This window comes from Microbacterium sp. CSI-V (assembly GCF_001984105.1).
Taxonomy (GTDB): domain Bacteria; phylum Actinomycetota; class Actinomycetes; order Actinomycetales; family Microbacteriaceae; genus Microbacterium.
Genome location: NZ_MTQM01000008.1, coordinates 461374 through 517993, shown reverse-complemented (window position 1 = coordinate 517993; position 56620 = coordinate 461374). Strand labels below are relative to the sequence as shown.

The following is a 56620-nucleotide window of genomic DNA, read 5'->3' as shown; positions in this document are numbered from 1 at the left end:
GCCGCGGCCGCCGAGGCGCTCGCCCTCGCCGACCGGCTCGGGCTCGACCTCGACCGGACCCTGGATGCCTTGCAGGCCGGCGCCGCCGCGTCGTTCATGCTCGGCAATCGCGGTCCGCGGATGCTGCAGGCCTGGGATGAGGACGGCGCGGAGGTGCTGAGCCGACTCGACATCTTCGTCAAGGACATGGGTATCGTCGGCGCCGCCGCCCGTCGCGTCGGACTCCCGGCGCCCCTCGCGGCGGCCGCGGAGCAGAGCTACCTCGTCGCCCAGACCCAGGGACTCGGCGCCGCCGACGACTCCGCCGTCATCCGTATCGCCGCCCCCACGCGTCGATCCTGAACCCCCTCGGGGCGGCCCGACGGTCGCCCCCTCCCGCGCACCCTGCGCACCCCGCCCGCATCGTCAAGGAAGACCCGCGAAATGACCACACCCGTCCTGCTGGCCATCGGAGTCGGAGGCATCCTCCTCCTGCTCTTCCTCATCATCAAGCTCAAACTCAACGCCTTCCTCGCGCTCCTGATCGTCAGCATCCTGGTCGGGCTGGCGGCGGGTCTGCCGCTCGCGACGATCCCGGCGACCGACACCGATCCGGAGCGGCTGGGCATCGTGCCCGCGATCGTCGCCGGACTCGGAAGCACCCTGGGTTCCATCGCCATCCTCATCACGCTCGGCGCGATGCTCGGCCGCATCATCGAGCTCTCGGGCGGAGCGGCGAGCCTCGCCGGCCGGTTCACCGAGATCCTCGGGCCCCGCCGTGTCGGTGCTGCCCTCACGGGTGCCGCCCTCGTCCTGGCCATCCCGGTGTTCTTCGACGTCGGATTCATCATCCTGGTGCCGATCGTCTACGGCTTCGCCCAGGCGGCCGGTCTCAAGCCGGTCCGCTTCGGCCTACCGGTCGCGGGGATCATGCTCGCCGTGCACGTGTCGGTGCCGCCCCACCCCGGCGTCGTGGGCGGCGCGGCACTCCTGGGCGCCGACATCGGCTGGCTCACCATCGTCGGCATCGTCATGGCGATCCCGCTGGCCTTCGTCAGTCACCTGCTGGCCGGCCGGCTCACCCGGCGCGACATCGACATGCTCCCGTCGACGCGCGAGATGTTCGAGCAGTCCGGCCGCGGGGGCGTGCAGAGCACCGTCACGGGAACGATCACCTCCACCGTCGCGCCGCCCTCCGCCGGAATGATCCTGACCCTCATCGTCACGCCGCTCGTTCTGATCGGCATCGGTACGACCGCCGCGACCCTCCTCCCCGCCGGCGACCCCGTCCGCAACGTCGCGCAGTTCATCGGCGCCCCGCTGTTCGCGCTGCTGATCACGGTGCTTCTGGCGATCTACTTCCTGGGCGTGCGTCGCAAGTGGGGACGCGACAAGATCAGCGACGTCCTCGAGTCGGCTCTGCCCCCCACGGCGGCGATCATCCTCGTCAGCGGGGCGGGCGGCGCCTTCGCGCGGGTCCTCACCGAGAGCGGGATCGGTTCGGCACTGTCGTCGACGCTCCTCGCCACCGGACTTCCGATCCTCGTGCTCGCGTTCGTGGTGTCCCTGGCGCTGCGAGCGGCTCAGGGATCGGCCACCGTCGCGATCCTCACCACGGCCGGGCTGCTGGCCAGCACGGTCGCCGACGGCGGCTACGCGCCGCTGCAGATCGTCGCGATCACGCTGGCGATCGCGTTCGGCGCCTTGGGTCTGTCGCACGTCAACGACTCGGGCTTCTGGGTCGTGACGCGCTACCTCGGGCTGAGCGTCAGCGACGGACTGAGGACGTGGACCGTGCTGACCACCGTCCTCGGTCTCTGCGGGTTCGCCCTGGTCGCCGCCTTCTGGGGCGTTCTGACAGCGATCGGCTGAGGAACACGGCTCGCCGGGCCCGTCCACCCTCGGGTGGGCGGGCCCTTCCGTCGGCGTCGGGAGCGTTGCGAGAGGCCGGGCGATGTCGGAGGCTTCGCTAGAGTCTGGTCATGGACATGCGGGTCGCCGCGTACGCCGTCATCACGGATGCCGACGACCGCGTCTTGCTCGCGCACTGGGTCGAAGGACGTCGCGCCGCGTGGACGCTCCCCGGCGGCGGCCTCGAGGACGGTGAGGATCCCGAACGCGCCGTGCGTCGCGAGGTGCGGGAAGAGACCGGGTTCCGGGTCGTGGTCGACAAGCTGCTCGGCATCCATTCCCGCGTGATCCCCGCCGAGCGGCGCCTGTCGGAAGGTGCCGACGGGCCGCTCCACGCCCTTCGGATCGTCTACCGGGCGCACATCGTCGGCGGCCGGCTCAGCTTCGAGGTCGATGGCTCGACCGATCGGGCGCAGTGGTTCTCGCTCCCGGCCGCGCGCAAGGTACGGCGGGTGCAGCTGGTCGACATCGCGTTCCGGATGGCGCGCCTGTGACCGCCGGTCAGTCGCGCGGTGCGGTGATGTCGGCGACCGTCGCGCCGTAGGCGCGGATGAGATCGTCCGCGTCGACGAAGAGGCTGTAGCCGTGCGCCCCGGCGCCCATGGCGATGCGTCGGCCGACGATGCTCTCGTCGGCATAGACCGGCCAGTCCGTCGTACTGCCGATCGGGACGATGGTGCCCCGCTCGTACCCCGTGGCCGCGAGGGCGAGTTCGGGTTCGGGCAGCCGCAGCTTGTTCACGCCGACGACCGCCCGCAGCTTCGGCCAGGAGATGACCCGGTCACCGGGAACGAGGGCGAACAGGAACGTGTCGTCCGACCGCTTGACCACGAGGGTCTTCACGATGTCGTCCGGATGGATGCCGAGGAGTTCCGCCGCCTCGTCGAGGGAACGGGCCGCCGGTCGCTCCCGCACATCGACAGAGAGGCCGCGCTGGTGCGCGGCCTCTCGGACCCTGATGGTGGGATCGCTCACGCGTCGGGAGCGCGCAGGGGGTCGTCGGCCACCCACAGCTCGTCGTCGGCGCGGAGGGTCTGCCAGGCGGCGTACGCGACGCCGGCAGCGGCCACGACGCCGAGGATGATGGCGATCACGCCACCGGCACCGATGCCGTCGTGCTGCTTCGGGAGCTTGGCGGCCAGCTGCTTGCTGGCCTTCTTGCCGTACTTCTCGGCGCGCTTGGCGTACTTGTGGGCGTCGAGCTCGAAACCGCGGCCCTTCGCCAGACGGTCACGGGTGTCGCCCGCGGCATCCCACACCGACATCGCTCCACCCACGACGGCGCCGGCCGTCGGGATGACCTTGTCGCTGAGGAAGCGGTTGGTGTACTTCACGCTCTTGTCGACGTACGGCGCGGCGTACTTGTCGTACCCGTCCTGCACGGTGGGAACGAGGTCTTCACGGCTGAAGCGACCGAGCTGGCGACCGGCTTCGCGGGCCACCTTTCCGCTCTCGCCCAGCAGAACCTGCTGGGACTCCCACACCTTCGCGGCGTGCTTCTGGAGCTTGCGCAGTTCCTTCTTGCTCTTGCGGCTGAGGCCCACGGCTTCATCCTCCCTGTCGATGGGATGTACGCGATTCATCTTGCCAGAACGGGGGTCCCGGTCCGCGAACCCTTGCAGATAACTCTGAGAGAATGTACCCATGGCTTCCCACACCGCCGTTGCGACCCTTCACACCAACCACGGCGACATCGTCGTCAACCTGTTCGGAGACCACGCTCCCCGGACCGTCCGGAACTTCGTCGGTCTCGCCGACGGCACCCAGGAATGGACCAACCCGGCCACGGGCGCCAAGGGCGAGGGTCCCCTGTACTCGAACGTCGTGTTCCACCGCATCATCCCCGGCTTCATGATCCAGGGCGGCGACCCGCTCGGTCAGGGCGTCGGCGGCCCCGGCTACACGTTCAACGACGAGATCCACCCCGAGCTCGACTTCGCCGCGCCCTACAAGCTGGCCATGGCCAACGCGGGTCTCCGCCGCAACGCCATCACCGGTCAGCCCGAGGGCACGAACGGCTCGCAGTTCTTCATCACCACCGACCCGACCCCGTGGCTCCAGGGCAAGCACACCATCTTCGGCGAGGTCGCCGACGACGCGTCGAAGAAGGTCGTCGACGCGATCAGCAAGGTGGCCACGGCCGCCGGCGACCGCCCCGTCGAGCCGGTCGTGCTCGAGTCGGTCGACGTCGTCGCCGTCTGACCTTCGGCGGCGGCGGGTGTCTACGACCGAGGAGTTCCGTCGCAACAGCGACAACTTCTGCTACCGGCATCCCGACCGGCAGAGCTTCGTGCTCTGTCAGCGGTGTCTGCGCACGGTATGCCCCGAGTGTCGGACCCCCGCCGCCGTCGGCGTCATCTGCCCGGAGTGCATGGCCCAGCAGCGGGCCACCGAGACTCCGGCGCAGAAGAAGGCGCAGCGCCGCTGGTCGCGTTCGGCACCGATGGCCGCGGTCGCGAGCGGCAGGCCCGTGGCGACGCTGACGATCATCGCGATCACCGGGCTGGCCTACGTGATCGGCCTCGTCCCCGGAGTCGGCGGCATCATCAGCAACGCGTTGGCGTTCTACCCCCCGTTCCTCGTCCCGCAGTTCGGACCGATCGAGCCCTGGCGCCTGTTCACCGCCGCTCTCGTTCACTCCGGGCCCCTCCACATCGGCCTCAACATGCTGGCGCTGTGGTTCATCGGCCGCAACCTCGAACCGTTGCTCGGCCGCTGGCGGTTCGTCGTGCTGTACCTGCTCGGTGCACTCGGCGGCTCGGTCGCCGTGGCGCTCCTCGCCCCCACCACGATCGTCGTCGGTGCCTCCGGGGCGATCTTCGCCCTCTTCGGTGCGCTCCTGGTCATCGGTCGGCACATCGGCGCCGACATCCGCGTCATCGCGGTGCTCATCGGCATCAACTTCGCGTGGCCGTTCGTGGTGGCCTTCATCTCGTCGCTGACCACCGGCGACTTCGGTGCGGCACTGGCCAACGTCGGTGTCTCGTGGCAGGCGCACCTCGGAGGGCTCGTCGTCGGTGCCCTCGTCGGATGGATCTACGCGCGCACGCGGCTGCTCCGCCAGCGCCCCGTTCAGATCGGGCTGCTGATCGCCCTCACGATCGTGCTGTTCGGGCTGCTCGTGATCCCCGTCGTGGTCTACTACTGAGAGTTATCCACAGGCTCATCCACAGGTGGGGATGAATTACACGCGTGTAAGTCGCGCGGGAGTCAGCGCCAGCGCGTCGTCATCAGGAAGCCGACGAAGGCGATCCCGAAACCGATCACGAGGTTCCACGCGCCGATGCCCGGCACGGGGAACTGCGAGTTGCTCAAGTAGAAGACGAGCACCCATACCAAGCCGACGAGCATGAGACCGATCATGATCGGGAGGAACCACACCGGGTTGGGCGTGGAACCGTTCTCGTTGCGCTCAGCGATCGGGTCTTCGCCGTTGCCAGTACGTGCCATGCGGGCCAGTCTAACGGCCAGGTCACTCTCCACCCACGGAACTAGACTCGCCTGGTGTCCACGGTCGAGCAGCCCCTCACGCGCCGCGCGTCCCGACGTCGTCCGCAACGACGGCGCCGGGTCACCGTGCTGGGCGTGATCGGGGATCTGCTGCTGACGGCCGGCGTGGTCGTGCTCCTCTTCGTCGGCTGGCAACTGTGGATCGGCGATGCGATCATCGGCGCCCAGTTCAAGAGCGAAGCCGGCGCCTTGACCGAGGAGTGGGCGGCCGCTCCGGCGACCCCGAGCCCTTCGGCCTCGCCCGATGGCTCCGGTCCCGTGGAGGCTCCCGCCCTGGCGCAGCCAGGGAACGGCGAGGTCTTCGGCGTGCTCCAGGTCCCCCGTCTCGGACCCGACTACCAGTTCAAGCTCGCCGGGGGCGTGAGTGCCTCGGTGACCCTGGACCCCATCGGGATCGGCCACTACCCCGACACCGCGATGCCCGGTCAGCAGGGCAACTTCGCCATCGCCGGCCACCGCGGCAGCCACGGTGCCCCTTTCGCCGACCTGCCGTCGCTGCGCATCGGTGACGCGGTCGTCGTCGAGACGCCCGACGGCTGGTACACCTATCGCTTCCGCAACCTCGAGTACGTCCGCCCCGACGGCGTCGAGGTGCTGCTCCCGACCCCGCAGCAGCCCGAGGTCCAGGCCACCGACAAGCTGATCACGATGACCACGTGCAGCCCGCGGTACGGCTCCACGGAACGCGCCATCGCGTACGGCGTCTTCGAGTCCTTCACCCCCCGCGCCGACGGACCGCCCGCGTCGCTGACCACCGGAGCCGCCTGATGTACGGAGCCCTCTGGCGCGTGCTGCCCGGACCCTGGTGGGTCCGCCTGCTCGTCGTCCTCGTGCTGGTCGCCGCCGTCCTCTACGGGCTGTTCTTCTATGCCTTCCCGTGGGTGAGCGACATCCTCTATCCACAGGAGGTCACGGTCGAGTGAGCTTCCACGTCGTCGTCGTGGACAACCGCGACAGCTTCGTGCACACACTCGCCGGCTACGTCGCGGATCTCGGTGCTCGCGTGACGATGCACCCGGCCACCGCCCCCGGCGTCGTCGCCGCGGTCGCGGCCTCGGACGCCGTGCTCGTCTCCCCCGGGCCGGGGCATCCCGTCGACGCCGGCGCGTCGATCGACGTCGTGCGCGCGGCCCACGCCGACGGCATCCCCCTCCTCGGGGTGTGTCTGGGACATCAGGCCCTCGCGGTGGCCTTCGGAGCGGAAGTGACCAGAGCGCCCGAACTGCTCCACGGGATCACCAGTTCCGTGCACCATGACGGCCTCGGCGTGTTCGCGGACCTGCCCGACGGGTTCCGGGCCACGCGCTACCATTCGCTCGCCGTGGACCCCGCCACCGTGCCGGATGATCTCGTCGTCACCGCCCGCAGCGAGACCGGCGTCATCATGGGTCTCGCCCACCGGGACGCGCCACTGACCGGCGTGCAGTTCCACCCCGAGAGCATCCTCACCGAGGGCGGCCACGCTCTGCTCGGCCGCTGGCTCGAGGATGCCGGACTCCGAGGCGCGGCTGAGCGCGGGCGGAGCCTGCACCCTCGACGGGGTCAGGGGCCGGTGCAGTAGGTCAGAGTGATCTCGCTGTGTACCGGCACCTCGCCGGGCGCGAGCGACTGCGTCTTGACCAGCGACGGGGTCGTGGCCGGGCAGCCGGCATCCTCTTGCGTGCTCACGGTCAGCTGCTTGTCGTCCGACTCCAGCTCGCGCTTGGCGACGTCGACGGGGTAGCCCTCGTAGTTGACGATGACGACCGTACCGCTGGCGACGACGAGGTTGACGGTGGTGCCCTTGGCGACCTCGGTTCCGGATGCCACGCTCGCCGTCATCACGACGCCCGCGGCGAGGGCCGGATCGGGTTTGCGCTGCACCAGGCCGAGGGACAGGCCGGCGGACTCGAGCGCAGCGCGGGCCTCGGTCTCGGTGATCCCCTCGAGCGTCGGGACCTTCGCGGTGTCGGCACCCGAGGAGACGTAGACGGACACCTCCTGGCCCGCGGCGACCGACGTGTCGGCGCCCGGGGTCGTGCGCACCACGCTGCCGGCCGCGATGCTGGCATCGGCGACGTCGATGCGCTTGGCGGAGAGGTCTTCCTTCTCGAGCGCCTGGACCGCGTCGTCGTAGGTCATGTCGACGACGTTCGGGACCGTGCGACCGGCCGAGGGCACGTCCGTCGACGGCTGGATCTGGATGACCCAGAGCAGAACCGAGATCAGGAGGACGGCGAGGATGGCGACTCCGGCCCAGATCCACGCGACCGGCGGACCGGGCTGCGTGCGGCGCATCGTGGTGTCGGTGCTGAGCTGACGGAGCGACCGCGCGGTCTCCGCCGCCTGACGCGGGTTCGGGCCGTACAGCTCGTTCGACAGCGCCGACATCTGACGCTTCGTGGGTTCCTTGCCCTCGACCGTGGCATCCAGGTCTTCGCGGAAGCCGGCGGCGTCCTGCGGGCGCTGGAACGGGTCTTTCGCGAGGGCGCGGAGGACGACCGCGTCGAGCGCGCGGGGGACCGTGTCGTTGATCTCGCTGGGAGGGAGGGGCGCCTCGCTCACGTGCTGGTACGCCACGGCGACCGGGGTGTCGCCCCGGAACGGGGGACGGCCGGTGAGGAGCTCGTAGAGCACGACACCGGTGGAGTACAGGTCGGCGCGTGCGTCGACCGACTCGCCCTTCGCCTGCTCCGGGGAGAAGTACGCCGCGGTGCCCACGATCGCCGTGGTCTCGGCGACCGTGGAGGAGGAGTCGGACACCGCGCGGGCGATTCCGAAGTCCATGACCTTGATGCGACCGGAATCGGTGATCATCACGTTGCCGGGCTTGATGTCGCGGTGCACGACACCGGCACGGTGGGAGTACTCGAGGGCCTCCAGGATGCCGTCGACATAGCGCAACGCGTCGTCGATGGGCACCGGGCCCGCCGCGACGACGTCTTTCAGGAGGCGCCCGTGGACCAGCTCCATGACGATGTACGGAACGGGACGTTCGTGCCCGTCGGCTCCCACCTCGACGTCCTCGCCCGCATCGAACACCCGCACGATCGTCGGGTGCGCCATGCGCGACGCAGCCTGGGCCTCGAGACGGAACCGCGTGCGGAACGCGGCGTCGCCGGCGAGGTCGGCCTTGAGGATCTTGATCGCCACCGTGCGCCCGAGCGTCTGGTCGTAGCCGCGGTAGACGCTGGCCATACCGCCACGACCGATGAGGTCGTCGACGCGGTAGCGTCCGGAGAGGACGCGCGTCTCAGTGGTCACGGGGGAACTCCTGGCGTGGTGGGGGATCGGTTTCGCGGGTCAGCGGCTGGCGCTGGGGTTCGGCGTGGGCGTGCTGGCGCCCGTGATCGCCGCGGTCGCCTCGCCGGACGAGACGGTCCGGTCGGTGCCGGAGCAGCTCACCGTGTACGTCACCTTCAGCGTCTGCCCGGGCGAGTTGCTGACCTGGAGCTGCGCGCTGCGTGCATCGGGCGCGAACGACGACGTCGACTGACCGTTCTGGAACGTGCCCTGGGTCGCGGTGAAGTTGTACGACGCGACGTTTCCGGTGCCGGACGGGCAGGTGTACGCCTGCCAGGTGACCTCGACGGTGCCGCCGGCCGTGGCCTGGCTCGGCTCGATGGTCGGCGTGGCCGGCGTGGGAAGTTGCGTCTGCTCGCCGAACACGCGCAGAGTGATGACCGTTCCCGCGGGGACGCGACCGGTGGGGGTCACGGTGTCGACGGTGCCGACCTGCTCGGGCGAGGTCGCGGCATTGCCGGTCTCGCAGTTGGCGCCGAGGTCGGCGTCGCCGAGGATCGCGCTGGCCTCGTCGCACGTCTTGCCCGGCAGGCCGAGCGCGTTGACGTCGATGAGCTGCGAGGACTGCGTCGGGGTCGACGACGGGGTCGAGGCACTGCGCGAGGGCGTCGCCGAGCCGGACGTCGACGGGGACGGGTCGGGATCGGCCGAGTTCTGGTTGCTGAGCACCGCGAACAGCGTGCCGCCCAGAACGAGCAGCAGCAGCGCGATGAGCGCGACCAACGGCCACGTCCACGGGCTGCGCTTCTTCTTCTGCGGGCGGGCGTCCTCTTCCGTGTGCTCCTCGGAGAGGAGCGACGTCGCGGCGGGTGCGGGCAGCAGGCGCGTCGCGGCGGAGGTCTGCCCCGCGGTGAGCAGCTGCGTGGCCTCGTCGGCGACCGCGACACCCGCGGCGATCGCGGGGACGGCACCGGCGGCCGCGGCCAGGTCTCCGCGACGAAGCGCCGTCGCCGCGCGCGACACGGCAGCGGCCGAGGCCGGGCGGTCGTCGGGCTTCTTCGCGATCATCGCCATCACGAGGTTCTGCACCGGGACGGCGACGGTGGGGGGCAGCGGCGCGGGCTGCTCGTTGATCTGCGCCATGGCGATCGCGACCTGCGACTCGCCCGTGAACGGACGCTTGCCCGCGAGGGACTCGTACGCGACGATTCCGAGCGAGTAGATGTCGGTCGCGGGGGATGCCGGGTGGCCGGACGCCTGCTCGGGCGACAGGTACTGCACCGTTCCCATGACCTGACCGGTCGCGGTGAGCGGCACCTGGTCGGCGATGCGGGCAATGCCGAAGTCGGTGATCTTCACCCGACCGTCGGGCGTGATCAGCAGGTTGCCGGGCTTGATGTCGCGGTGGACGAGGCCGGCGGCGTGCGCGGCCTGCAGGGCCGCCGCCGTCTGCGCCACGATGTCGAGGGTCTTGTCGGTGGACAGCGACCCCTCGCGTTCGAGGATCGTGGAGAGCGCCTCGCCGGGCACGAGCTCCATCACGAGGAAGGCGCTGCCGTCCTCCTCGCCGTAGTCGAACACGCTCGCGATGCCCTCGTGGTTGACGAGTGCGGCGTGGCGCGCCTCGGCGCGGAAGCGCTCGAGGAAGCCGGGGTCGCCCATGTACTCGTCTTTGAGGATCTTGATCGCGACGGTACGTCCGATGACGTGGTCCGTCGCTTCCCAGACCTCGCCCATCCCGCCGATCGCGATCCGCGAATCCAGCTCGTAGCGTCCTCCGAAGGTCACTCCTTGCGTCGGTCTCATTTGCCCAGCACCGCCTCCATGACCTTCTTCGCTATCGGGGCGGCGATCTCGTTGCCGCTCCCGCTCTGACCCTGGCCCCCGCCGTTCTCCACCACGACAGCGACAGCGACCTTCGGGTCGTCCGCCGGGGCGAATCCGGTGAACCAGAGAGTGTAGGGACGAGTGTCGTTCTCTGCGGTGCCGGTCTTACCCGCCACCTCGACCCCGTCTATTCTTGCATTCGACGCCGCGCCGTCCTGGACGTTCGCCTTCATCATCGTGACCATCTGGGCCGCGAGGTTGGAGTCCAGTGCGCGGCCGTACTCGCTGCTGGAGCCCTCGGTGCTCGAAAGGTCCGTTCGGATCACGCGGTCGATCATGCGCGGGTTCATGACGACGCCGTCGTTCGCGATGCCGGCCGACACCATCGCCATCTGCAGCGGAGTGGCGCGCACCTGCCCCTGGCCGAAGCCGCTGAGCGCCGTCTGAGGCGCGTCGAGGTTCGAGGGGTAGGTCGAGGGTGTGGATGCGAAGGTCGAGTCCGGGACCATCGCGAACGAGGAGTTGAAGCCGTACTTCTCGGCCTCGGCGCGGATCGCGTCGTCGCCGAGCTCGACGGCGAGCTCCGCCATCGGGATGTTGCAGCTCAGGCGCAGAGCCGTCGCGATCGTGACCGTGTCGCCGTCGCCGCACGCTCCGCCACCGGCGTTGCTCACGACGCTCGAGGACTGGGGCAGCGTGTACGAGGAGACGTTAGGGAACGTCGAGTCGGGGGTGTAGCGGCCGGATGCGAGCGCCGCCGAGGCCACGACGAGCTTGAAGGTCGAGCCGGGCGGGTTGAGGTCGCCCTCGATCGCCCGATTGTCGAGCGGCTTCGACGGATCGGCGGTGAGCTGGTCGTACGCGGCGTTCACCGCGTCCGCATCGTGCACAGCGAGCAGGTTGGTGTCGTAACTCGGCTTGGACACCATGGCCAGGATCCGGCCCGTGGACGGCTCGATCGCGACGACGGCGCCCTGCTGGTCGCCGAGGGCGTCCCAGGCGGCGCGCTGGACGTCGGCATCCAGGGAGAGTTCGACGTTGGATCCGCGCTGCACCTCGCCCGTCACGGTGCGTTCGATCCGGCTGAAGAAGTCGTTCTCGTCGGAACCGCTGAGCACGGCGTTCTCGGCGGACTCGATCCGGGTCCGCGCGTCGAGGACGGGGTTCATGTAGCCGGTGACGGGCGCCCACATGTCGGCATCCACGTACTGACGTTGCCAGCTGTAGACGTCCTCGGAGGGGACGGACGAGGCGATCGCCGTTCCGCTGACGATGATCGAGCCGCGCTGGATCTCGTAGGAGTCGTACAGCGCACGCCGGTTGCCGGCGGTGTTCGCGAGGTTGGCCGCCTGGCCGACCTGGATGACGCTGATCGACACGAACAGCGCGAGGAACATCGCCAGCATGACGATGCTGAGGCGTCGGAGTTCTTTGGTCACGGTGCCTCCTCCAGGGTGCGGGTGCGGACGGACGGGACGGTGCTCATCAGCCGATCACCACCCGGGGACGGCTGCGGACGGCATCCGAGATGCGGAGGAGGAACGCGACGATGATCCAGTTCGCGACGAGGGACGAACCACCCGCCGCGAGGAATGGCGTCGTGAGGCCGGTGAGCGGGATGACCCGGGTCACACCGCCGACCATGATGAACACCTGCAGCGCGATCGTGAACGAGAAGCCCGTGGCGAGGAGCTTCCCGAAGTCGTCCTGTCCGGCGAGACCGACCCGGATGCCGCGGCTCGCGAACACCATGTAGAGCGCGAGGATCGCGAACAGGCCCACGAGACCCAGCTCCTCGCCGAGGCTCGGCACGATGTAGTCGCTCTGCGACAGCGGCGTGATGTACGGGCGGCCCTGACCGAGTCCCGTGCCGAAGAGACCGCCGTGGGCGAGGCCGAAGATGCCCTGGGTCAGCTGGTAGCTGCCGCCGTCGGCATCGATGACCTCGGGGTTGAAGGCGTCGAGCCAGTTCGTGAAGCGGCCGTTGACGTACGGCAGGACGCGGGATGCCAGGAACGCCCCGGTCGCGGCCAGGACGACACCGATCAGGACCCAGCTGGTCTTGCCGGTGGCGACGTAGAGCATCGCGACGAACATCCCGAAGATCAGCAGGCCCGTGCCGAGGTCGCGCTGGAGCACGATGATGCCGAGCGAGACGAGCCAGATGATCAGCAGCGGACCCAGCTCGCGCGCGCGCGGCCACGTCATGAACAGGAAGCGCGTCCCCGTGGAGGTGAGGCTCTCGCGGGTGCGGACGAGGTAGCCGGCGAAGAAGATCGCCAACGCGATCTTGGCGAGCTCGCCCGGCTGGAAGGACACGAACCCGAGCGAGACCCACACGTCCGCGTTCTGCTCGGTGCCCAGGCCCGGGACGAAGGGGAGCAGGAGCAGCAGGATGCCGATGAGGCCCGAGAGGTACGTGTACCGGAACAGGACGCGGTAGTTGCGCACGAAGACGACCACGAGCAGGGCCGCGACCAGGGCGATCGCCGCCCAGGCGATCTGGCGGATGGCCGTGGCATCCCACCCCTTCAGACCGACCGCGAGGTCGATCCGGTAGATCATCGCGATCCCGAGGCCCGTGAGGACCGTCGCGATGGGGAGCACGAACGGGTCGGCGTCCCGGGCGCGCAGGCGCAGCACGACGTGGAGGACGAGCGCGAGCAGGGCGGGGATGCCGGCGAGCATCAGGTAGCCCGACTCGATCGCGCCGTTCACCCCGAGCTGCACCAGCACGATCGCCGCGCCGTAGACGGCGATCGCGAACAGCAGCAGGCCGAGCTCGCGGTTGCGCTGCTTGGCGGGCGTCCGGATCTTCTTCAGCGCGCGCATGACGGCGGTGTCGGTGGACACCTCTGGCGATCGCGTCAGCTTCTGGTCGGTCATCCCGTGGCCTCCGGTTCCGGACGCAGACGATCCACGATGAGCTCGGCGTCCGAGAGGGAGCGCGCCGAGATGGTCGCCTCCACCGTCTGCCGATCGAACTCGGACAGGTCGGCGAGCACGATGTTCGTGTCCTCGTAGACGGTGGACAGCGACAGCGGCCCGATGGACTGCTGGATGCCGCGATAGATCACGACCGAGTTGTCGTCGGCGCCGACGTAGTAGCGCGTCTGCGTCCACTGGTAGCCGGCGAACAGGCCCGCACCGATCCCGGCGAGCACGAGGATGAGGGCGGCGAGCCAGCCCAGGCGCCGGCGACGGGCGCGGCGACGATCCTCCTCGATGAGTTCTTCCAGGAACTCGGCCGCGGGCTCGAAGTGCGTCGGTTCGTTCGCCGCCTGGCGCGCCGAGTGCAGCCACGTCGACCGCGCGGGCCGCACGGGCGGGACCATGACGCCGCTGGGGTTCGAGGCCGAGCCGACGATCGTGGGCGTCCCGATGAACACGGGGTGCTGACCGCCCACATCGACGATGACGACGGTGACGTTGTCGGGGGCGCCGCCGTCGAGCGCCTGCTTCAGCAGTGCGTCCGCGGTGCGGGCGGGCGGCATCCCGAGCGCGAGCGCCTTGGTCGTGTGCGCGTCGTCGACGACGCCGGAGAGACCGTCGGAGCAGAGGAGCCAGCGGTCGCCGTCCTGCGTCGGCATGATGAACGTGTCGACCTCGGGGTCGGGATCCATGTCGCCGAGCACGCGCATGAGCACCGACCGGCGCGGGTGATACCGCGCCTCTTCGGGGGTGATGCGACCCGAATCGACGAGGCGCTGCACGAAGGTGTGGTCCGTGGTGATCTGGGTGAGCGTGTCGTCGCGGTACAGGTAGACGCGCGAGTCGCCGATGTGGCCGATGACGGCGTAGTCGTCGACCATGATGACCGCGCTGACGGTCGTGCCCATGCCGGCCAGCTCCGGACGACGCGCAACCGTGTCGATCAGGGTCGTCGCGGTGTCGGCGAGGGCGTCGCGGAGGGCGTGCTCGGCCGCGGTCGTGCTGGGGAACGGCTGGTCCAGCTCGGTCAGTGCCGCGATCGCCAGGCTCGAGGCGACATCACCTCCGGCGTGACCGCCCATGCCGTCGGCGACCACGAAGAGGTTGGACCCGGCGTAGCCGGAGTCCTGATTGTTGGAGCGCACCTTGCCCGTGTGGGAGATGGCCGCGCTCGAGCCCTGGAAGACCATGGAGGCGGGTTACTTCCGCAACTCGAAGGTCGTCGCGCCCACCTTGATCGGGGCGCCCACCTTCACCTGGACCGGGGATGCCACGCGTGCCCCGTCGTGGGTGGTTCCGTTCGTGGAGTCGAGGTCCTGCAGCATCCACTGGTCGCCCCACAGCACGAGTCGTGCGTGGTGGCTGGAGGTGTAGTCGTCGCGGATGACCAGGCCCGACTCGCTCGAACGGCCGATGGTGAGGGGCTCGGTGCCGAGGGGGAGCTCGAGTCCGGCCTTGGGGCCGCTCGTGATGACGATGCGCGAGACCGACGCGGTGGTCGCGAGACCGCCGGCGGGCGCGGCGGCCGGCGGGGCGGGGCGCTTCACTTGCGTCGTCTCGGCATTCGGCGACGACGTGGGGGCGGGTGCGGCCGAAGCCGGGGCGGATGCCGCGGGCTCGGGGAGCTTCCGCACCTTCACGCCGAACAGATCGGCGCGCAGCGAATAGACGACGCCGAACACGAAGAACCACAGCAGGACGAGGAAGCCGCCCTGCAGAAGAAGAAGAGTCAGTGGACTCATGACAGGGGCCCCCGGTCCCGGACGTCGAACAGCTGCGTCGCATCGGACGGCGCCGCGCGCCGTGCGGTCTGTGCCTGCGCGACCACACGGAAGACGATAGCGGTGCGGCCGATCGAGATGGTCGAGTCCGGAGGAAGCGCGGCCTCCGAGACCTTGCGCCCGTTCAGGGTCGTTCCGTTGGTCGAGCCGAGGTCGCGGACCATCGCGCGCTCGCCGTCCCACAGGATCTCGACGTGCTTGCGGCTCGTGCCGGCGTCGGGGATCGTGATGTCGGCGTCGCTGCCGCGGCCGATGACCGTGCGGGCCTTCACGAGCGGGTGGCGGGTGCCGTTGATGTCGACGACTCCGCGCCACGACACCTGACCCTCGCTCGTGCGCGAATCCACACGAAGGGTGCCGGTCGACAGTGAGGTGTCGCGCTCGACCGAGATCGTCACCGGTCCGGCGAACGAATACCCCTGCGTGCGGGCGTGCTGCTTGACGAGGGTGTCGAGTTCGGTCACGAGGGTCGAGCCGAGGGCGCTCATCTTCTCGTCGTCCGCGGGCGACAGGCGCACCGTGAAGGCGTTCGGCGCGAGGATGCGCTCACGGCTCACGACGACGGCGTTCTTGTCGAGCTCGCTCCGCAGCGCGGAGGCGATCTCCACGGGCTGGATGCCACTGCGGAAGGTCTTCGCGAACGCACCGTTGACGGCGCGTTCGAGACCCTTCTCGAAACTGTCGAGTAGCCCCACGAGACTCCTTCAGGCAGGCAGACCAGTAGCCACATCGTAGTCAGCACGCCTGGACAGGTCATGGATGCCGGTCCCGGACACGTTTCATCGGGGGTCCGTGGCCGTGATATTCTCGGGAAGTTGAGTCTGCGGCATCCGTGGACGCAGCGACTCGCGCGAGTGGCGGAATAGGTAGACGCGCTGGCTTCAGGTGCCAGTGCCCGCAAGGGCGTGGGGGTTCAAGTCCCCCCTCGCGCACAGAACGAAGAAGGCCCCGGATTCATCCGGGGCCTTCTTCGTTGTCTGTGGGAGCGGGAGGGCTGGCGAGGGTCAGGGTGCGTCGGGCAGAGGATGCCGCAGACCGAGCGTGGCGGCGACCCCGCCCAGGCGGTCGTCCAACGTCGCCAGGGGCGCGCCGATGTGTGTCGCGGTGGCCAGGACGCAGGTGTCCGGCATCTTGAGTCCGTGTTCCGCACGCAGGCGCGCCAGAAGGAGGGGCTCGGTGGGGCCGATCGTCGTCACCTGGACTCCGAGGTTCTGCAGGTGCGACCACAACGCGGCGTCCTGGCCACGCTTCGCTGGGCCGGCGAGGGTCTCGGCGGCCGTGAGTGCGTGCATCGAGAACGGCCCGCGTTCCACGGCGAAGAAGTTCTTCGCGTTTTCGTGGTGGACGTCGCCGGGCGAGAGGAGGGCGATGATCACGCCGGCATCCAGCACGATCATTCGGGCCACTCCGTGCGAAGGTCATCGAGATAGCCCTCGGGGTAGATGCCCGCGAAGTCTGCGATCAGCGCGTCGAGGTGTCTGCGCCGACTCGCCGTCAGCGTCGGCTCCAGCGCCTCGATGGTCCGCGCGCCTTCCAAAACCAGGTGCGTCAGCAGCACGGACGGATTCTCGCCGGGCCAACGCCGACGGGCGATGCGCAACGCCTCTTCGATCTCGGGCGTATGCGTCACCTGCGTACGCGTGCGGGTTGTGGGCATGGGGGGGGGAGTGTACCACCGATACTCCGGTGCAACACCGGTGCCCTCGGCGGTCCGGGAAGCACGGAGCTCCGCGGATCCGCGCCTTCGCGGCTCGCCCCGGCGCGGACTCACCCGGGGGCCGGGAGAATGCCGCCTATGACGTACCGGCTTCACCTCACCCTCATCGCGGCTCGACGGGACCCCTCATGACGACCCGTCTGTCGGAGCCCGGGACGCTGCTCGACGAGACCGCCACCGAGGCGGTCGTCACGCCTCCGATCAGCGCCGTGGCGCGTACGCTGCGGTCCCCCGTCTTCGTCGCGGTCGTCTTCGTGGCGACGGTGGTGCAGGTCTGCAGCGATCCCGTGCTCGCGATCTTCAGTGGCACGGGCCAGTGGGACCACACTCTGCCGCCCCAGGCGGTCATCGCGTTGACGGCGTTCATCTGCCTCGCACAAGCGGTGTGCGTGTCCCGGTCGGGGACGCGACCCGAGCTCGGGATGCTGGGCGCGGTGGCGTGTTATCTCGTGGTGGCGGTCGCGCTCGGTGTGCCCACCTGGGCGACACCGATGCAGTTGGTCATCGCGATCTCGATGGCAGCGCTGGGCAGCGCGCGTCGGATCCCCGTCGCGGCGACGTGGGCGGCCGGAACCGTCGCCGTGTCCGCCGTGGCGCTCGGCGGGTGGGCGGCGAGCGTGGGGGCGCCCCCGGAGGCGGTCACCGCGTTCCTGCTCACGGAGGGGGTGTCGTTGGCATCCCTGTCCTTCGCCGGGGTGGCGCTCGGCGCTCTTTACGCCGTGCTCGAGCGGCGGGCCGAGCGCGAGCGTCGACGGGCCGCGGACATCCAAGTGCAGCAGGCCGAGGCGATCGAGGCGTCGAGGGCGGCGGAGCGGGGACGCATCGCCCAGGAACTCCATGACGTCGCCGGTCAGCACCTCGCCGGGCTGGTGTCGCTGTGCGATGCCTCGGCGGACCTGGCGCCCGCGCATCCACAGCAGGCGCTCCAACTCATCGACGAGGTGCGCGCGGAGGGCCGCTACGCCGCGGCGAGCCTCTACGGTGCGCTCGGGGATCTGCGTGCCGTCGAGGCCACGGCGCACACACCCACACCCGATCTGCGCCACGTCGAGGGGCTCGTGGAATTCTGGCGAGAGCGCGGCAAAGAGGTCTCGGCCGAGATCGAAGGCGACCCGGAGGTCCTGCCGGCGGTGGTGTCGACGACCGCCTACCGCGCCATCCAGGAGGCTCTGTCGAACGCCGCCAAGCACGCGGCCGGCGCGCCGATCGGCATCCAGGTGCGGATTCGGCCGGACCGTCTCGTCGCGGTCGTGCACAACGGTCCTCCGCGCCGGCCGCGGACGGACGAACCTGGTCTCGGGCTGGGCTGGGGGTTGGATAACCTGCGCCAGAAGCTCACTCTCGTCGACGGGACGCTCGCGGCGGGGGCCGACGGCACGGGGGGCTGGCGCGTGGAGGTGGAGATTCCGCTTCCCCGGACGATGGAGGCATGACGTGACGGAAAGCGCATCGATCAGGGTGCTCATCGCCGACGACAACCGTCCGTTCCGTCGCGGCGTGCGACTCCGACTGGAGAACGCGGACGGGATCACCGTCGTGGGCGAGGCGGCCACCGGTCGCGACGCCGTGAAAGGTGCGCTCGCCGAGCACGCGGACGTCGTGCTGATGGACCTGGAGATGCCCGAGATGAACGGCATCGACGCCACACGCACGGTCGTCGAGGAGTCGGGGGGCAGCACCCGCGTCATCGCGCTGACCAGCCACGGCGAGGACCATCTGGTGATGAGCGCTCTGAGCAGTGGGGCGTCGGGATACCTGCTCAAGACCCACGACAGCTCGCAGCTCGTCGATGCCATCCGCGCCGCGCACCGAGGTGAGGCGCTGATGTCCTCGCGGGTGACGCGCTCGGTCCTCACCGACATCGCCCGGCGCCGCATCACCGACCAGGACCGGGCCACAGCGGCATCCCTCAGCCCATCGGAGGCGCGCGTCGTCAGCCTCCTCAGCGACGGGATCACCTCGAACGAACAGCTCGCGGCGGAACTCGTCGTGTCGATCAACACCGTCCGGAGCCATGTGCAGTCGTCGATGCGGAAGACCGGCGCCGCCGACCGCACCCAACTTGCGCTGTGGGGCGTCCGGGTGCGTTCCGTGCTCGCGGCTCATCCGAATGGATGAATCCCATCACGCTTCGCCGCGGTCGCCGCGGTGAGGTGATCTCGGCGGGAAGAGGGAGGGGCGGGGGCTGCCCCCAATACAGCCCCCGCCCGCCTCGGCATCCGACCCGAGCGGATGCCGCTTGCATCGAGACCGTCGACGCGTGAGCGGATGTCCCTGCGTGCGACGGTAACCCCGGCTCTTGCCCGCCTCTCCGCGGCCTTCTCACCCCCGCCGAGTCGAGTTCCGCGGAATATCGCGGGGTTCGGCCACGAATCCGACGCACGGCCGGGTGGAGAGCGCAAAGAAAGTCATCCGAATGGACGACCGACCGCGCGTCAAACCCGACTCGGGTGGCTCTGGTGCGCTCGCGGCATCCGCGATATGCTCGCCAAACGAACAGGCGTTCGCTCAACGAACAGAGGAACCATGATCGACAAGACCGTTCCCGACGTCGCGGCGGCCGTGGCGGGCATCGCCGACGGCTCGACCGTGATGATCGGCGGATTCGGCCGTGCCGGACAGCCCGTCGAACTCATCGACGCGCTCATCGCGCACGGCGCCCGCGACCTCACCGTCGTCAACAACAACGCCGGCAACGGCGACACCGGACTCGCGGCGCTGCTCGCGGCCGGCCAGGTGCGCAAGATGATCTGCTCCTTCCCGCGGCAGAGCGACTCGCGGGTCTTCGACGGCCTGTACCGCGACGGCAGGATCGAGCTCGAACTCGTGCCGCAGGGGAACCTCGCCGAGCGCATTCGCGCGGCCGGCGCCGGAATCGGCGGCTTCTTCACGCCGACCGGGTTCGGCACCCAGCTCGCCGAGGGTAAGGAGACGCGGCGCATCGACGGCCGCGACTACGTCCTCGAGTACCCGATCCACGCCGACGTCGCGCTCGTCAGCGCCTACCGCGCCGATCGGTGGGGCAACCTCGTCTACCGCGAGACCGCGCGCAACTTCGGGCCGATCATGGCCGCCGCGGCGAGGACCACCGTGGTGCAGGTCGACGAGATCGTGCCGCTCGGCGACCTCGACCCCGAGGCCGTCGTCACGCCCGGGCTGTACGTCGACCGGGTCGTGGCCGTGGGTGAGCGCCGGTGGCTGCAGGACGGCGTCTTCGTCGGCGGCGTCGACATCGAGGGGCGCCCGCTCGCCCGGAACGGAGCGGACTCATGACCACCCGCGTCTCCCGCACCGCGCTCGCCGCGCGCGTGGCATCCGACATCCCCGAGGGAGCCGTGGTGAACCTCGGCATCGGAGCCCCGACGCTCGTGGCGGACTACCTGCCCGAGGGGCTCGAGATCGTGCTGCATACCGAGAACGGAATGTTGGGCATGGGCCCCGCGCCGGTCGAGGGATCGGTCGATCCCGACCTCATCAACGCCGGAAAGCAGCCGGTCACGGCGCTCGCCGGAGCCGCGTACTTCCACCACGCCGACTCCTTCGCCATGATGCGCGGCGGGCACCTCGACGTGTGCGTTCTGGGGGCCTTCCAGGTCTCGGCATCCGGTGATCTGGCGAACTGGTCGACCGGCGAGCCCGGGGCGATTCCGGCCGTCGGCGGGGCAATGGACCTCGCGATCGGCGCGAAGGACGTCTACGTCATGACCGACCTGCTCACCAAGCAGGGCGCCCCCAAGCTGGTCGAGGCGTGCACCTACCCGCTCACCGGCGTCGGCTGCGTCTCCCGCGTCTACACCGACCACGGCGTCTTCGACGTCACCCCCGACGGCTTCCGCGTGCGGGAACTGTTCGGCGACAACACGCACGCCGAGATCGGGGAACTGCTCGGTCTCACGCTGATCGAGCAAGGAGCCTGACATGACCGCCAGCTACGTCTACGACGCCGTCCGCACGCCCTTCGGTCGCGCCGGGGGAGCCCTGGCATCCGTTCGCCCCGACGATCTGGCCGCGCTGGTGATGAAGGCGGCGGTCGAGCGCACCGGACTCGACCCCGCCCGCATCGACGACGTCGTCTTCGGGGATGCCAACCAGGCCGGGGAGGACAACCGCAACGTCGCCCGTTTCGGCGCGCTGCTGGCCGGCTTCCCGACGTCGGTCACGGGCGCCACCGTGAACCGGCTCTGCGCGTCCTCGCTCGAGGCCGTGATCCAGGGGTCGCGCGCGATCGAGTCCGGCGACGCCGACATCGTGCTGGCCGGCGGTGTCGAATCGATGAGCCGTGCGCCGTACGTCGTGGAGAAGGCCGCGAAGCCCTTCCCGGCGGTCGGCAACGCGACCATGTGGAACACCGCGATCGGGTGGCGCATGACCAACCCCGCCCTGCCGAAGCAGTGGACGATCTCGAACGGCGAATCCGCCGAGAAGATCGCGCGCGAGTGGGGCATCACGCGGGAGGCGCAGGATGCCTTCGCCGTGCGGTCGCACCAGCGTGCGGCATCCGCGTGGGCCGCGGGCGTCTTCGACGGCGAGATCGTGGCCGTGCCCGGCGTCGCGCTCACCCGCGACGAGGGCATCCGCGACGACACCTCCGTCGAGAAGCTCTCGGGCCTGAAGGCGCTGTTCGCCGCCGACGGGCAGGGGAGCGTCACGGCCGGCAACTCGTCGCCGATCAACGACGGAGCCTCCGCCGTGCTCATCGGCGGCGAGGGAGCTCTGGATGCCGAGCCGCTCGCGCGCATCGCGGGTCGCGCGGCCCACGGTGTCGACCCCCACGTGTTCCCGATCGCCCCGATCGAGGCCGCGAACAAGGCTCTCGCACGCGCCGGGAAGACGTGGGCCGACGTCGATTTCGTCGAGCTCAACGAGGCCTTCGCGTCGCAGTCGCTCGCGTGCCTGGCCGGGTGGCCCGACCTCGACCCCGAGAAGCTCAACGTGCACGGCGGGGCGCTCGCGATCGGGCACCCGCTCGGCGCGTCCGGCGGCCGCATCATCGGCCGCGCGGCGCACGAGCTCGCGCGCCGCGGCTCGGGAGTCGCGGTCGTCGCGATCTGCATCGGCGTGGGCCAGGGCCTCGCCGTCGTGCTGGAGCGGTGAGGTCGCCCACCGACGGATCGATAGGGTGAGCCGGTGACCGACGCCGAACCTTTCGCCCCCGCGCCTGAGGACGACAGTGACGGCCCCGGCGAGGTCGTGCAGGCCTTCGTGCGCGGGCTCGCGGTCATCCGCGCGTTCGACGCCGACAACCCCGAGCTGACGCTGAGCGAGGTCGCGCGTCGAGCTGGCGTGACGCGCGCCGCCGCGGGCCGCTTCCTCCGCACGCTGCAGAGCCTCGGGTACGTGCGCAACGACGGGCGCTCGTTCGCCCTCACCCCGCGCGTGCTGGAGCTGGGCTACAGCTACCTCTCGGCCCTGTCGCTCCCCGAGGTCGCGCAGCCGCACCTCGAGGCGCTGTCGCGCGCGGTCGGCGAGAGCGCGTCGGCTGCGGTGCTGGACGGCGCCGAGATCGTCTACGTCGCGCGCGTACCCGTGCGCCGGATCATGTCGGTCGGCATCACCGTCGGCACGCGGTTCCCGGCCGCGATCACGAGCATGGGTCGCGTCCTGTTGGCCGCGGCATCCGCCGACGAACGAGACCGGATCCTGGATGCCGAGCCCCTGGCGCCCCGGACCCCCCGGACGCTGACCGACCCCGCCGCCGTGCAGCAGGAACTCGAGCGGGTGCGCGGGCAGGGCTGGGCCCGCGTCGACGGCGAGCTCGAACCGGGGCTGCAGTCGCTCGCGGCTCCCGTCCACGGCCGGGACGGCGCGGTGGTCGCGGCCATCAACCTGTCGATGTCGAGCGGCCGCTACCCCGAGGCCGAGGTCGCCGACCGGCTGATCCCCGCGCTGCTCGCCGCGGCCCGCGACATCGAGGCCGACCTGCTGGTGGCGTGACCGGTGGACGTCGTGGTCTCCATCTCGGCGCCGGCGACCTAGGAAGAAAGAGCCTCACATGGCGAGAAAGATCATCCTCGACTGCGACCCCGGCCACGACGACGCCATCGCTCTACTGCTCGCTCACGGACACCCCGACATCGAGCTGCTCGCGGTCACGACCGTGGCGGGCAACCAGACGCTCGAGAAGGTCACCCGCAACGCGCTGGCCGTCGCGGAGGTCGCCGGCATCACGGGCGTCCGATTCGCGGCCGGTTCCCCTCGCCCTCTCGTCCGCGAGCTCGAGATCGCCGACGTCCTGCACGGCGACACCGGGATGGACGGGCCGACGCTGCCCGATCCCACGATGAGAGTGGAAGACCAGCATGCGGTGAACCTCATCATCGAACTGGTCATGACACATCCCGCCGACACGATCACTCTCGTCCCGACCGGCGCGCTCACCAACATCGCCCTGGCCGCGCGTCTGGAACCACGCATCATCGACCGTGTCCACGAGGTCGTGCTCATGGGCGGCGGACACAGCGAAGGCAACTGGGGGCCGAAGAGCGAGTTCAACATCGTGGTCGACCCCGAAGCCGCGCACATCGTGTTCGATGCGCCCTGGCAGGTGACGATGTGCGGTCTCGACGTCACCCACCAGGCATTGGCCACCGATGACGTGATCGACCGCATCGCCGCCGTAGGCACCCGCCCGGCGGCCTTCGTCACCGAACTCCTGCACTTCTTCACGACGACGTACGCCCACACGCAGGGCTTCGCCGCCCCACCCGTCCACGACCCCGTGGCCGTCGCACGAGTCATCGATCCATCCGTCGTCCAGACCGTTCCGGTCCCCATCGGGGTCGAGCTCACCGGGACGCTGACACGAGGCATGACCGTCGCCGACTTCCGTCACCCTGGCGACCCGGAGAGCCACACGCACGCTGCCATGCAGCTGGACCACGCGAAGTTCTGGGACCTCGTCGTCGCGGCGCTCGAACTGATCGGCGACCCCGCCCGCAGGCCGACGGAATGACGCGACGTCAGTGCGCCGCCGTCGGCTCGGCGCGGAATCCCCGCAGCCGCAGGCTGTTGGTCACGACGAACACGGACGACAGCGCCATCGCCGCGGCCGCGACCACCGGGTTCAGCAGTCCCGCCATCGCCACCGGGATCGCGGCGACGTTGTAGGCGAAGGCCCAGAACAGGTTGCCCTTGATGGTGCCGAGCGTGCGGCGTGCGAGGCGGACGGCGTCGGCGACGACGAGCAGATCGCCCGACACCACCGTGACGTCGCTCGCCGCGATCGCGGCATCCGTCCCTCCGCCCATCGCGATGCCGAGGTCGGCGGCGGTGAGGGCGGCGGCGTCGTTGACGCCGTCGCCCACCATCGCCACGACCCGTCCCTCGGCCTGCAGAGCGCGGACGACGTCGAGCTTCTCGGCCGGCGTCACCTCGGCGCGGACGTCGTCGATCCCGACCTCGGCGCCGACGCGGGCGGCGGTCGCGGCGTTGTCTCCCGTGAGCAGCACGGGGCGCAGGCCCAGGCGGCGGAACCGCGCGATCGCCTCGGCGCTCGTCGGCTTGATCGTGTCGGCGACGGCGATCGCGCCGAGGTACCGCCCGTCGCGCGCGACGGCGACGATCGTGGCCCGCTCGGCCAGTGCGTCGAGCGAGGACGCGTCTACGTCGACCGCCCACTGATCCCGCAGCCACGACAGCCGCCCGGCGACCACGGCGGAACCGTCCACGACACCCTGGACGCCGTACCCCGCGTGCGCGGCGAACGACTCGACGGATGCCGCCGTGCCCGCGGTCGCGGCGATCGCGCGACCGACGGGGTGCTCGGATCCGCCCTCGACGGCTGCGGCGGTCGCGAGCAGCTCGGCGCGGTCCACGCCCTCGGCGGGCAGCACGTCGGTCACGGCCATCCGGCCGGTGGTGACGGTGCCCGTCTTGTCGAGCACGATCGTGTCGACGCGGCGCGTCTGCTCGAGCACCTGCGGACCGCGGATCAGGATGCCGAGCTGCGACCCGCGCCCGGTGCCGACCAGCAGCGCGGTGGGCGTCGCGAGGCCCAGGGCGCACGGGCAGGCGATGATGAGCGTCGCCACGGCGGCGGTGAACGCGAGTTCGAGCGGGGCGCCCGCGCCGAGCCAGCCGGCGAACGCCGCGATCGCGAGAAGGATGACGACCGGCACGAAGACCGCCGAGACTCGGTCGGCGAGCCTCTGCACCTCGGCCTTGCCGGTCTGGGCCTCCTCGACCAGGCGTCCCATGCGGGCGAGCTCGGTGTCGGCGCCCACGCGCGTGATCTCGACGACCAGACGTCCACCGACGTTGATCGTGGCCCCGACGACGCGGGCGCCGGGGGCCACCTCGACCGGCACGGATTCGCCGGTGAGCATGCCGGCATCCACGGCCGAGGTTCCGTCGACGACGAGACCGTCCGACGGGATCTTCTCGCCCGGACGCACCACGACGACGTCGCCGACGACGAGGCTCGCGACCGGGACGGTGCGCTCGCGGCCGTCCTCGAGCTTGGTGGCGGAGGTCGCGCCGAGGTTCAGCAGGGCCTTCAGCGCGCTCGCCGAGGCCGTGCGCGCCCGTGCTTCGGCGTAGCGGCCGGCGAGGAGGAACACCGTCACGAGGGCGGCGACCTCGAGGTAGATCTCGTGCGCGCCGGCGGTGGGCGCGCCGAAGAGGGTGAAGCTCATCGTCATCCCGGGCATGCCCGCACCGCCGAAGAACAGGGCGTAGAGCGACCAGCCGAAGGAGGCGATGACGCCGAGGCTGATGAGCGTGTCCATGGTGACGGCGCCATGGCGGGCGTTGACCGCCGCCGCGCGGTGGAACGGCCACGCGCCCCACACCGCGACGGGGGCCGTCAGGGTGAGCGCGAGCCACTGCCAGTTCGAGAACTGCAGCGCCGGGATCATGGACAGCACCGCGACCGGCACGGCCAGTGCGAGGCTGATGAGCAGCCGGCGGCGGAGGGCGTCGGTCTCGGGATCGGTCGCGACCTCCTCCGGGACGGGCGGCGCGGGCAGCGCGGCCGCGTAGCCCGCAGCCTCGACGACCGCGATGAGGTCCGCCGGGTCGAGGTCGTGGCCGCGCACGCGCGCCTTCTCGGTGGCGTAGTTGACGGATGCCTCGACGCCGGGCAGCTTGTTCAGCTTGCGCTCGATCCGGGTGGCGCACGAGGCGCACGTCATCCCGGCGATGTCGAGCTCGACGTCGGTGGTGCTCATGACGGGTCGGCCGCCAGGGCGTAGCCGGCCTCCTCGACGGCATCGCGCACGAGGGCGGCGTCGAGCGGGGTGTCGCTGGCGATCGTGACGCGCGAGACGTCGCCGACGCGCAGGTCGACGGACACGCCCTGCACCCCCGCGATCTCGGAGATCTCCTCGGTGACGCTCCGGACGCAGTGCGCGCACGTCATCCCGGTCACGCCGATCTCCTGGATGACCGCGCCCTCGGGAAGAGGAGTGGATGCCGCCGCCTCGCGGAGACCGAGATCGATGCGTTCGTTCATGGTGTTCTCCTCGGTGATCAGGACCGGACGAGCCGGGCGATGGCGTCGTTGGCTTCGCGGATCTTCTCGGCGGCGACCTGGCCACCCTCCGCGCTGGCCTCGGCGACGCAGTGGCTGAGGTGATCCGACAGGAGCGACAGCGCGACGGTCTCGAGCGCCTTCGTCGCGGCGGACACCTGCGTGAGGATGTCGATGCAGTATTTGTCTTCGTCGACCATCCGCGCGATGCCGCGCACCTGCCCCTCGACGCGGCGCAGCCGTTTCTGCAGGTCGTCCTTGTGGCCGTCGTACCCGTTCATGCTGGATACCATACCCCCCTAGGGTATGCGGAGGGCCGGTTCGGCGAACATTCACCGAGGTCCGCTTCACTGTGGGGATGCCGACCGCTGCGCGCCGCCGACTTCCCCTCCTCGTGACGCTCGCGATCGGCGTGGTCTTCGCGGTGCTGGCCGTCTGGCCGCAGGTGATCGGGGCGCAGCGGTGGCAGTTCGTCGCGCTCGCCATCTCGTTCCGAGCGCCTCTCGCTCTCGGACTCGGGCTGCTCGCCGTCGTGGCGGGGATTGTCGCGCTCGTCCGCCGGCGGGCCGCCGTCGCCCTCGGGCTCGCCGTCGCCCTCGGTGCGGCCGCGCTCGGCAACGGTGCAGTCCTCCTCGCCCGCGGTGTCGGCGGGTCCACGGGCGAGGGCGACCTCACCGTCGCGGTATGGAACACCTACGGCGGCGGCGCGCCCCCGGAGGCCATCGCGAGGCTCGTCCGGGAGAGCGGGGCGGACGTCGTCAGCCTGCCCGAGACCGACGCGGACGCGGCGGCCGAGGTCGTCGGCATCCTGCGTCGCGACGGTATCGAGATGACCGCCGCGACCGTACAGGCGGCTCCGGGCGATCGCCCGGTTCCGACGTCGCTCCTGGTCGCGGACTCGCTGGGCCCGTACGCCCTCGACACCGAGGCCGGCTCGACCCCCGGCGCGCCGAGCGGGGTCTGGCGACCGGTCGACGGCACCGGACCCACGATCATCGCCGCGCACCCGCTTCCCCCGCTGCCGCTCATCGTCGACGAGTGGTCGACCGGCATCGACTGGGTCGCCGCACAGTGCACCGGGCCCGATGTGATCCTCGCCGGCGACCTCAACTCGACGCTCGACCACCTGTCGGGTCTCGGACGCGACGGTGGAGTGGTCGGCGACTGCCAGGATGCCGCCCAGCAGGCGGGTGCAGCGGCTCGCGGCACCTGGCCCACGTCGCTGCCGGCGGCGCTCGCCGCCCCGATCGACCACGTGCTCGTCGGATCGGCATGGGCCGTGCGCGGCTTCGAAGTGCGTACCGACTTCGACGACGCCGGCAGCGATCACCGCCCGGTCGTCGCCGTCCTCGCGCGGCGCTGAGCCCGCCGCATCACTCCAGGGTCGGCGGCAGCACGTAGACGATGTCGGCGCCGTCGCGCCCGTGCTCCACGAAGCCCAACCGGGCGAGCGTGTCGTGAGAGGGGTCGTCGTCGGCCGCGACGCACGCGTACAGCGGGCGCTCCGGCTCGGCGAGCGTGAGGAGCCGCAGCGCCTCCGTCGCCGACTCCCGCGACGTGTCGGGTGACACCGCGAGCAGGGCCTCGCGGTCCCCGTCGACGTCGAGCGTGGCGGCGAGCCCCACCACCTCGTCGCCGTCCACGATCGCGCGGGCCGTGACCCGGTCGGCATCCACCCACGCGTCGAACGCCGCGCGATCGTCGACCTGTCCGTGCGGCCACGTCGACGCGCTCGCGCGCACCGCCGCGTAGGCGGCATCCCGGTCGTCGTCACGGAGGGCGCGGAGCTCGATGCGGGTCATGACGTCACGGTAGCGGGCGTGCCCCGGATGAACGGATGCCTTGCGCTCGTCGCCGCGGGCTCAATAGAGGCCGTGCAGCCGCAGCCACAGGTGCGCCGCCTGTGCCGTGTCGCGCTCCCTGATCCGGTCGGCGAGTCGGAGGAAGAGTTCTTCGCATCCCTCCACGTGCGCGCACATCCAGCCGCGCAGGTTCCGCCGCAGGAGGAAGGCGGTCTGCTTCAACGTCTCCATCAGCACGATGTTCTGCGAGGCGCGGGTGAAGTGGGCGAGGAACGCGTATCCCGCGTCGACGTACGCGGGGGAGGAGTCGGCGCGGGCGGCATCCATGAGACCGCCGAGCAGGCGGGCGCCCTCCGCGATCTCGTCGTCCGAGCAGCGGGGGAGGGCGAGGTGCAGGGTCATCGCGATCATGTGGACCGCGTAGTCCTGCATGTCCGCGATCTCCTTGTCGCTCGGCGACGTCACGCGCGTGAACCGATGGGGCGCGATCTCGACCAGACGGATCGCCGCGAGTCGCTGCAACGCCTCCCGCACGGGGGTCCGGGAGATGCCCATGTGGGCGGCGAGTTCGACATCGCGGAGCCGGTCGCCGGGCCGCAGGCGCCCGTCGACGATCGCCTCGCCGAGGGCGGCGTACGCCTCGTCGACGAGGGCGGAAGGCTGGCGCCGCTCGTCCACACGCGGATTCTATGACGCCCGACTATCACAGATCATCGTCATACGTGAAGAATTCCCAGCTTTCGTGTCGCGCGAAGGGCTTGCGCGGCGGTACAGTTATCGCCGTCACGCCTCGCGTGACATATCCGGGGGGATCCGTCGACGCCCGGGCTTCGAGCTTCTGCTCAGCCCGGGCGTCGTATGGGCTTACGGGGCGATCGCCGCCATGACGTCGTGCAACGTTTGTGTCACGGGTCGATGCGCCCGCCCGGTCCGTGCCGTTACCGTGGGCACAGATCGGCGCGCTCGGCGCCGGCAGGAGTGGGAAACGGCACGTCGATGAGCACGCAGGGCACGGTCAAGTGGTTCAACTCGGAGAAGGGCTTCGGCTTCATCGCGCCCGATGAGGGCGGCCAGGACGTCTTCGCCCACTACAGCGCCATCCAGTCGGGCGGATACCGCTCGCTCGAGGAGAACCAGCGCGTCGAGTTCGACGTCGCGCAGGGCCCGAAGGGTCTGCAGGCGGAGAACATCCGCCTCCTCTGATCCGGGCGCTACCGCTCGGTCCGCACGAGGTCCACGCCCGCGGCCGCGAACTGCCGCAGCGTGGCGTGCGGCAGGAAGGCGCGGGTGAGGGCGGCGCCGATGCGGGTGAGGTCGGCCTCGTCCCGGTAGAGCAGATGCATCGTCTCGTACCGGGGATGGAACTTCTGCTTGAACCTGTGCAGCGAGGCGAAGCCGTAGACGGGCTCGAGCATCGTGGCCATGCGCTCCTGCAGGTCGGCGATCGCTCCGGCATCCGGGGGATATTCGTGCGCGAGGGGCGCTCCCGACAGCGACAGCACCTCCGCGCCCTCGGCCGAGAACTGCTGGGCCGACGATCCGATCAGGTACTCCATGACCGGGCCGAAGCCGCCGTCGCGGCGGCGCATCAGATCGAGCGTCCACCCGCGCACCCGACCCTCACCGTAGACGGGCAGCCACGACAGGAAACCGTCGACGTCGCCCGCCGGTGAGACCGCCAGCGCGACGCGGACCTCCGGATCGGCGGCCTCGTGGAGCGTGCCGAGAGTGAATCCCATCTCCGGCAGCCCCTTGTCGCCGACCCAGCTCTCGGAGATGGCCCGCAGCTGCTGCCGCACACCCCATGTCTCATCGGCCAGACGTGACAGGCGGAACGTCATGCCCTCGCGTTCGGCGCGATTCAACGACGTCCGCACCGCTCCCCACGCCTTGCCCGTGAACTTCAGGCCCGGCAGGTCGACGATGGTGTCGTCGGCGACGACGATGCTCCGCCATCCGTCGGGGACGGCGGCCCGGGTGGCCTCTCCGGCGCTGAAGAAGCACGGCGCCAGACCCGCGTTCTCGGCGCGCTCGACGAACGCGCGGACGGTCGCCGCGCGCGTCTCCTCCGGGCCGAGCGGATCGCCGAGCACGAGGGCGACCCCCGACCGGCGCTGGAAGGCGACGATCCCGCGTCCGAATCGGGCGTAGGCCATGCCGTCCCACGTCGTCATCCACGACAGGGTGCCGCCGCCCGTGGCGCGCAGCTCGGCCTTCACGTCGTCGAGCGACGGAGCCGGCGCGTCGCCGAGGGTCGCCTTCGGCCGCGCGCGGAACGCGGCACGCACGAGGATGAGGTACACCAGGGCGATGGTCCAGGTGGCCGAGGAGGCCAGGGTCACGGTGAGGTCGAAATCCACCGTCTGCTGGATGATGCCCGTACCGATCGCGACGACGATCAGCGCGACCAGTGCAAGGAGGACGGCGTTCAGGATGCCGTACAGCACCAGCAGGACCCACGCCCACCGGCGCCCCCTCCGGATGCCGTTCGCGACGAGGAGCACCACCACGGTGTTCACGGCCACATCGACCCACGACCCCGACACGGGGGCGGAATCTCCGAACGGGCCCGTGGTCGGACTGAGGTAGGTGAGGATGTCGATCGCGCCGAGGCCGCACACCACGACGAACGCGATGAGACGCTGCTCGCGGACCGAGACCCGCTGCGGCCGCAGAGACCGGTCGACGACCAGCACGAGACCCACGGCGATGAGGTGCTCGAGGTCGTTCAGCGACCCCCAGTACAGGAACGTCACCGAGAGGACGGCGATCAGCACTGTCCATGCGCGCAGGCGCCACGGCGACGGGAAGAGCGTCACGGCTGCCGCCAGACACGCGACAATCCCGGGAGAGGGACCGACGTCGAGCGCCCCGGCCTGCTCCTGCGCCCACGGCCAGGGGAGCAGCGCCGCGAGCCACAGCACCAGCGACGCACCGAGGACGGCACCGAGCTGTCCGCCGACGAAGTAGAACGCGGCGACACGCGACCCGCGGCGGAACTCCAGGAACCCCATCCCGATGAGCCCGACGATCACCGGTGCGTACAGCCACGGCACCGACAGGAAGAACGTGCCCGTGACCGGAGTCCACCAGCGGCCGGCTTCGAGCGCCGGGAGCCCGTAGGCCACCGTCTCGTGCAGGGACGACGCCGCGAACGGTGTCCACAGAGCCGCGGATACCGCACCCGCGATGAGCAGGACCAGCGCCAGCGCCGCCGTGACCGGAACGCGACGGACGGTGGCGGTGAGGCGATGGACGGTGACAGGCTCCCCCATGCCGCCCACGATATCGGGCGACAGGACGTCAGCGGCCGTCGACCGCGCGCCAGGCCGCCCGGGCGGAGGAGAGCGCCTGGACCGCCTCGTGCGCCGCACGGGCGGCGGCCAGCTCGCGCCGGGCGGCGTCGAGGCGCAGCCGCTCCTCGATCGGAGGCGCGTCGGCGAAGGCCTCGGCCGCGGCGACGGCGGCCCGGGCGCACGCGAGCGTGCCCGGCAGTGCTGCACGCGCCGCCTCGAGACGTCGACGTGCGGTCAGGGCATCGCCGATCGCGTCGTCGCGGACTTCGCGCACACGCGCCACCGTCTCGATCGCCGCGCGCGGGCGGAGCGGGAGTCCCTCGGCCGCCGCGTGCAGTTCCTCCTCCGCGGCGCGCAGGCGATCGGTGGCGTCGGGGGCGACACCGATGGGACGGGCGCCGGCGAGCTCGAGGGCGGCGACGATCTCGGACCGGGCGGCGGAGACCTCGGCCTCGGCGTTCTCGGACGCCTGCAGCACGGCACGGTGGGCATCCTCGACCGCTCGCAGCAGCCGCGCAGCCCGGCGGAGCTCGAGGGACGCCTCGAGCACCCGCGCGTCGGCGGCTTCCGGATCGTCGATCGCGGCATCCGCGGCATCCAGCGCCGCGTCCGCGCGCGCGAGCGCCGCCCGTGCCTCGTGGTCGGCGCGGTCGGCATCCGCCCACTCGGTGTCGTCGAACCGCGCGCGGGACTCGGCGACGAGCCGTGCGGGATCTCCCGACGTGCGGGCGATCTCCGCGCGACGGGCGCGGGCCGCGGCGACGCGCTCGGTAACGTTGCCGTGCGCGCGAGTCCACGCGGTCAGGCGGTCGCGGGTGTCGTCGGCCGCGGCGACCCGCCGTTCCAGGTCGTCGCGCAGACGCAGCCCGTCGGTGCGGCGCTGGGCCGGGAGGCGGGAGGACACCGCGAGCGCCGCCACTTCGGTGAACCCCCGATCGCGTCCGCGCAGCACCGCGGCCCGCGAGCGGCGCAGGTCGGTCGGCCCGTCATCGCCGAGGGCGTCGGCCGCTTCGAAGGCCGCGTCGAGTTCGGTGGCCGCGTCGTCGAGGCGCAGGAGCGCCGCCTCCGCGGCCGATCGCGCGTCCACCGCTGCCGCGGCCGCACGCGGTGACCTCCGCCGGGCGCGCACCACGATCACGACCACGCCCGCGACGAGCAGCGCCGCGAGCAGGGCGATCGCCACGGGCAGCGCCCAGGGGATGTCAGACACCGTCGGAGGCGGCGAGGTCGTCGTCCGGCACGAGCAGGAGCGCGCGCAGTTCGTCGGCGGTGTCGACGGCCGCCTGCGCACCGTCGGCCTCGTGCGGCCAGCTGAAGCCCCACCGGACGAAGATCACCGGCACACCGGCATCCGCCCCGCCTTCGACGTCGTGATGCCGATCGCCGATCAGCACGGGGCGGGAGGTGTCGTACCCGCGCACCTCGAGGCGCCGCAGTGCCTCGCGCACGATGTCGGACTTCGCGCTGAGCGTCCGCTCGTCGGGGCTCGCGCCCACCATGGCTTCGAGGTCGGGGGCGAGGCCGAAGTGGTCCATGAGCGCCACGACCTGCACCTCGGGCTTCGAGCTGGCGGTCGACTGGGGGATGCCGGCCGCGTGGAGATCGTGCACGATGTCGGCGACGCCGGGGTAGAGCTGCGCGCTGCCGGTGTAGCCCTCGCTCTTGTTCAGGGTGCGGTAGAAGGTGACGGCCTCGGTCGCCTCGTCGGGGGTCATTCCGACGTTGGCCTGGAACGACTCGAACATCGGCGGACCGATCCAGTGCGACAGCTCGCCGCGGACGGGAGGCCTGCGCCCGAAGTGCTCGAGGGTGATGGTGAGGCGGCGGAGGATCCCCTCGGACGCGTCGACGAGGGTTCCGTCGACGTCCCAGAGGACGCACGACCAGGGGGAGCGCACGGGCATGGGCTCCACGCTACCGGCGCGTCGGCATACGAGCCGCCCGTCCGCGCCTCAGAACAGTCGCGGAGCCCCCGACTCGATGCCCTTCATCTCGTCGTAGTCGAGGGTCAGGCACCGGATGCCGCGGTCGGTGGCGAGCACGCGGGCCTGCGGCTTGATCTCCTGCGCGGCGAACACGCCGCTCACCGGGGCGAGCAGCGGGTCGCGGTTGAGCAGGTCGAGGTAGCGGGTCAGCTGCTCGACGCCGTCGATGTCGCCGCGGCGCTTGACCTCGATCGCCACGGTCCCGCCGTTGTCGTCGCGCAGCAGCAGGTCCACGGGACCGATCGCCGTCGGATACTCGCGCCGCACGAGCGTGAGACCTTCGCCGACAACCGAGACCTGCTCGGCGAGCAGCCGCTGGAGGTCAGCCTCGACGCCGTCCTTGATGAGACCCGGGTCGATGCCGAGGTCGTGCGAGGTGTCGTGCAGCACCTCGTAGATCTTCACCACGAGCGCGTCGCCGGTCTTCTTGTGCGTGACGCGCCACTGCTCGGTGACCCCGACGCTCGCCGCCTCTTCCTCGGGTGCTTCCACCGTGAGGGTGCAGGGCGGGCTCATCCAGTTCAGCGGCTTGTACGACCCGCCGTCGGAGTGCACGAGCAGCGACCCATCGCCCTTGTGCACGAGCAGGCGCGTGGCGAGGGGGAGGTGGGCATTGAGTCGACCGGTGTAGTCGACCGAGCAACGGGCGATGACGAGACGCACCCGACGAGCCTAATCGCGGCGGGCGGCCTTCTCGGCCTCGGGTTCGGTGACGACGAGGGGCTTGGCCGCCCCGGAGAAGAGTCCGGATGCCACGATCAGGCCGACGACGATGAAGAGCGTGTTGAGCAGCCCGATGTGGTCGCCGATCCAGCCGAGGATCGGCGGACCGCAGAGGAACGCGACGTAGCCGATGGTGGCGGCCGCGGCGACGCGCGAGGCGGCCTTGGCCGGGTCGTCGGCGGCGGCGGACATGCCGATCGGGAACCCGAGCGAGGCCCCGAGGCCCCAGAGCGCGGCACCGATGTACACGAGCGGTCCGAACGGCGCGACGATGAACAGCAGTAGGCCGGCGGCGGCGGTGACGGCGAGGATCCGCAGCACCCAGACGCGTCCGAACCGGTCGACGACCGGGCCGCCGAGCAGGCGCCCCGCGGTCATCGCGATCGAGAAGACCGCCAGCACCGCGGGACCGGCCTCCTCGGGAGCGCCGTGTCCGAAGACGACGGCGGACGGCAGCCAGTCGTTCGCGCTGCCCTCGGCGAACGCCATGCCGAGCATGATCACGCCGAGCGTGTAGGTGCGGGGCTCGCGCCACGCCGACAGCGAGGCGGCGAGGCGTTCCCGCCAGTGCGCGCGCTCCTCCGCGGAGGGCGCGTCCATCGCGATCTCGCGAGACGGGACGTTCGCGATCGCGGCGAAGGCGACCACCGCGATGACGATGCCCATCGCCACGCAGTGCGCGACCACCGGGATGCCGCCGCGGACGGCCAGGAACCCGATGCCCGCACCGATGACGGTGCCGAAGCTGAAGAACGCATGGAGGAGCGGCATGACGGTGCGCCCGGTGGCCTTCTCGAGCGCCGCGCCCTCCACGTTCATCATCACGTCGACCGAGCCGTTGCCGAAGCCGAACAGGGCGAGGCCGACGAGGGCGACGCCGAACAGTTGCAGGGTGTCGGACCCGAACCCGATGATGACGACGCCCACCGCGACGAGGAGCAGCGCGATGAGCATGCCCCGTCGGGCTCCGACCCGCGCCATGATCGCGGGCGCGACGGTGAGTCCGATGATGGATGCCACGCCCATCCCCAGCAGCAGCAGGCCGACGCCGGAGTTCTCGATGCCGAGCGCCTCGCGGATGGCCGGCACGCGCGAGGCCCAGGTCGAGATGCTCAGTCCGCTCGCCAGGAAGATCGCGCAGATGGCGATGTACCAGCGCACGAGGCGCGAACGGGTGAGCGTGGAGTCCATGCGGCAACAGTAGCCAGGATCGCGGTCGGTATCGAATCGATTCGAGGGATCGATTCCACGCGGGGTACGATCGGGCGGTGAGCACGCGCCGCGCGACCATCAGCGACGTCGCCCGAGAGGCGGGCGTCTCCGCCTCGACGGCATCCGTCGTCTTCAGCGGAAAGACGCCGACGTCCGAGGCGACCCGGGCGCGCGTGATCGCCGCCGCGGAGAAGCTCGGTTACACCGGTCCCGACCCCCGAGCCGCGTCGCTCCGCCGCGGGCGTTCGGGCATCGTCGGGGTGGTCTTCGATCAGCACCTCGGCACCGCGTTCCTCGATCCCGTGACGACGCACATGATGGACGGTCTCGCCGACGGCGTCTCGCGGCTCGGCGCGGCCCTGCTCCTCCTGCGCGACGACGGCCAGACGGTCAGCGAACCGTCGCTGCACACCGCGCCGATCGACGCCGCCGTGCTGATCGGCTGCAGCCCCCGCATGCGCGATTCGCTCGAGATCGTCCGGGCCCGCGGCATCCCGGTCGTCGTCATCGAGGGGGATGCGGGCGAAGGGATCCCGCGCGTCCTGCTGGACAACGCCGAAGCCCAGCGTCAGGCCGCGCAGCATCTCGCCGACCTCGGACACACGGACGTCGTCATCGTCACCCTGCCGATCGACATCGACCGGCGCCGCGGTTGGATCCCCGACGATGCGGAAGCGCGGGTCGACGTGACCGCCGATCGCCTGGCCGGTGCGCGCCAGGTGTTCCCCGACGCCCCCGCGCTCGCCGCGGCCACCAGTTCGATCGACGAGGGCGCCATCGCCGGACGCACGATCTTCGCCGACCCCGCGCGCCGACCCACCGCCGTGATCGCGCAGAGCGACCTGTTGGCGGCCGGTGTCGTCCGTGCCGCCGAGGAGGCGGGACTCCAGGTGCCGCACGACGTGAGCGTGACGGGCTTCGACGGCGTCGTCGTCGACGGGCTCGCGCCCCATATCCTGACGACCCTCGTGCAGCCGGCCAAGGCGAAAGGGCGCGCGGCGGGCGAGGCTGTGGCGGCGATGCTCGAGGACGCGACGCCCGCGGGTCTCGACCTCACCTGCGCGTTCCGCGCGGGGACGACGACGGCCCCGCCCCGTAGCACGTGAGGTCCGCCGCGCGGGACGACGAATGCTCCGGGTAGAATAGATCCGACACCCCGAGAGCCCGGGCATCCGCCCGTCGACCCCGAGGAGGCCTTCCCGTGCTGGCATTCCTCGGCGCCTTCGCCCTCGTCCCGATCTTGCTGCCGTTCCTGGTTGCGCGAATCGGCGCCCGCGCCTTCTACGTCGCGGCGGTCCTCCCGGCCCTGGCCTTCGCTCACGCGATCGTGCTCGCGCCCACGGTGCTGTCCGGCGGCATTCCCTTCGAGGAATACGACTGGATCCCCGGTCTCGGCGTCTCGCTCTCGATGCGGATGGACGTGCTGGGCTGGCTCCTGACCCTCGTGGTCACCGGGGTCGGCGCGCTCGTCATGCTCTACTGCCGCTGGTACTTCCGCGGCAAGACGCAGGGCGTGGGTCAGTTCTCCGCGGTGCTGCTCGCCTTCGCGGGAGCGATGTACGGACTCGTGCTCACCGACGACATCGTCGTGCTGATCATGCTGTGGGAGATCACGAGCGTGCTGTCGTACCTGCTCATCGGCTATTACCACGGCCGTGCCGCGAGCCGCCGTGCGGCCCTCCAGGCACTCCTGGTCACCACGCTCGGCGGCCTCGTGATGCTGATCGGCGTCGTCCTCATCGTCGTGCAGTCCGGCACGACGAGCCTGTCGACGATCCTCGCCGCACCCCCGGTCGGCCCGGTCGTCGACGTCGCGGTGCTCCTCCTGCTCGTCGGCGCCCTCAGCAAATCCGCGATCTTCCCGTTCCACTTCTGGCTGCCCGGCGCCATGGCGGCGCCGACGCCCGTCAGCGCCTACCTGCACGCCGCCGCGATGGTGAAGGCGGGCATCTACTTGATCGCGCGCCTGGCGCCCGGGTTCGCCGACACCCCGCTCTGGCGTCCGACGCTCATCGCGCTCGGTGTCTTCACGATGCTGCTCGGCGGCTTCCAAGCGCTGCGCGAACGCGACCTCAAGCGCATCCTGGCCTTCGGCACGGTGAGCCAGCTCGGCTTCCTGACGATCATGCTCGGGTACGGAACCCGGGATGCCGCGCTCGCCGGTGTCGCTCTGCTGCTCAGTCACGCGCTGTTCAAGTCGTGCCTCTTCCTCATCGTCGGCGTCATCGACCGTCAGCTCTCCACCCGTGACATCGGGGAGCTCTCCGGTCTCGGGCGCCAGGCGCCCGTCATGGCCACCGCGGCCTTCCTCTCGATCGCCTCGATGGCGGGCGTCATCCCGACGCTCGGCTTCGTCGCGAAGGAGACCGCGCTGACGGCACTCCTGCACGAAGCGACGGAAGGTGCCGGCTGGGGGATCGTCGCACTCGTGGGCGTCATCGCCGGCTCCGCGCTCACGGCGGCGTACGGCATCCGGTTCCTGTGGGGGGCGTTCTGGACCAAGCGCGCGGTCGAGCGCACCGAATGGCCCGACCCGCCGATCGGGTTCCTCGCCTCGCCCGTGCTGCTGGCGACGGCGTCGCTCGCGCTCGGCTTCCTCGCCCCGCTGGTCGACGGGTGGCTCGCGCCCTACGCCGACACCGTGCCCGAGGCGACGCCCGGCGTCCCCGCGCCCGATCACGTCTACCACCTCGCTCTCTGGCATGGTCTCGAGCCCGCGCTGTTCGTCTCGCTCGGCACCCTCGCCCTCGGCGCGGGCATCTTCTGGCTCGTCCGCCGCACCCAACTGCACAAGCGCAAGCGCCTGCTGCCCTTCACCGCGAACGACGTCTACAACCTGGCCCTGCGCGGCATCGACCGCTCGTCCGAGTGGACGACCGCGCGATTCCAGCGCGGATCGCTGCCGTTCTACGTCGGCACGATCTTCGTCGTGCTCGTCGTGGCCGAGGGCACCGCGCTCCTGGCATCCGACGAGTGGCGCGCACAGCTCGACGCATGGCAGTCGCCGGCGCAGCTCCTGGCCGCGCCCGTCATGATCGCGGCGGGGATCCTCGCGGTCCGCGCCCCGAAGCGGTTCACGGGTGTCGCGTTGGTGTCGGTCACCGGTCTCGGCATGGTGGTGCTCTTCGCCACGAGCGGCGCCCCCGACCTCGCCCTCACGCAGGTGCTGATCGAGACCATCACCCTCGTGGTGTTCGCGCTGGTGCTGCGGCGCCTGCCCGCCCGGATGGGGGAGCACAACGCCTCGGTCGCGCCCCTCGCCCGTGCGGCGCTCGGCGTCGGCGTCGGGCTCACGATGGCGCTCGTCGCCGTCGTCGCCACCGGCGCGCGGCAGGACGCCCCGATCTCCCTCGAATGGCCCGCGCTGGCGTACGAGATCGGCCACGGGCGCAACGTCGTCAACGTCGCGCTGGTCGACCTGCGCGGCTGGGACACGATGGGCGAGCTGTCGGTGCTCATCCTCGCGGCCACGGGCGTGGCATCCCTCGTCTTCATCACCGATCGCAGCGACAACCTCTCGCGCCGACGCTCGGGCACCGCGCGCAGCCGCGTGGGCCTCGGGCGCCGCCGGCCGCTGGTCGAGACCGACAGCGGCGTCCGGGCGCAGCGCGCGGGCGAAACCGACGCCCCCCGCGCCTGGCTGGTGTCGGGCGCGAAGGTGCAGCCCGAGAACCGCTCCATCCTGATGGAGATCATCATCCGCGTGCTCTTCCACGCGATCATGCTCATCTCGATCTATCTGCTCTTCGCCGGTCACAACCTCCCCGGCGGCGGCTTCGCCGGAGGGCTCGTCGCGGGTATGGGTCTCGTGATGCGCTACATCGCCGGCGGCCGCTGGGAGCTCGGCGCCGCAGCTCCCACCGACGCCGGACGCCTGCTCGGGGCCGGTATGGCCCTGGCGGTCCTGTGCGCGATCGTGCCGCTGTTCTTCGGCTTCGCGCCGCTGCAGAGCTTCACGTTCGAGGGCGAGCTGCCCCTCATCGGGCACTGGGAGTTCGTCACCAGCACGATCTTCGACATCGGCGTCTACCTCGTCGTCATCGGTCTCGTGCTCGACGTGCTCCGCAGCCTCGGCGCCGAGGTCGACCGGCAGTCCAAGGACGCCGCCGACACCGAGGCGGTGACGGTGCCGTGAGCGTCTCGTTCGTCCTGATCGTCGTCATGGCGGTGCTCTTCGCGTGCGGTGTGTACGCGATGCTCGAGCGCAGCCTCACGCGCGTGCTCATCGGCTTCCTGCTGCTGGGCAACGCCGCGAACCTCCTGCTGCTGATCGTCATGGGCCAGCCCAAGATCGCGCCCTTCTACGACGGCGGCACCACGGATTCCGCCGACATGTCCGACGCGCTCCCGCAGGCCCTCGCGCTCACGGCGATCGTCATCACCTTCGGCATCTCGGCGTTCCTCCTGGCTCTGATCTACCGTTCCTGGCAGCTGGGTCAGGCCGACACGGTCGTCGACGACGCCGAGGACATCGCGATCCGCGCGCGGACGGCATCCGAGCCCGAGGATGCCATGGACGAGGAGTCCCGCTCGGACGACGAGGACGTCACCACCGACTTCGTCGGCGACGCGGTCTCGCCGATCCGGGTGCTGCACCAGGGCGACCTCTCGCAGCTGATCGACGATGCCCCGGTGGACCGTGTGGCGGTGGGCCGCGACCGGCCGCAGGGCGACACGCGCCGCCCGGAGGGCTCCGCCCCCTCCGACGACGACACCCGCGACCCGGAAGACGGTGATCGCCCGTGAGCGCCCTGGTCCCCCTGCTCGTCGGCATCCCCCTCATCGGTGCCGCGATCAACCTCGTCTTCGGGCGGCGCAAGAAGACGCAGATCGTCGTGTCGGTCCTCTCTCTCGCGACCGTGCTCGTCCTCGGCGCGATCCTGCTGGTCGCCGTCGACACGAACGGTCCGATCGCGGTGGCCATCGCCGGGTGGCAGATCCCGCTCGGCATCGTCCTGTACGTCGACGTGCTCGCGGCGCTGCTCGTGGTGGTCACGGCGATCGTGCTGCTGGCGGTCCTGCTCTTCTCGATCGGCCAGGGGGCCGCCGACAACGACGAGGACACCCCCGTCTCGATCTTCTACCCGGCGTACCTGATCCTGGGTGCGGGCATCTTCAACGCCTTCATCGCCGGCGACCTGTTCAACCTCTACATCGGCTTCGAGATCCTGCTCGTCGCGTCGTACGTGCTGATCACGCTCGGCAGCACCGAGTCGCGCATCCGCACCGGCGTCGTCTACATCGTCGTGTCGCTGGTGTCGTCGATCCTGTTCCTCGCCGCGATCGCGATGGTCTACGGCGCGCTCGGCACGGTCAACATGGTGCAGATCAGCGAGCGGATGGCCCAGCTCCCGCAGGACGTGCAGACGATCCTCCACCTCATGCTGCTGCTCGCGTTCGCGATCAAGGCGGCCGTCTTCCCGCTGTCGTTCTGGCTGCCCGACTCCTACCCGACCGCCCCCGCCCCCGTCACGGCGGTGTTCGCGGGCCTGCTGACCAAGGTCGGCGTCTACGCGATCATCCGCACCGAGACGCAGCTGTTCGTCGACAACGACCTGAACTTCCTGCTGATGATGGTCGCGCTCGCGACGATGATCGTCGGCATCCTGGGAGCCGTCGCGCAGGCCGAGCTCAAGCGCATCCTGTCGTTCACGCTGGTCAGCCACATCGGCTACATGATCTTCGGGCTGGCGATTAACACCCCGCTCGCGGTGGGCGCGACGATCTACTACATCGTCCACCACATCATCGTGCAGACGACGCTGTTCCTCGCCGTGGGCCTCATCGAACGCCGCGCGGGCAGCACGTCGATCCTCAAGGTCAAGGGCCTCATGAGAGCGGCGCCGGTGCTGGCGGTGCTGTATTTCATCCCGGCGGTCAACCTGGGCGGACTCCCGCCGTTCTCGGGATTCATCGGCAAATACGCGCTGTTCGACGCTGCCGCCCAGGTGGGCACGCCCGTGATGATGGTGCTGATCGTCGGCGGTATCGCGACCTCGATCCTCACGCTCTACGCCCTGATGCGCGCGTGGAACCTGTCGTTCTGGCGCGAGGAGAACGACTCCACCGAGACGCTCGAACGGATCGCCTACCTCGGCAACGCGCCGGCCGCGGCCATCTCGACCGAGCGCCGCACGATCCCTCGCATCATGACCGCCGCGACCGCCGGCATGGTGGCCGTGACCGTCGCGCTGACCGTCTTCGCCGGCCCCCTGCTCGATGTCTGCCTGCGCGCGGGCGAGCGCATCACCGACGGCATCACGCTCGTGCAGCTGCAGGACCAGGAGGCGGAGCAGTGAGCCCCTCGCGTCGTTCCCAGGTCGGCTTCTTCCTGCACCAGCTGCCGTTCTTCCTCGTCCTCGTCGCCCTGTGGATGCTGCTGTGGGGCCAGTTCACCTGGCTCGCCTTCCTGACCGGAGTCGGTGCGGCGATCTTCGTGACACGCGTGTTCCGCCTGCCCCCGGTCGACCTGTCCGGGCGGTTGAACCTCTGGTACGGCCTGGTCTTCGTCGTGACGTTCTTCGCCGCCGTCGTGCGCGGCTCGCTCGTGGTGGCCTGGCAGGTTCTCGACTTCCGGCGTCCGCCCGGCGCCGCGATCATCGCCGTCCCGCTCCGGGTCGACGACGACGTGATCATGGCGCACACGGCGGTCACGGCATCCCTCATCCCCGGTTCTCTCATCGTCGACGTCGATCGCGAGGGTCGCACGCTGTTCCTCCACACCATCGGGGTGCGCAGCGATGAGGATGCCGAGCACCAGCGCCGCGTCGTGCTCGGCTGGGAGGCGCGGATCACGCGCGCCGTGGGATCCCGCGCGCAGCTCGCCGACCTGCGGCGCCAGATCGCCGAGGCCGACGATCACGCCCACCTCGGGGCCGAGACGCCCCGCGACGGACGGACCCCGCTATGACCGCACTCGTCGTCGTCATCCTGATCGTCTTCGCCGTCGCCGCGGTGCTGGCGTTGATCCGGCTCGTGGTCGGCCCGTCGATCCTCGACCGTGCGGTCGCCGCGGACGTGCTGCTCACCGAGGTGGTGTGCATCCTCGGCGCCGACATGGTCATCAACCACCACACCCGGTCACTGCCGGCGATGCTCATCATCGCCGCGGTCGGCGTCTTCGGGTCAATCGCCGTCGCGCGGTTCGTCGCACGGAAGGAGAACCCCCGGTGACCCTGGAGTCGGTCCTCGACGTCGTCGCGCTCGTGCTCGTGCTGATCGGCGCGGTGCTGTGTCTCACGGCGACCATCGGGCTGCTGAGGTGGCCCGACGTCCCCTCGCGCCTGCACGCGGCCACCAAGCCGCAGGTGCTCGGCGTGCTGCTCGTCGTCACGGCGGTCGTGCTGTCGGTGCGCACGTGGGAGGCGCTGGCCTTCGGCATCCCGATCGTCCTCATCCAGTTCGCCACGGCGCCCCTCGCCGCGCACATGGTCGGCCGCGCCGCGTACCGCAACCGCACGATGGACGAGCAGGGCCTCTACGTCGACGACCTGCAGCACCGCACCGAAGAGGGCGGCTCGATCGCCGCGCCCTCCCGCCCCGAGAGCTGAGCGCGGCGCCGCGGTCGGCGAGGCACCGCGTTTGCGCCCCGGGGTCGCGCTGCGCCGCGGTTGCGCTGCGCCGCGGTCGCGCCCCCGCACGCGGGCTCGCCGCCCCGCGCATAAACACTTCTCGCTCGCATAAACGCGATGAGAGAGCGTTTATGCGAGCGAGAAGTGTTTATCGAGCGGATGCCACGGCTCGATGCATCGGCCCGGGCGGCGCTGCGATGGCGCCGACCCGGGCCGTGCGTCAGCCGAGGGCGACCGGCTCGGGGCGGCGCTCCGCGTCGGCCGACTCCTGCAGCGCCGACTTCGCGCGCAGCGGGGGCGTCCGGAAGAACAGCGTCAGCACGAAGGCGATGAGCGCCACGCCCATCGCGACCCAGTACACCGCGACGGTCGACTGGTTGAACGACACCAGCAGCGGCTTGGTGAGTCGCGGGTCGGCGCCGTTGAGGAACGACGTGTCGTCCATGGTGCTGCTGTCGAACGACGACTCCGACGATCCCGACATGTTGTCGATGATCTGCGGAACGGCCTGGTCGACGAAGGCGCGTCGCGCCGTGGCGTCCGAGAAGTCGAGCGTGACGGTGCCGTCCGCGGAGACCTCCGCGACGGGGAGCTGCTGCTGGATCGCGGCGGCCGCCTGCTGAATCGCCTGTTCCTGCGCGGCCGCGGTCACCTGCGCCTGCGCGGCGGCGGGCACGGCCCCTGCGGCGACCTGCTGCGCGACGGCGTCCGCGGCGGCGGTCTTGGCCTGCTCCACGCCCTGCTGCGCGCCGGTCAGTGCACCGTCGGTGAGCTGCGCGACGAACGGGTCGTAGACCTTCGACATGATGCCCGCGTTGGCCGGGGCGGTCGCGACGGTCGGGTCGAGGGCGGCATCCAGCGCATCGGTCAGCGTGCCCTGGTCGCGGAAGTTCGTCTGCAGGTTCAGCGGCACGAGCGCGAACAGGAGCGACAGCAGCACGGCGGTGCCCAACGTTCCACCGATCTGACGGAAGAACGTGGAACCCGAGGTGGCCACGCCGATGTCGCGCGGGCCGACGGAGTTCTGCGAGGCGATCGTGAGCGTCTGCATCAGCTGTCCGAGGCCGAGGCCGATGAGGAGCATCGCTCCGGCGATCTGCCAGTACGACGTGTCGTAGCGGATGAACGTCAGCGTGAAGAAGCCGAGCGCCATGAAGGCGGTGCCGATCGTGGGGAAGATCCGGTAGTGCCCGGTGCGCGAGATGATCTGGCCGCTCACGATCGACGAGATCATGAGGCCGAGGATCATCGGCAGCAACTGGATGCCGCTCTCGGTCGGGCTCGAGCCGAGCACGAGCTGCAGGTACAGCGGCAGGGTCAGCATGGCGCCGAACATCGCGAAGCCGACGAAGACTCCGATGATCGTCGCCATCGAGAACGTGGAGGAGCGGAAGAGCTTCAGCGGGATGAGCGCGTCGTCCTTCATGCCGCGCTCGATCAGGATGAACGCCAGGATGCCGAGGGCTCCGACGACGTAGCAGGCGATCGAGATGGGCGAGGTCCAGCCCCACTCGCGGCCCTGCTCGGCGACGAGCAGCAGGGGGACCAGCGCGATGATGACCGCCATCGCACCGAACCAGTCGATGCGCACGGCCCCGTGCGGGTGGCGGGGGATGTGCAGGAATCGCAGCACGATCGCGAGGGCGACGAGTCCGATCGGCACGTTGATGAGGAACACCCAGCGCCATCCGGCGAGGAAGAGGATCTCGGGCGCTCCGGCGAACAGACCGCCGACGAGCGGCCCGATGACCGAGGAGATGCCGAAGACGGCGAGGAAGTAGCCCTGGTACTTGGCGCGTTCCCGGGGAGCGAGGATGTCGCCCATGATCGCGAGCGGCATCGACATGAGGCCACCGGCGCCGAGTCCCTGGATGGCGCGGAAGGCCGAGAGCTCGAACATCGACGTGGAGAAGCTCGCCGCGATCGACCCGACGATGAAGATCGCGATGGCGATGATGAAGAGGGGGCGGCGACCGAAGATGTCGGAGAGTTTGCCGTAGATCGGCGTCGCGATCGTGGACACGATCAGGTAGGCGGTGGTCACCCACGCCTGCTGGCTGAGACCGTTCAGGTCGTCGCCGATCGTGCGGATCGCGGTTCCCACGACGGTCTGGTCGAGCGCGGACAGGAACATGCCCGCCATGAGCCCGAAGATGACGAACAGGATCTGGCGGTGAGTCATCACCGGGGTGCTTCGGGTGGTCGGGGTCGACACGGCAGCAGTGGTCACGTTTCCTCGGAAGGGCGAAGGGGGCCGACAGGAAGGCCGCGCGAGAGGGCGGGCGCGGCTCGGGCGGGGCCGGAGGAGGGAGGCCGCCGGCACCGAAAAGAAGTTGTGTTTTGTCAACTATAAGGGCGTCGAGGCGCTGCGCATTCCCGTTCGCCCCGAGTTCAGATGTCGGCTTCCCGCGCGTCGCTCGCCGCCTGGGGCGAGGCCGCGCCCTCGGCCGGCTCGGGCGTCTCGGGGCGGGCTTCCAGTTCGCCCGTCTCCCGCTCTTCGCGCCGACCCTCGGCGAGGAACGCGAGACGGTTGAGGCATTCGTGGTTGCGGAGCACCAGCAGAGGGCGCCACAGGATGCCGGGCAGCACCGCCGGCAGCCCCGACACGGGCTCCTCCGCGATGGTGACGGCGATGCCGTCCCCGTGCGGGCGCACGTCGAACCGGATGACTCCGCGGCCCAGCAGCCCGGCCTTGGGGCGCAGGCGGACCCGCCGCGGCGGGTCCCACTCGACCATCTCGGTGGTGTCGTGGATCATCACGGGCCAGACGCCGAGGGAGTGGTGGATGCGCGCGCCCTCCTGCGGCCATTCCGGGTCGACGTCGCGCATCCGCGCCGCCCCCACGACCCACACCGGGTACAGCCAGCCGTCCGCGAGCACGGCGAACAGGTCGTCGGGGGTGCAGCGCATCAGGCGGGTGTTGCGGGCGGCCATGGCATCCCTCCGTGATCGTCGTGTCCCGACCCTATGTCGCGGCCGCCCTTCGGCGCACGGTCTTGACGGTGCGGCGAAGCCGCATGCGCGACGACACCGCGATGCCGAATGCGCGACGGCACCGAAAAACGGTATCGGCGGTGGGAAACGACGGGACGTACCGTTTCCCACCGCCGACGCCGTTTCTCGCGGAGGGCGCCGAGCGCGGGACTCAGCCGATCAGGCTGGGCTGGAGGTCGCGGAGCGTGCGGTGGTGCGTCATGCGCGTCACGCCGATCGCCGCGAGCAGGACGCCCCCGACCATCCACGCGCCGAGCACGAGCAGGTCGGGACCGACGCGGCCGATGTCGCCTCCGTACATCACCTGGCGCATGGCATCCACGACGTACCCCATGGGCAGCACGTGGTGCAGGGCGGCGAGCGGGCCGGGCAGGGTCTGCCACGGGAACGTGCCTCCGGCCGTCACGAGCTGCAGCACCATCAGCACGAGCCCCAGGAACTGACCCACGGATCCGAGCCACACGTTCAGGGCGAGCACGATCGCCGCGTACGTCGCCGAGGCGAACAGCAGGATGCCGAGCGCCGCCCACGGGTTCGCGAACGAGAACTGCAGGGCGACGGCGAGCACGGTGAACAGACCCACCATCTGCACCGCACCGAGACCGGCCGGGGTGAGCCATCCCGCCAGCGTCACGCGGAAGGGGGAGCGCAGCGCCGTCACGGCGCGCTTGGAGACGGGCTTCACGATGAGGAACAGGGCGTAGATGCCGATCCAGCCGGCGAGGGCGGCGAAGAACGGGGCGAGACCCGCGCCGTAGTTCTGGGCCTTCGTGACCGCGCTCGTGCCGACCGCGACGGGGTCGCTGATGGCGGCGGCCTGGGCCTGCCGCGTGGCGTCGTCGGAGTCGGGGATCTGCGCGACGCCCTCCGCCAGGCCGTCCCGAAGCTGCGTGGCCCCGTCGGCGAGCTGGCCGATTCCGCTGTCGAGCTGGCTCGCGCCGTCGCGCAGCTGAGCGGCGCCGGAGGCCGCGCTGCTCGCACCGTCGGCGAGGGCGGACGCTCCGTCGGCCGCGGTGGCGGCTCCGGATGCCACCTGGGCACTGCCCGCGGCGACCTGCCGCGCCCCGTCGTCGAGGGTGTTGATCTGCTGGACGGTCTCCTGCACGCGGGTGTTCGCGGCCTCGAGACGGTCGCCGACCGGATCGAGGCGGGAAAGGATCTCGTCGATGCGCTGCTGATCGAGTCCGGCGTCGGCGAGGGCCTTCGCGATGTCGGTGCGCGCCTGCGGCAACTGGGCGGCCGCGTCGCCGGCGATCGTCCCCACCTGGCGGGCGGCCGCGTCGATCCGGTCGACACCGCCCGCGACCTGCTGCGCGCCGTCGGCGACCTGCGCCGAGCCGTCGCGAAGCTGCGCAGTACCGTCGCGGAGCTGGGCCGCACCGTCCGAGAGCTGGGCGGTCCCGTCGGCGAGCTGCGTCGAGCCGGTGACGAGCTGGGCAGAGCCGTCCTTGGCCGTCGCGAGACCGTCGACGAGCTGGGTCGCCCCGGTGGTGGCATCCACGAGCTTCACGCGGATCGTGTGAAGGGCGTCGAGCAGGGTCCCGCTGGCTTCGTCGATCACCTTCTGCGCGACGGAGGTCTGGATGCGGGCGACCGCCTGCGTCCCGATCGTGGAGGCGAGGTAGTTGTTGGCGTCGTTGGTGCGCAGCTCGATGTCGGCCTGGCGGGGCGTGTCGGTCGACAGCGAGGCCACGGCATCCGTGAAGTCGGTCGGCAGGGTCACGATGAAGTCGAAATCGCCCGTCTGCAGGCCCGCGTCGGCCTGGTCGGACGACACGCGGTGCCACTCGAACGTTCCGTCGTCGAGCAGCTGCTCGGCCGCTTCGTCGCCGAGGTTGCGCTGCTCGCCGTTGACCTCCCCGCCCTGGTCGTCGACCACGAGAGCCACCGGCACGTTCGAGAGGTTGCCGTAGGGGTCCTGGTTGGCCCACAGGTACAGGCCGCCGTAGAGGATCGGCACGGCCAGGAGCGCCACGAGCGCGATCACCGACATGCGGGTCGACGTGAGGCGACGCAGTTCCGCCGCGATCATCTGGGGGATCTTCACCGGGCGTCCTCCTTCTCGGTGTCGACGGTCTCGAGCGCCGTGCGCGAGGCGTGCCCCGCGATCACGAGGACGGCGTATCCGCGCTCCGCGAACTCCTGGGCGATCCGCCACCAGGCCGCCGGCTCGCCGCCGTGCCGGTCGGGCGCGACGAGCACGAGGCCTTCGACATCCTTCCGCAGGGCCGCGAGCTCCAGCAGCAGCCGGATCCGCGCGGACGCATCGACGTTGCCGATCGGCAGGGATGCCAACGAGTCGAGTCCGAGTCCTTCGAGCCACCGCTGCGCGGCGAAGGGCGTGGGCGCCTGACCCGCGAACATGAGCTCTTCCGCGACGACACCGGTGACGGTGACGTTGGACTCCGGCTCCGAGACGACGGGGGCGTCGACGAGGGCGACACGGCGGCGGATGGCCCCGGCATCCGCGCGTCCGTCGATCGTGACGGATCCGCTGTCGATCTTCATTCGACCGGATGCCACGAGCCCGAGCACCGTGGGGCGCTGCTCGGTCTCGGCGACGGCGAGGGTCGCCCGCCCGGTCTCGTACGAGGTGGAGGTCTCGGGGAGGGCGCGCTGCGCCCGTCCTTTCGCGACCGCGTCGAGCACGATCTTCATTGCGCCTCCAGGTCGGGGTGCTGATCCATCAGGTCTCGGGCTTCGGTCCACGACAGTCCGGCGATGCCGAGGACGGCGGTGACGGCGATCGAGCGGGCGGTCGCCGATTCGGCATCCACGCGGGCGATCACCATGCGGCCGGTCTCTTCGAGCAGGCGCGACAGTGTCGGCGCGGGCAGGTCGGTGCGCAGCTCGCCGGAGTCCTGCCCGCGGCGGACGATCGCGTCGATCCGGCGGCGCAACGGCGCCAGGGCGGCGGATGTCTCGGGCAGGTGGGCGTCGTCGAGGGCGAGAGCGGCCGCGGCCTGGACGTGCGCGGCCTCGCGCCACAGCTCGGACGCGAGGCGCGCGAATGCGAGACGGGAGTCGGTGTCGTCGATGCGGTCGGCGATGGCGTTGAAGCGCGCAGCCCCCGCCGCGATCACCTCACGGACGATGGCGTTGCGGTCGTCGAAGTGGCCGTACAGCGCGCGGCGCGAGAGTCCGGCGCGGGCCGCGATGGCCGCGATCGAGGCGTGCGGGTCGTGGCCGATCGCCGCGGTGGCGGCATCGACGATGCCGGCGCGGTTCTCGACGGCGTCGCGGCGGCGGGCAGGTGTGGACACGGGTCCTCAGTGTACGCCACAACTTGCACTTACGTGTGCACTTTCTTGCTTCCCCTACGCTGCGCCGAGGATCCGGGTGCCCATTTCACGTGAAGTGGCTGAGATCACCCGCGGTGGCGCGGCATGACGGGTGATCTCGACCAGTTCACGTGAAATGGCGCACGGCCCACGACCCACGGCGCACGGGCGCACGGGCGCGCGGCTGCGGGCGCGGGGCGGGGCGGCGAGGGCACCGCGGCGCGCGGCTGCGGGCGCGCAGCGCGGGACCGACGCGCGCAGCACGACGCCGCCCGGCCGGAACGGCGGGCGGCGTCGGGGAGGTGCGTCAGTCGGTGCCGGCGTCGAACGCGGCGGACTCGCCCGCGGCATCGGTCGCGTCGGCCAGGCGCTCGCCCTCGGCCGAGAGGGGTGCGGCCGGTTCGATGATCTCGCGGGCGCCGCCGGCGGCGACGTCGCCGACGAGCTCGCCGGTCGGACCGCCGATGAGGCCCTGCGCCGCGTACTGCTCGAGGCGCGCGCGCGAGTCGGCGATGTCGAGGTTGCGCATCGTGAGCTGGCCGATGCGGTCGACGGGACCGAACGCGGCGTCGCCGACGCGCTCCATCGACAGCTTCTCGGGCGAGTACGACATGCCGGATGCCACGGTGTCGAGGATCGTGTAGTCCTCGCCGCGGCGCAGGCGCACGGTGACCGAACCGGTGATGGTCGAGCCGACCCACTTCTGGATCGACTCGCGCAGCATGAGCGACTGCGGCTCGAGCCAGCGGCCCTCGTACATGAGGCGACCGAGGCGGCGGCCCTGCTCGTGGTAGGTCGCGAGGGTGTCCTCGTTGAGGATGCTGTTGACGAGGCGCTCGTAGGTGAGGAAGAGCAGCGCCATGCCCGGGGCCTCGTAGATGCCGCGCGACTTGGCCTCGATGATGCGGTTCTCGATCTGGTCGCTCATGCCGAGACCGTGGCGGCCGCCGATGGTGTTCGCCTCGCGCACGAGCTCGACGGGGTCGGCGAAGCGCGTGCCGTTGATCGCGACGGGGCGACCGGCCTCGAACTCGACGGTGACGTCTTCGGTCTCGATCTCGACCGCGGGATCCCAGAACCGGACGCCCATGATCGGCTCGACGATCTCGAGCGACACGTCGAGGTGCTCGAGGGTCTTGGCCTCGTGCGTGGCGCCCCAGATGTTGGCATCCGTCGAGTACGCCTTCTCGGCGGAGTCGCGGTAGGGGAAGTCGTGGGCGACGAGCCACTCGCTCATCTCTTTGCGGCCGCCGAGCTCGGTGACGAAGTCGGCGTCGAGCCACGGCTTGTAGATGCGGAGCGCCGGGTTGGCGAGCAGGCCGTAGCGGTAGAACCGCTCGATGTCGTTGCCCTTGTAGGTGGAGCCGTCGCCCCAGATGTCGACGCCGTCCTCCTTCATTGCGCGGACGAGGAGCGTGCCGGTGACGGCGCGGCCGAGCGGTGTGGTGTTGAAGTACGTGCGTCCGCCCGAGCGGATGTGGAACGCGCCGCACGCGAGGGCGACGAAGCCCTCTTCGACGAGCGCGGTCTTGCAGTCGACGAGGCGCGAGATCTCGGCACCGTACTGCGTGGCACGGCCCGGGATGGAGGCGATGTCGTCTTCGTCGTACTGACCGAGGTCGCCGGTGTACGTGCAGGGCACGGCGCCCTTGTCGCGCATCCACGCGACGGCCACCGAGGTGTCGAGACCACCCGAGAAGGCGATGCCGACGCGCTCGCCGACGGGAAGGGACTGCAGGACCTTGGACATGCCCTCGATTCTATTCGGGACGGATGCCGCGGCCCGAAACGTCGGCGGTGGCGACCGCCGACCCCCGTACCCGCCCGATCGCGACGGCCCCGATCGCGACGACCACGATCGTCACGGCGATGCCGATGATGTAGCCGACGACGCTGCCCCAGCTGCTCTCGTACGGATTCAGGAAGGGGTAGGGGTACCAGTAGGGCGCACCGGTGCTCGGATTGGTGATGAAGTTCGCACGCAGAAGCGTGTAGACGATCCACACGATCGGGAAGATCGCCGCGCCGAGGGCCGCTTTCCAGGGGAGACGCCGCCGGCACGGCCCGAAGAACAGGTCGAGCAGGAGGAACAGCGGACCCCACACGTGCATGATCTCGTTCGACCAGCCCACCGTTTCGGGCTGGAGCGGGAGACCGCGCAGGAGCAGGTTGTAGACGACGCCGGTGATGACCATGTAGGTCGAGACCCACGCGAGGGCGGCCGCGAGGGCGAGCGGATCCGGCTCGAGGCGTCGGCCCCGCGAGAGGAACCGGACGCCCGCCCAGGTCAGGACGACGACGCTGGCGGTGTTGGAGAGAATCGTGAAGAAGCTGAAGAAGTTCGTCACGGTGGTGAGCACGTCGACGGCGCCGGCGACGGTGGAGACGAACTGAGCGATGATCGCGGCGGCGATGAGCGCCGCCATCGCGAGGCGGAGAGCCGTCCAGACGGTGGCCCAGGTGGGGGAGCGGAGCATGCGCCCAGGGTAATGACGCCGCGGCGCCGCCGCGTGGGCTTGTGGACAACCCCGGAAGGGTGTGTCGGGACCGCTCGATAGGATGGGGTGTACCGCCGGATAACACGCGAGGAGCGCACATGCCCGGAATCGTGATCGTCGGCGTCCAGTGGGGCGACGAAGGCAAGGGTAAGGCCACCGACTTGCTCGGTGAGCGCACCGACTGGGTGGTGAAGTTCAACGGCGGCAACAACGCCGGGCACACCGTCGTCATCGGAGACGAGAAGTACGCGCTGCACCTGCTGCCCAGCGGCATCCTGTCTCCCGGGGTGACCCCCGTCATCGGCAACGGCGTGGTCATCGACCTCGAGGTGCTCTTCTACGAGCTCGAGGCGCTCAACGCCCGCGGTCTCGACACGAGCCGTCTGCGCATCAGCGCCAACGCGCACATCATCACGCAGTACCACCGCACGCTCGACAAGGTCACCGAGCGCTTCCTCGGCAAGCGCATGATCGGCACGACCGGTCGAGGCATCGGCCCCGCGTACGCCGACAAGATCAACCGCGTCGGCATCCGCGTGCAAGATCTGTTCGACGAGAACATCCTGCGGCAGAAGGTCGAGGGCGCTCTCGACCAGAAGAACCACCTGCTGGTGAAGGTCTTCAACCGCCGCTCGATCACGGTCGACGAGATCGTTGAAGACCTCCTCTCGTACGCCGAGCGCGTGCGCCCGATGGTCAGCGACACCTCGCTGCTCCTGAACGACGCCCTGGATGCCGGTGACGTCGTCGTCTTCGAGGGCGGCCAGGCCACCATGCTCGACGTCGACCACGGCACCTACCCGTTCGTCACCTCGTCGTCCGCGACGGCCGGTGGCGCCTCGACCGGCTCGGGCGTCGGCCCGAACCGGCTGGACCGCATCGTCGGCATCGTCAAGGCGTACACGACCCGCGTCGGATCCGGTCCTTTCCCGACCGAGCTGTTCGACGAGAGCGGCGACTGGCTGCGCTCGCGCGGCTTCGAGTTCGGCACCACGACGGGCCGTCCCCGTCGCGTCGGCTGGTACGACGCCCCGATCACGCGGTACGCCACGCGCATCAACGGCATCACCGACCTCGTCCTCACCAAGCTCGACATCCTCGGCGGTCTCGAGCAGATCCCCGTGTGCGTCGCCTACGACGTCGACGGGGAGCGGTACGACGACCTGCCGGTGAACCAGACCGACTTCCACCACGCGAAGCCGATCCTCGAGTACCTGCCCGGGTGGAGCGAAGACATCTCGACCGCGCGCACGTTCGACGAGCTGCCGCAGACGGCGCAGGACTACGTGCTCGCGCTCGAGGCGATGAGCGGGACGCGCATCTCGGTCATCGGCGTCGGTCCGGCGCGCGACCAGGTCATCGTCCGCCACGACCTGATCGACTGACGTGCGGTTCTGGGTCGGCGCGTACGCCCCCGACGCGGGGTCTGCCGAGGGCATCGGCATCCTGCAGGCCGGTGACGTCGACTCGGTCTGGGCCTCCGGCCCCCTCGGTATGGTCGGCACCGCCGTCGCCGCGCCGGGTTCGCCGTCGTGGGTCGCGTCGCACCCGCAACTGGACGTCCTGTACGCGGCGCTCGAGGCCGAGGGCACGGTGCAGGCGTACCGCCGCACGGGCGAGACGAGTCTGGCGCCGCTGGGGGCCCCGGTGCCGGCCGGGGCCGCCGTCTGTCACGTCGCGGTTGCCCCCGACGGATCGTTCCTCGTGGCGAGTTGCTGGGGCGACGGTCGCGTCGTCCGCATCGCCCTGGATGCCACGGGCCGCCCCTCATCCCCCGTGATCGCCGCCGCGGCGAACGACCCGTACGGCTCCATCGTCGACCCGTTCGTCGTCGAGACCGGGGCGGCCGTCTCGGGCGCCGCCGTGCCCGACCTCGCTGCCGCGGCGCGCGCCCTGCGCGAGGCGGCGGGCGCGGAGTTCGGGCACCTCGTTCCCGAGTACGACGCCGTGCCCGAGACGGACGCCGAGTCGGAGGAGGCGGCCGCGGGTGCGCGCGTCTCCCGCGCGCACGAGACGATCGTCCTTCCGCGCGGACTCCTGGCCACCACCGACATGGGTCTCGACCTCGTGCGGTTCTGGCGTTCGAGCGGGGCCGGTCTGCGTCTCATCCAAGAGGTGGTGCTGCCGAAGGGCAGCGGGCCGCGCCACGGGGTCTGGCATCCCTCCGGTCACCTGTACGTCGTGACCGAGCTCAGCCGCGAGGTGTTCGTCCTGACCCCGGATGCCGAGGGGCGCTGGCGCGTCCTGTCGGGCGAGCCGCTGCTCGGCACGCTCGACGGCGACACCGCCGCCGAGCTCTGCACCAGCCGCGACGGCACCACGCTCTACGCCGGAGTGCGCGGCAGCGACACGATCGGCGTGCTCGCCGTGCGCGGCGCGGGCGAGGCGCTGCAGCTCACCGCGCTCGCCGAGGCCGGCACGCATTGGCCGCGGCACCACGTCGTCGTGAACGACACGCTGCTCGTGGCCGGTCAGCTCGCCGACGAGATCGTGTCGCTCCCGCTCGACGCTCGCACGGGCGTCCCGGGCCGGGTGCGCCACCGCACGGCGTCCCCCTCGCCGACGCGCCTGCTCCCCCTGCGCTGAACGAACGACATCGGCGCCCCACCGTGAGGTGAGGCGCCGAGTCGGCTTCAGGAGGTGGGGATCCACACCCGCATCGTCGAGGGTCCGCGGTTGCCCCAGTCGTGGTACGCCACGAGGGGAACGGCATCCGCATCGGCGACCTCGGGTGCCGTCGACTCCCGGTACGGCCACCGGTCGCTCGGGACGACGCGGTGACCGACGCGGACCCACACCCGTCCGTCGCGTTCGAACGGCGCGGGGTCGCCGACGAGGCACACATCGCCCACGTCGTCGATGCCCGACACGTCGGTCGATTCCAGCGCCAGCACCTCGGGTCCGCGTTCGACGGCGACGCAGCCGCGCACCGCGTCGATGCGGGGGTCGGGAGTGACCACGCGCGGCGCCATGGGCAGCTCGAGCTCGACGACGTCGCCGGCGCGGAATTCGCGACGCACCCGGGCGACCCCCGGCGCCACCGCGTGCGTGTCGACCAGTTCCCCGCCCGAGCGGATGGCCATGTGCGCGCCCTCCGCCCACTGCGGCACGCGCAGCGACAACGTCCACTCGCCCGCGGCGTCGTCGTTCACCGTGACGTGGATGGTGCCGTCCGCGGGGTACGCGGTCTCGACGTCGAGCGACACGGGGCGGCCGTCGTCGAGCACGGTCCGGATCTGCGCCGGGGCGTACTGGTGGAGCTGGATGCCATCGGCATCCGCCGTGGCGATGTACGCGTCGAGGCTCGCGAGGGTGCGTGCGACGTTCGGCGGGCAGCAGGACACCTCGAACCACGGCGCCCGCAGCGACGACGACGCGCGCGGGGAGGTGCCGTCCGGGTCGGCGACCACGCCGGGGACCCGCTGGTGCAGGGTGTTGGCGTAGAAGAAGCTGCGCCCGTCCGCCGCGGGCGAGGTCGCCACCACGTTGTACAGGGTGCGCTCGATGAGGTCGGCGTACGACGCGTCGCCGTCGTTGAGCAGCAGCCGCCAGGAGAACATCACCGAGGCGATGCCGGCGCAGGTCTCGGAGTAGGCGCGGTCCGGAGGCAGCTCCCAGTCCACCCCGAACGCCTCGTCCTGGTGGTGCGAGCCCTGACCGCCCGTGATGTACGTCCGGCGACCGCGCGTGCGGTCCCACTGGCGGCGGAGGGAGGCGAGCAGCGCCTCGTCGGCGGTGTCGACCGCCACGTCCACGGCGCCCGCGGCGAGGTAGTTGGCCCGCACCGCGTGGCCACTGAGAGCCTCGGCGTCGCGCACCGGGACGTCGTCCTGGAAGTAGGTGCGGCCCCACTCGATGTCGCGGAGCGTCTCGTGGCCGCGGCGCGAGACGAAGAGCGCTGCCTGGTGCCCGTAGCGCGGTTCCCCGGTCACGCGAGCGAGCTCGGCCAGGGCCGTCTCGATCTCGGGGTGACCGCAGAAGGCCGGGATGCCGTCGGGTCCGAACACGTCGCACACGAGGTCGGCGGCGCGGCGGGCGATGGTCAGCAGCCCGTCGTCGGCCCCCGGCCGCGTCCGCTCGCGCGCCACGGCCGCCTGGAAGAGGTGCCCGAGGCAGTACAGCTCGTGGCCCCATTCGAGGTCGGACCAGCGGGGCTGCTGCCCGGGGCGGCCGAACTCGGTGTTCAGGTAGCCGTCGGGCTCCTGAGCGGCGGCGACGCGGGCGACCACGTCTCGGAAGGTGCGCTCGAGGTCGGCGTCGTCGCTGCGGCCGATCTCCCATGCGGCGGCTTCGAGGAACTTGTAGACCTCGGAGTCGGAGAACTCCCGGCCGTGGCGGCCGGCGGGGAGCCGGCCCGCGGCCGCGAGGTCGAAGTTGGGCAGCCAGCCCTCGGATTCCAGGCGTCCGAGGATGTGGCTGAGCGTGTGGGCGGCGTTCACGCGCTGCCGGTCGCCCCAGAACCCGCCCGTGATCCGGACCTCGCCGAGGCCGAGCGGGCGCAGGGCCGAGCGCGGCGGGACGACGGGGGCGATCACGATTCCGGGGGAGGCGACGTCGAGCGGACGGGAGGGGAGGGTGGTGGACATGGTCATCCCTTGAAGGCGCCGGACATGAAGCCGCGCACGTAGTGACGTTGGAGGATCAGGAACAGGACGATGCACGGCAGCGCCAGGACGACGACCCCGGCTTCGGTGACGCCGTAGTCGATGACGCCCATGGTCTGACCGCGGAGGTTCGCGACGGCCAGGGGCAGCGTGATCTTGGACTGGTCGTTGATGAGGATCAGGGGGGCGATGAAGTCGTTCCACGCGGTGAGGAAGGCGAACAGCCCCACGGTGATGAGGCCGGGCTTGACCGCGGGGAGCAGCACGCGGCGCAGGGCCGAGAAGCTCGTGCAGCCGTCGACGAGGG

At 70.8% G+C, this 56620-nt stretch carries 57 protein-coding genes and 1 tRNA gene (2 of these 58 running past the window's edge); 27 read left to right on the top strand and 31 right to left on the bottom strand.

Annotated elements, in window-relative coordinates:
* From CSIV_RS09020 to CSIV_RS09010, 3 genes are all read left to right on the top strand, one after another.
* Positions 1-342 carry the end of an NAD(P)-dependent oxidoreductase gene (locus tag CSIV_RS09020; RefSeq protein ID WP_077051048.1) on the top strand. Its footprint begins 555 nt before the window's first position, so the window shows 342 of its 897 coding nt (coding positions 556-897); its start codon lies beyond the left edge, outside the window; it ends in the stop codon at positions 340-342.
* An 81-nt stretch (positions 343-423) separates the two neighbouring features.
* Complete coding sequence (locus CSIV_RS09015) at positions 424-1851, top strand: GntP family transporter (protein ID WP_077051047.1); 1428 nt, start codon at positions 424-426, stop codon at positions 1849-1851.
* Positions 1852-1961: 110 nt separating this feature from the next.
* Entirely contained in the window at positions 1962-2384 is a 423-nt protein-coding gene (locus tag CSIV_RS09010; protein WP_077051046.1) for an NUDIX hydrolase, read from the top strand.
* Between the two features lie 7 nt (positions 2385-2391).
* On the opposite strand, the gene CSIV_RS09005 is transcribed toward CSIV_RS09010, so the two are convergent.
* The gene (locus CSIV_RS09005) at positions 2392-2865 is read right to left on the bottom strand and encodes an aminoacyl-tRNA deacylase (RefSeq protein WP_077051045.1); all 474 of its coding nucleotides are present in this window, start codon (positions 2863-2865) and stop codon (positions 2392-2394) included.
* Positions 2862-3434 (bottom strand): DNA helicase, encoded by a 573-nt coding sequence (locus tag CSIV_RS09000; RefSeq protein WP_077051044.1) that lies wholly within the window; start codon positions 3432-3434, stop codon positions 2862-2864. The genes CSIV_RS09005 and CSIV_RS09000 overlap by 4 nt, the downstream gene beginning before the upstream one ends.
* A 100-nt stretch (positions 3435-3534) precedes the next feature.
* Between CSIV_RS09000 and CSIV_RS08995 the strand changes: the two genes are divergently transcribed.
* Positions 3535-4092: a peptidylprolyl isomerase gene (locus tag CSIV_RS08995; protein ID WP_077051043.1), complete on the top strand. Its 558-nt coding sequence runs from the start codon at positions 3535-3537 to the stop codon at positions 4090-4092.
* Positions 4093-4108: 16 nt separating this feature from the next.
* On the top strand, positions 4109-5038 hold the full coding sequence (locus tag CSIV_RS08990) for a rhomboid family intramembrane serine protease (RefSeq protein WP_077051042.1): 930 nt from the start codon (positions 4109-4111) through the stop codon (positions 5036-5038).
* A 62-nt stretch (positions 5039-5100) separates the two neighbouring features.
* Here the strand turns inward: CSIV_RS08990 and CSIV_RS08985 are convergent, their stop codons facing one another.
* Complete coding sequence (locus CSIV_RS08985; protein ID WP_076492674.1) at positions 5101-5340, bottom strand: cell division protein CrgA; 240 nt, start codon at positions 5338-5340, stop codon at positions 5101-5103.
* Between the two features lie 54 nt (positions 5341-5394).
* Here CSIV_RS08985 and CSIV_RS08980 point away from each other — a divergent pair, with 54 nt between their 5' ends.
* Genes CSIV_RS08980 through CSIV_RS08975 form a run of 3 tightly spaced genes read left to right on the top strand, consistent with a single transcriptional unit; the run spans position 5395 to position 6961 of the window.
* Positions 5395-6168 carry a class E sortase gene (locus CSIV_RS08980; RefSeq protein WP_077051041.1) on the top strand — a complete coding sequence of 258 codons (774 nt, stop codon included), beginning with the start codon at positions 5395-5397 and terminating at the stop codon, positions 6166-6168.
* Positions 6168-6323, top strand: a complete 156-nt coding sequence (locus CSIV_RS18370; RefSeq protein WP_175627587.1) for a hypothetical protein — start codon at positions 6168-6170, stop codon at positions 6321-6323. Before CSIV_RS08980 ends, CSIV_RS18370 begins: the two co-directional genes overlap by 1 nt.
* The gene (locus CSIV_RS08975; RefSeq protein ID WP_077051040.1) at positions 6320-6961 is read left to right on the top strand and encodes an anthranilate synthase component II; all 642 of its coding nucleotides are present in this window, start codon (positions 6320-6322) and stop codon (positions 6959-6961) included. The genes CSIV_RS18370 and CSIV_RS08975 overlap by 4 nt, the downstream gene beginning before the upstream one ends.
* Here CSIV_RS08975 and pknB read toward each other — a convergent pair.
* The 7 genes from pknB to CSIV_RS08940 are packed head-to-tail and all read right to left on the bottom strand — an operon-like array spanning position 6943 to position 15856.
* Positions 6943-8643: a Stk1 family PASTA domain-containing Ser/Thr kinase gene (pknB, locus tag CSIV_RS08970; protein WP_077051039.1), complete on the bottom strand. Its 1701-nt coding sequence runs from the start codon at positions 8641-8643 to the stop codon at positions 6943-6945. The genes CSIV_RS08975 and pknB overlap by 19 nt on opposite strands.
* Positions 8644-8682: 39 nt before the next feature.
* Positions 8683-10428: a serine/threonine-protein kinase gene (locus CSIV_RS08965; RefSeq protein ID WP_077051038.1), complete on the bottom strand. Its 1746-nt coding sequence runs from the start codon at positions 10426-10428 to the stop codon at positions 8683-8685.
* Positions 10425-11888 carry a peptidoglycan D,D-transpeptidase FtsI family protein gene (locus CSIV_RS08960; RefSeq protein ID WP_077051037.1) on the bottom strand — a complete coding sequence of 488 codons (1464 nt, stop codon included), beginning with the start codon at positions 11886-11888 and terminating at the stop codon, positions 10425-10427. Before CSIV_RS08960 ends, CSIV_RS08965 begins: the two co-directional genes overlap by 4 nt.
* Before the next feature lie 46 nt (positions 11889-11934).
* The gene (locus tag CSIV_RS08955) at positions 11935-13335 is read right to left on the bottom strand and encodes an FtsW/RodA/SpoVE family cell cycle protein (protein WP_077051036.1); all 1401 of its coding nucleotides are present in this window, start codon (positions 13333-13335) and stop codon (positions 11935-11937) included.
* Positions 13332-14570, bottom strand: coding sequence for a PP2C family protein-serine/threonine phosphatase (locus tag CSIV_RS08950; RefSeq protein WP_077051035.1), 1239 nt, complete (start codon positions 14568-14570; stop codon positions 13332-13334). The genes CSIV_RS08955 and CSIV_RS08950 overlap by 4 nt, the downstream gene beginning before the upstream one ends.
* Before the next feature lie 9 nt (positions 14571-14579).
* Positions 14580-15122: an FHA domain-containing protein FhaB/FipA gene (locus tag CSIV_RS08945; RefSeq protein ID WP_077051034.1), complete on the bottom strand. Its 543-nt coding sequence runs from the start codon at positions 15120-15122 to the stop codon at positions 14580-14582.
* Positions 15119-15856: an FhaA domain-containing protein gene (locus tag CSIV_RS08940; RefSeq protein WP_077051033.1), complete on the bottom strand. Its 738-nt coding sequence runs from the start codon at positions 15854-15856 to the stop codon at positions 15119-15121. The genes CSIV_RS08945 and CSIV_RS08940 overlap by 4 nt, the downstream gene beginning before the upstream one ends.
* A 153-nt stretch (positions 15857-16009) precedes the next feature.
* Between CSIV_RS08940 and CSIV_RS08935 the strand changes: the two genes are divergently transcribed.
* Positions 16010-16093 (top strand) — tRNA-Leu (locus CSIV_RS08935).
* Between the two features lie 72 nt (positions 16094-16165).
* On the opposite strand, the gene CSIV_RS08930 is transcribed toward CSIV_RS08935, so the two are convergent.
* Together CSIV_RS08930 and CSIV_RS08925 are read right to left on the bottom strand one after the other, a co-directional pair.
* Positions 16166-16558 (bottom strand): type II toxin-antitoxin system VapC family toxin, encoded by a 393-nt coding sequence (locus tag CSIV_RS08930; RefSeq protein ID WP_077051032.1) that lies wholly within the window; start codon positions 16556-16558, stop codon positions 16166-16168.
* Entirely contained in the window at positions 16555-16818 is a 264-nt protein-coding gene (locus tag CSIV_RS08925) for a hypothetical protein (protein ID WP_077051031.1), read from the bottom strand. Before CSIV_RS08925 ends, CSIV_RS08930 begins: the two co-directional genes overlap by 4 nt.
* 188 nt (positions 16819-17006) lie before the next feature.
* On the opposite strand from CSIV_RS08925, the gene CSIV_RS08920 reads away from it, so the two are divergent.
* The 7 genes from CSIV_RS08920 (at position 17007) to uriH (ending at position 23830) form a co-directional block, all read left to right on the top strand.
* Entirely contained in the window at positions 17007-18311 is a 1305-nt protein-coding gene (locus tag CSIV_RS08920) for a sensor histidine kinase (RefSeq protein ID WP_077051030.1), read from the top strand.
* Position 18312: 1 nt separating this feature from the next.
* Positions 18313-18996, top strand: a complete 684-nt coding sequence (locus CSIV_RS08915) for a response regulator (RefSeq protein WP_077051029.1) — start codon at positions 18313-18315, stop codon at positions 18994-18996.
* 408 nt (positions 18997-19404) lie between these two features.
* On the top strand, positions 19405-20151 hold the full coding sequence (locus tag CSIV_RS08910; protein WP_077051028.1) for a 3-oxoacid CoA-transferase subunit A: 747 nt from the start codon (positions 19405-19407) through the stop codon (positions 20149-20151).
* Positions 20148-20795 carry a 3-oxoacid CoA-transferase subunit B gene (locus CSIV_RS08905; protein WP_077051027.1) on the top strand — a complete coding sequence of 216 codons (648 nt, stop codon included), beginning with the start codon at positions 20148-20150 and terminating at the stop codon, positions 20793-20795. The genes CSIV_RS08910 and CSIV_RS08905 overlap by 4 nt, the downstream gene beginning before the upstream one ends.
* 1 nt (position 20796) lies before the next feature.
* Positions 20797-21972: a thiolase family protein gene (locus CSIV_RS08900; protein WP_077051026.1), complete on the top strand. Its 1176-nt coding sequence runs from the start codon at positions 20797-20799 to the stop codon at positions 21970-21972.
* A gap of 33 nt (positions 21973-22005) precedes the next feature.
* Positions 22006-22812: an IclR family transcriptional regulator domain-containing protein gene (locus CSIV_RS08895; RefSeq protein WP_083735079.1), complete on the top strand. Its 807-nt coding sequence runs from the start codon at positions 22006-22008 to the stop codon at positions 22810-22812.
* A gap of 58 nt (positions 22813-22870) precedes the next feature.
* A complete protein-coding gene (gene uriH, locus CSIV_RS08890) occupies positions 22871-23830 on the top strand; it encodes a uridine-preferring nucleoside hydrolase UriH (RefSeq protein ID WP_077051025.1) in 960 nt (319 codons plus the stop codon).
* A gap of 7 nt (positions 23831-23837) precedes the next feature.
* On the opposite strand, the gene CSIV_RS08885 is transcribed toward uriH, so the two are convergent.
* From CSIV_RS08885 to CSIV_RS08875, 3 genes are read right to left on the bottom strand one after another with little or no spacing between them, the layout of a single operon-like run.
* Positions 23838-26045 (bottom strand): heavy metal translocating P-type ATPase, encoded by a 2208-nt coding sequence (locus CSIV_RS08885; RefSeq protein ID WP_077051024.1) that lies wholly within the window; start codon positions 26043-26045, stop codon positions 23838-23840.
* Positions 26042-26329 (bottom strand): heavy-metal-associated domain-containing protein, encoded by a 288-nt coding sequence (locus CSIV_RS08880; protein ID WP_077051023.1) that lies wholly within the window; start codon positions 26327-26329, stop codon positions 26042-26044. Before CSIV_RS08880 ends, CSIV_RS08885 begins: the two co-directional genes overlap by 4 nt.
* A 17-nt stretch (positions 26330-26346) precedes the next feature.
* Positions 26347-26628 (bottom strand): metal-sensitive transcriptional regulator, encoded by a 282-nt coding sequence (locus CSIV_RS08875; RefSeq protein ID WP_026095929.1) that lies wholly within the window; start codon positions 26626-26628, stop codon positions 26347-26349.
* 77 nt (positions 26629-26705) lie between these two features.
* On the opposite strand from CSIV_RS08875, the gene CSIV_RS08870 reads away from it, so the two are divergent.
* Complete coding sequence (locus tag CSIV_RS08870; protein ID WP_077051022.1) at positions 26706-27710, top strand: endonuclease/exonuclease/phosphatase family protein; 1005 nt, start codon at positions 26706-26708, stop codon at positions 27708-27710.
* A 10-nt stretch (positions 27711-27720) separates the two neighbouring features.
* Here the strand turns inward: CSIV_RS08870 and CSIV_RS08865 are convergent, their stop codons facing one another.
* On the bottom strand, positions 27721-28149 hold the full coding sequence (locus CSIV_RS08865; protein ID WP_077051021.1) for a hypothetical protein: 429 nt from the start codon (positions 28147-28149) through the stop codon (positions 27721-27723).
* A gap of 60 nt (positions 28150-28209) precedes the next feature.
* Entirely contained in the window at positions 28210-28827 is a 618-nt protein-coding gene (locus tag CSIV_RS08860; RefSeq protein ID WP_077051020.1) for a GntR family transcriptional regulator, read from the bottom strand.
* Between the two features lie 318 nt (positions 28828-29145).
* Here CSIV_RS08860 and CSIV_RS08855 point away from each other — a divergent pair, with 318 nt between their 5' ends.
* A complete protein-coding gene (locus CSIV_RS08855; protein WP_077051019.1) occupies positions 29146-29352 on the top strand; it encodes a cold-shock protein in 207 nt (68 codons plus the stop codon).
* Positions 29353-29360: 8 nt separating this feature from the next.
* Here CSIV_RS08855 and CSIV_RS08850 read toward each other — a convergent pair whose 3' ends face one another.
* From CSIV_RS08850 to CSIV_RS08830, 5 genes are read right to left on the bottom strand one after another with little or no spacing between them, the layout of a single operon-like run.
* Complete coding sequence (locus CSIV_RS08850) at positions 29361-31424, bottom strand: bifunctional lysylphosphatidylglycerol flippase/synthetase MprF (RefSeq protein ID WP_077051018.1); 2064 nt, start codon at positions 31422-31424, stop codon at positions 29361-29363.
* 28 nt (positions 31425-31452) lie between these two features.
* Positions 31453-32655: a hypothetical protein gene (locus CSIV_RS08845; protein ID WP_077051017.1), complete on the bottom strand. Its 1203-nt coding sequence runs from the start codon at positions 32653-32655 to the stop codon at positions 31453-31455.
* Positions 32648-33349: an HAD hydrolase-like protein gene (locus CSIV_RS08840; protein WP_077051016.1), complete on the bottom strand. Its 702-nt coding sequence runs from the start codon at positions 33347-33349 to the stop codon at positions 32648-32650. Before CSIV_RS08840 ends, CSIV_RS08845 begins: the two co-directional genes overlap by 8 nt.
* Before the next feature lie 48 nt (positions 33350-33397).
* The gene (gene nucS / locus CSIV_RS08835) at positions 33398-34093 is read right to left on the bottom strand and encodes an endonuclease NucS (RefSeq protein ID WP_077051015.1); all 696 of its coding nucleotides are present in this window, start codon (positions 34091-34093) and stop codon (positions 33398-33400) included.
* Between the two features lie 9 nt (positions 34094-34102).
* Positions 34103-35344: an MFS transporter gene (locus tag CSIV_RS08830; RefSeq protein WP_077051014.1), complete on the bottom strand. Its 1242-nt coding sequence runs from the start codon at positions 35342-35344 to the stop codon at positions 34103-34105.
* 77 nt (positions 35345-35421) lie between these two features.
* On the opposite strand from CSIV_RS08830, the gene CSIV_RS08825 reads away from it, so the two are divergent.
* The 7 genes from CSIV_RS08825 to mnhG all read left to right on the top strand — a co-directional run bounded on the left by CSIV_RS08825 (position 35422) and on the right by mnhG (position 42915).
* Positions 35422-36471 (top strand): LacI family DNA-binding transcriptional regulator, encoded by a 1050-nt coding sequence (locus CSIV_RS08825; RefSeq protein ID WP_077051013.1) that lies wholly within the window; start codon positions 35422-35424, stop codon positions 36469-36471.
* 95 nt (positions 36472-36566) lie between these two features.
* Positions 36567-39500, top strand: coding sequence for a Na+/H+ antiporter subunit A (locus tag CSIV_RS08820; RefSeq protein WP_077051012.1), 2934 nt, complete (start codon positions 36567-36569; stop codon positions 39498-39500).
* A complete protein-coding gene (locus CSIV_RS08815; RefSeq protein WP_077051011.1) occupies positions 39497-40111 on the top strand; it encodes a Na(+)/H(+) antiporter subunit C in 615 nt (204 codons plus the stop codon). The genes CSIV_RS08820 and CSIV_RS08815 overlap by 4 nt, the downstream gene beginning before the upstream one ends.
* Entirely contained in the window at positions 40108-41664 is a 1557-nt protein-coding gene (locus CSIV_RS08810) for a Na+/H+ antiporter subunit D (protein ID WP_077051010.1), read from the top strand. Before CSIV_RS08815 ends, CSIV_RS08810 begins: the two co-directional genes overlap by 4 nt.
* The gene (locus tag CSIV_RS08805; protein WP_077051009.1) at positions 41661-42275 is read left to right on the top strand and encodes a Na+/H+ antiporter subunit E; all 615 of its coding nucleotides are present in this window, start codon (positions 41661-41663) and stop codon (positions 42273-42275) included. Before CSIV_RS08810 ends, CSIV_RS08805 begins: the two co-directional genes overlap by 4 nt.
* Complete coding sequence (locus CSIV_RS08800; RefSeq protein ID WP_077051008.1) at positions 42272-42538, top strand: monovalent cation/H+ antiporter complex subunit F; 267 nt, start codon at positions 42272-42274, stop codon at positions 42536-42538. Before CSIV_RS08805 ends, CSIV_RS08800 begins: the two co-directional genes overlap by 4 nt.
* A 2-nt stretch (positions 42539-42540) precedes the next feature.
* The gene (gene mnhG / locus CSIV_RS08795) at positions 42541-42915 is read left to right on the top strand and encodes a monovalent cation/H(+) antiporter subunit G (protein WP_077051387.1); all 375 of its coding nucleotides are present in this window, start codon (positions 42541-42543) and stop codon (positions 42913-42915) included.
* Between the two features lie 241 nt (positions 42916-43156).
* Here mnhG and CSIV_RS08790 read toward each other — a convergent pair whose 3' ends face one another.
* From CSIV_RS08790 to CSIV_RS08760, 7 genes are all read right to left on the bottom strand, one after another.
* Positions 43157-45118: an MDR family MFS transporter gene (locus CSIV_RS08790; protein ID WP_077051386.1), complete on the bottom strand. Its 1962-nt coding sequence runs from the start codon at positions 45116-45118 to the stop codon at positions 43157-43159.
* Between the two features lie 209 nt (positions 45119-45327).
* Positions 45328-45870 (bottom strand): SRPBCC family protein, encoded by a 543-nt coding sequence (locus CSIV_RS08785; RefSeq protein ID WP_077051007.1) that lies wholly within the window; start codon positions 45868-45870, stop codon positions 45328-45330.
* Positions 45871-46081: 211 nt separating this feature from the next.
* Complete coding sequence (locus tag CSIV_RS08780) at positions 46082-47977, bottom strand: YhgE/Pip domain-containing protein (RefSeq protein ID WP_077051006.1); 1896 nt, start codon at positions 47975-47977, stop codon at positions 46082-46084.
* Positions 47974-48588 (bottom strand): hypothetical protein, encoded by a 615-nt coding sequence (locus CSIV_RS08775; RefSeq protein ID WP_077051005.1) that lies wholly within the window; start codon positions 48586-48588, stop codon positions 47974-47976. Before CSIV_RS08775 ends, CSIV_RS08780 begins: the two co-directional genes overlap by 4 nt.
* Positions 48585-49193, bottom strand: coding sequence for a TetR family transcriptional regulator (locus tag CSIV_RS08770; RefSeq protein WP_077051004.1), 609 nt, complete (start codon positions 49191-49193; stop codon positions 48585-48587). The genes CSIV_RS08775 and CSIV_RS08770 overlap by 4 nt, the downstream gene beginning before the upstream one ends.
* Positions 49194-49518: 325 nt before the next feature.
* Positions 49519-50961: an argininosuccinate synthase gene (argG, locus tag CSIV_RS08765; protein WP_077051003.1), complete on the bottom strand. Its 1443-nt coding sequence runs from the start codon at positions 50959-50961 to the stop codon at positions 49519-49521.
* A gap of 10 nt (positions 50962-50971) precedes the next feature.
* Positions 50972-51688 carry a Pr6Pr family membrane protein gene (locus CSIV_RS08760; RefSeq protein ID WP_077051002.1) on the bottom strand — a complete coding sequence of 239 codons (717 nt, stop codon included), beginning with the start codon at positions 51686-51688 and terminating at the stop codon, positions 50972-50974.
* A gap of 119 nt (positions 51689-51807) precedes the next feature.
* Here CSIV_RS08760 and CSIV_RS08755 point away from each other — a divergent pair, with 119 nt between their 5' ends.
* Positions 51808-53094, top strand: a complete 1287-nt coding sequence (locus tag CSIV_RS08755) for an adenylosuccinate synthase (protein WP_077051001.1) — start codon at positions 51808-51810, stop codon at positions 53092-53094.
* 1 nt (position 53095) lies between these two features.
* The gene (locus CSIV_RS08750; protein WP_077051000.1) at positions 53096-54295 is read left to right on the top strand and encodes a lactonase family protein; all 1200 of its coding nucleotides are present in this window, start codon (positions 53096-53098) and stop codon (positions 54293-54295) included.
* A gap of 47 nt (positions 54296-54342) precedes the next feature.
* Here the strand turns inward: CSIV_RS08750 and CSIV_RS08745 are convergent, their stop codons facing one another.
* Together CSIV_RS08745 and CSIV_RS08740 are read right to left on the bottom strand one after the other, a co-directional pair.
* Positions 54343-56295 (bottom strand): glycoside hydrolase family 127 protein, encoded by a 1953-nt coding sequence (locus CSIV_RS08745; protein WP_077050999.1) that lies wholly within the window; start codon positions 56293-56295, stop codon positions 54343-54345.
* A 2-nt stretch (positions 56296-56297) separates the two neighbouring features.
* Positions 56298-56620: the end of a carbohydrate ABC transporter permease gene (locus tag CSIV_RS08740; protein WP_083735076.1), read on the bottom strand. It continues 586 nt past the right edge of the window; 323 of the gene's 909 nt are visible here — the last part of the coding sequence; the start codon falls outside the window, past its right edge; it ends in the stop codon at positions 56298-56300.

Coding starts and splice junctions, on each gene's coding strand:
- CSIV_RS09015 (WP_077051047.1), top strand. CDS start 424: ATGACCACACCCGTCCTGCTGGCCATCGGAGTCGGAGGCATCCTCCTC.
- CSIV_RS09010 (WP_077051046.1), top strand. CDS start 1,962: ATGGACATGCGGGTCGCCGCGTACGCCGTCATCACGGATGCCGACGAC.
- CSIV_RS08995 (WP_077051043.1), top strand. CDS start 3,535: ATGGCTTCCCACACCGCCGTTGCGACCCTTCACACCAACCACGGCGAC.
- CSIV_RS08985 (WP_076492674.1), bottom strand. CDS start 5,340: ATGGCACGTACTGGCAACGGCGAAGACCCGATCGCTGAGCGCAACGAG.
- CSIV_RS18370 (WP_175627587.1), top strand. CDS start 6,168: ATGTACGGAGCCCTCTGGCGCGTGCTGCCCGGACCCTGGTGGGTCCGC.
- CSIV_RS08965 (WP_077051038.1), bottom strand. CDS start 10,428: ATGAGACCGACGCAAGGAGTGACCTTCGGAGGACGCTACGAGCTGGAT.
- CSIV_RS08955 (WP_077051036.1), bottom strand. CDS start 13,335: ATGACCGACCAGAAGCTGACGCGATCGCCAGAGGTGTCCACCGACACC.
- CSIV_RS08950 (WP_077051035.1), bottom strand. CDS start 14,570: ATGGTCTTCCAGGGCTCGAGCGCGGCCATCTCCCACACGGGCAAGGTG.
- CSIV_RS08945 (WP_077051034.1), bottom strand. CDS start 15,122: ATGAGTCCACTGACTCTTCTTCTTCTGCAGGGCGGCTTCCTCGTCCTG.
- CSIV_RS08930 (WP_077051032.1), bottom strand. CDS start 16,558: ATGATCGTGCTGGATGCCGGCGTGATCATCGCCCTCCTCTCGCCCGGC.
- CSIV_RS08925 (WP_077051031.1), bottom strand. CDS start 16,818: ATGCCCACAACCCGCACGCGTACGCAGGTGACGCATACGCCCGAGATC.
- CSIV_RS08920 (WP_077051030.1), top strand. CDS start 17,007: ATGACGACCCGTCTGTCGGAGCCCGGGACGCTGCTCGACGAGACCGCC.
- CSIV_RS08910 (WP_077051028.1), top strand. CDS start 19,405: ATGATCGACAAGACCGTTCCCGACGTCGCGGCGGCCGTGGCGGGCATC.
- CSIV_RS08905 (WP_077051027.1), top strand. CDS start 20,148: ATGACCACCCGCGTCTCCCGCACCGCGCTCGCCGCGCGCGTGGCATCC.
- CSIV_RS08900 (WP_077051026.1), top strand. CDS start 20,797: ATGACCGCCAGCTACGTCTACGACGCCGTCCGCACGCCCTTCGGTCGC.
- uriH (WP_077051025.1), top strand. CDS start 22,871: ATGGCGAGAAAGATCATCCTCGACTGCGACCCCGGCCACGACGACGCC.
- CSIV_RS08885 (WP_077051024.1), bottom strand. CDS start 26,045: ATGAGCACCACCGACGTCGAGCTCGACATCGCCGGGATGACGTGCGCC.
- CSIV_RS08880 (WP_077051023.1), bottom strand. CDS start 26,329: ATGAACGAACGCATCGATCTCGGTCTCCGCGAGGCGGCGGCATCCACT.
- CSIV_RS08875 (WP_026095929.1), bottom strand. CDS start 26,628: ATGAACGGGTACGACGGCCACAAGGACGACCTGCAGAAACGGCTGCGC.
- CSIV_RS08870 (WP_077051022.1), top strand. CDS start 26,706: ATGCCGACCGCTGCGCGCCGCCGACTTCCCCTCCTCGTGACGCTCGCG.
- CSIV_RS08865 (WP_077051021.1), bottom strand. CDS start 28,149: ATGACCCGCATCGAGCTCCGCGCCCTCCGTGACGACGACCGGGATGCC.
- CSIV_RS08855 (WP_077051019.1), top strand. CDS start 29,146: ATGAGCACGCAGGGCACGGTCAAGTGGTTCAACTCGGAGAAGGGCTTC.
- CSIV_RS08850 (WP_077051018.1), bottom strand. CDS start 31,424: ATGGGGGAGCCTGTCACCGTCCATCGCCTCACCGCCACCGTCCGTCGC.
- CSIV_RS08840 (WP_077051016.1), bottom strand. CDS start 33,349: ATGCCCGTGCGCTCCCCCTGGTCGTGCGTCCTCTGGGACGTCGACGGA.
- CSIV_RS08830 (WP_077051014.1), bottom strand. CDS start 35,344: ATGGACTCCACGCTCACCCGTTCGCGCCTCGTGCGCTGGTACATCGCC.
- CSIV_RS08800 (WP_077051008.1), top strand. CDS start 42,272: ATGACCGCACTCGTCGTCGTCATCCTGATCGTCTTCGCCGTCGCCGCG.
- CSIV_RS08790 (WP_077051386.1), bottom strand. CDS start 45,118: ATGACTCACCGCCAGATCCTGTTCGTCATCTTCGGGCTCATGGCGGGC.
- CSIV_RS08785 (WP_077051007.1), bottom strand. CDS start 45,870: ATGGCCGCCCGCAACACCCGCCTGATGCGCTGCACCCCCGACGACCTG.
- CSIV_RS08775 (WP_077051005.1), bottom strand. CDS start 48,588: ATGAAGATCGTGCTCGACGCGGTCGCGAAAGGACGGGCGCAGCGCGCC.
- argG (WP_077051003.1), bottom strand. CDS start 50,961: ATGTCCAAGGTCCTGCAGTCCCTTCCCGTCGGCGAGCGCGTCGGCATC.
- CSIV_RS08760 (WP_077051002.1), bottom strand. CDS start 51,688: ATGCTCCGCTCCCCCACCTGGGCCACCGTCTGGACGGCTCTCCGCCTC.
- CSIV_RS08755 (WP_077051001.1), top strand. CDS start 51,808: ATGCCCGGAATCGTGATCGTCGGCGTCCAGTGGGGCGACGAAGGCAAG.
- CSIV_RS08745 (WP_077050999.1), bottom strand. CDS start 56,295: ATGTCCACCACCCTCCCCTCCCGTCCGCTCGACGTCGCCTCCCCCGGA.